This window comes from Shewanella oncorhynchi (assembly GCF_012584455.1).
Classification (GTDB): Bacteria; Pseudomonadota; Gammaproteobacteria; order Enterobacterales; family Shewanellaceae; genus Shewanella; species Shewanella oncorhynchi.
Genome location: NZ_JABAEB010000015.1, coordinates 1 through 57671, shown reverse-complemented (window position 1 = coordinate 57671; position 57671 = coordinate 1). Strand labels below are relative to the sequence as shown.

Below are 57671 nucleotides of genomic sequence, written 5' to 3'. Positions count from 1 at the left end.
CTGACCAGCTAGGCGTAAATTGGTACACACTGCTCAAATACCAACCTTGGTGGTAATCTTGGCTCGGAGCATCCTCAGGATGTAAATCGATAGGTGTAAAATCGCTCACGCGGTAGTACTCACCGCTCACAGTGAGATTTTGATATTTGTAGTTACCGTTAGGCGCCCACTTATAAACAAAATCAGCACCATAGGTATTTTTACCTGTGTAAGATGCGGCATGGCTATGACCTTCATGCTCATCACCATGGGCATGCTCATCTTCATGTTCCCCTTCTTCATGGGCAGTCACTTGGCCATTTTCGTTGCGCAAGTAACTCAACCCCGCTTGCCATGAGCTGTTATCACCTATGTCGCCACCAATTTTTGAGTACAAGGTATAAACGCCGACCTTCTTAAACTCACGCTCACCATGCTCATCGGCAGCACGTAAACTATCGCCCTTAAAGGCTTCAACGCCCATGGTCCAATACAAGTCCGTCGGCGCTACGTAGTTAAAACGTATACCGTCATCAAAATAATGTCCCCCTAAGAATGCACGGTAAACAACAGGACGGTCGGTGAAAGAATCAGTATGTAAATGTTGGTTATTGAGGTAACCAATGTCCGATAAGAAACGACCACCACGGATAGAAAACCCCGCTGGCATCGCCATGGTTTGAATAAAGGCTTCTTCCAGATTCAGTTCAGTCTCACCGTCATGCATTTCAACTACTGCGGTGATTTTACCGTAAAACATATCATCGATATTGGCACTCATCGCCAGTTCAGTTTCACCTAAACCAAAGCCATCTGGACTCTCGGCTAATGGGCGTTCTCCCGTCTGATAATATCCATTTAGCACACCACTGATATTAGGGTTGGTCAAACTCGAGTCTTCTGCAAATAAGCTAGGCGAAACGAGCGCACACGCCAAAGCCACCAAAGAAATTCGGGTATTTAAAACAGTCATGATATCTCCAAAATACAACTAGCACTCAACGACCGATATAAAGTCATCAAGAAATACAATAAGTTAAAATTTTAAGTTGATTTAGAGAGCGAAGGGAGGCGCACGACTGCGATAAACACTGACGTGTTCAAAAATAGAGGAAGGTAAAATAAATTCGACCACATCGAAATGCTGTATAGCTAAATTCAGCGTCAGCGGATGGGTCAATAAAATCTTGTTGAGTTGGTGCTGATGGAAGCACAGGGTACAGTGAGTCTTAGCGCCATCATCAAGATGGGTCACACTATGGGCTGAGGCAGCAAGAGACAGCAATATCAGTACGGCAGCAAGCCATATCGAAATTGTGCGTCTAATGTGACTTTTAAGTCTCACTCAGTCGTCCCCATAGTTAAAAAGTTGCATAAGTCTATGTCAGTGCCATAGCAAGTTGCAATAAGGTAATCGCTTTGCAAAAGGTTACAAGATATTTGAGGTACCCAGTCTTACCAATAACTTCTTGTTTCAATAGCGGTAGGATCTTGTGAGAACTCAGGTAAAAAAACGCATTTAAGATTAGCTTAAGTGAGTGTAACTATAGTGTATTTAGTTTTTATGTCTGCGAGCACAATGACGAAATCAAGCTCGATATGGCTCCGTTTTATCCACCTAAAGGCAACTATTATGCTAGCATTTTTTCGTGAAAACTTAGGGCTTATCTTAGGGATAGTCATCTTCAGCGCGGTGATATTTGGTGGTATTTATTACGTTGAGCACTCCTTAACGAGTCAAGAACAAGTCGTGCAGTAAACAAAGACTCATTAAGCGCGGCTGAAGTTCACCCCTTAAACCCTCTTAGTTGCATTTTGAGCGCCGACTAAAGGCGCTCAAATGATGTTCGTCTCTGGAAAATTATACCGCCGATTTTCCTATCCATAACGAATCCACTTATTAGCTTAACGATACTTCTGTCTTTGATCGCTATCATCGACTTGCTCGGGCGCTTCAATGGTGATGACTTGATCCATAAAATGGCTCACAAACAACAACATCAACGAAAAAATCATTATAGGGATCGCAAAATACCGCACAGAGGCATCAAAGTAACTGTATCCCGCCGTAAACACACTCAAATAAAATCCTAATAACTTGAGTTTAGCCAATGTTGGGCTGCGGCCTAACCAAGCCGAACAATGGGGGCAACGCACTTGAGCGTCGAAACCTTTGCCTCTTTGCTGGCTAATGTCACTGACCTTGATGTACTGATTACAATGGGAACACAACATGAAAACACGATTCCTAAATAACGATGCGCAAGTTTACCAGATACCGACTAGAGTTCGGCCTGTAAATACCCAAAATGTCGGAAAAAGCAGATAAAGCACCGCACTCAAGGTTAAGCTCAAATCAACCCTTCCCAAAAAGTTTAATTCCAAGGGCTATTTTACTCGCAGATATTTTACAGTAGATCCGGCAACATCTATCATACTCAGACATATTTCTACTTAAGATCACTCCTATGCACCGCTACCTCGCTCTCGTGTTTGCCCTGCTAATACCACTACTCAGCCTTTCATCCCAAGCGCAAACTGAACCTGTCGCTGCAACCGAAAGCCCATCCAGCACTCCTGTAACGCTCAAGACAGAACTGGCAATGCTGCAACAGGCTATTGATACGGATATACGTAAACTAAAAAATGCCAAAGGCGAATTGAAGACAATTGTTGAATATCGAATTCAAAACAAAACCTTACAGTTACGTAATAAGATTAAAGATCTGCTCGAAGCAACGCCAATCGACAAAGCTTTTCTGCAGCCATTAATCCAAGGACAACTTAACTACATCCAACAAATTGATGCTTATATCGATGACAACATTAGTAAATTAGAACAGCAATTAGGTTCGAGCACAGATGATGCGACTCTGCTGGAAATATCAAAGCGCGAATTAGAAAAAGACACCTATTACAAGCAACAACTCGAGACGCTCACTTGGCTCGAACAAGTTGGCCAAGATATTAGCGAAGCACAAAAATCACTGATGCAAATTTTAGTAGCACGTGCCGATACGCTAGAAAGTTTAGTGACTTATACCCAGCAGCAACTACAAGCAGCAATCGATATCGCAACCAATGCAGGTAAAGATGTCACTTCGGCGCAAACCAGCCACGTAATGATGCTAAAGGAACGCTTAGCACAGAATAGTCAGAGCTTAAATATCGACATCAGCCTACTCGACGCCTTAGGCCATGATACCGCCGCGCTGAAAAAGACACTCTTTAGTGTTTCAGGTGATATAACTCAAGATGTGTTGAACTTTGATGTGGCATCAAGTCTCGTTGAGCAGTGGCTAAATACGGCACAAGAACAAGCGATTAATCACGGCCCAACCGTCGTGTTTAAGTTATTTGTTTTCTGTTTGATCTTGTTTATTGCGGGTCTCGCCGGCAAGTTAGCCAAACAGATAGTGAAAAATACCGTTAGCAATTCTAAGTTGAATTTAAGTAAGTTATTACAAGACTTCTTCACCTCGCTATCAGGTAAAGCCGTCTTTACTATCGGGCTGTTAATCGCCCTTTCACAGCTTGGGATCGAACTTGGTCCCCTGCTCGCAGGCTTTGGTATCGCGGGTGTAATTATTGGTTTTGCCCTGCAAGATACCCTGTCGAATTTCGCCTCAGGCATGATGATCTTAATTTACCGTCCCTATGATGTGGGCGATTTGATCAACGCCGCTGGCGTCACCGGACGCGTCAGTCACATGAGCCTTGTCTCCACCACGATTAAAACCATGGATAACCAACGTCTTATTATTCCTAATAATAAGATTTGGGGTGACACAATTAACAACATCACAGCTGAGCATCAACGTCGAGTCGATATGACCTTTGGGATCAGTTATAGCGACAGCATCGAACAAGCTGAAGCGATTCTCAAGTCCATCGTCGAAGCGCATCCTAAGGTACAACCATTGCCAGAACCGACGATTAAGCTACATCTATTGAGCGAATCTTCGGTCGACTTTATCGTTCGCCCTTGGGCAAAACCGGAAGATTACTGGGAAGTGTATTGGGACATTACCCGCGAAGTGAAAATGCGCTTTGACGCCGAAGGGATCAGTATTCCCTTCCCACAGCGTGATGTGCATATCTATCAAACTACGAAATCACCGCTTTAAACCAGCGTTAAACGAGAGAAGAAGGGCGTTGCAATGAGCTCGCCCTTATTTTTATCTCTGGCCTATCAATCTCTGCATCAAGTGTTAGCCTAAGCCAACTATCTCACCTTGCACATCAATATCAATTTTTAAGTAACCCGGTTTCAGCCCTAGTCCTGGCATAGTCATCACATTACCCACCAAGGCGGTAATAAACCCCGCACCAGCATGCAAGACTAAACCCCGCACTGGGATCTCAAAGTCCTGAGGAACGCCCTTTAAGCTAGGATCGTGACTAATTGATAACGGCGTTTTGGCCATACACAGGGGCAAATGCCCATAACCTAATACGGTCAGCTGCTGCGCCTGTTGTTTGGCCTCGATAGAAAGGCTAACGCCCGCTGCACCATACCCCACCTCGGCTAAGGTGGATAACTTAGCCTCCAATGAGGCTTCATCTGAATATAACAGCTTGAACTGACTCTCGGTTTCAGCGGCGCGAACCACAGTCTGCGCTAAGGCGACAGCGCCCGCCTCCCCTTGACTAAAAGCATCGCTGACCTCACAGCCAAAGGCGCTGCTCGCGTTAACAGCCGCAGTTAGCCATTGCAACTCGGCATCAGTATCAGTGGCGAAACGGTTAATGGCAACCACCACAGGAATACCATATCGAGCCACATTGTTGATATGCCAGTTTAAATTTGCAAAGCCTGCTTCGAGTCGAGCCTGATCTGGTAGATTGATATCTGACTCAGACACTAAACCACTATTGGCCTTCAGCGCTTTTAAAGTAGTGACCAGCACAGCGGCAGCGGGCACCTGACCCGATTGACGCACCTTGATATTACAGAACTTTTCAAAGCCCATATCTGAGCCAAAACCAGCTTCAGTCACCACAAAATCCGCCAGTCTGAGGGCAATATCATCAGCAATAATGGATGAATTACCGTGGGCAATATTGGCAAAGGGTCCCGCATGGATCAGGCAAGGTGAACCATTTAAAGTCTGCATTAACGTCGGCTTTATCGCATCCGCCATGATGGCCGTCATCGCACCAGCGACACCTAAGTCTTCGGCGGTAATCACTTGCCCTTGGGTATTTAACGCCAGCACTAGACGACCGATCCGCGCCCGCATATCTGCCAAATTATGACTTAAGGCTAAAATCGCCATTAACTCAGAGGCGGCGGTGATATCAAAACTGGATGCGTACTCTGGGCCATTATTATCGCCTAAGCCCACCTGGATTTGCCTAAGACAGCGATCGTTGTGATCGACCACTCGGTGCCAACGGATCTCATTGGGATCGATATCTAAAAACGCTTGCCCAGATTGCGCCTCAAATTCCGCCTTACCTAAGCGCGCTTCATGAAATAGCCGCGCCGCAATCGCCGCAGCCCCTAAATTGTGGGCACTGCTCACGGCATGAATATCACCCGTGAGATGCAAATTCATCTCCTGCATGGGCACCACTTGCGCATAACCGCCACCCGCAGCGCCACCTTTCACCCCAAATACAGGCCCCATGCTGGGCTGGCGAATACAGGCACAGGCCTTTTTGCCTATGGCATTTAACGATTGCGTTAAGCCAATGCTCGTCACTGTTTTACCTTCGCCGTGTGGCGTAGGCGTAACTGCGGTGACGATAATCAATTTGCCTTTGCGCTGCCCAGCTAAACGCTGCAACACACTGAGCTCGACCTTGGCTTTAGTGTGACCAAATTGCATCATCTCTTCGGGTAATAGACCTAAGTCGGCGCCCAGTTCATTAATGTCTTTTAGGCTAGCGCAATTCGAAATATCCATATCTGTCAGCATGCGTCGGTTTCTCCCTTTCAAATACGCTTTGGTTTAGTATGAGGGGTTGCTAAATACAACACTCATTGAATAGGGCGGATATTAGGTGATTGGCTTTAAGATATATAGCCGTCGAAAGGGTTAATGAGCGATTCCTTAATCTGCATCAAATAATCTACCCTGCGTTCGAGCGGCTCAAGAGCGCCGTCGCCGCCAATGAGATCCAGCTCGATCGCCAGCAATAGTTCAGTATCTGGCAGGCATCTATGGGTCACAGCGTACCTTGATTTTTGTTTCTCAAAAGCAACAACCATAAACAACCACGGCGCCAGAAGGCGCCGTGGTTGTATGTATTATTGAGTGCGGCTTAAAACTGCACATCGCCACTTAAATGTGGGCGACGGCCTTTGCTGTCACGTAATTCAAATACCATATTATTAGCATTCTGCTCATAGCCAAATCCAACATCGGCAGGCATCAAAAGTGGCAGCTTAAAGGTCACGTCCACAGTGAATGGACGATCGCCAATACTTGGCATCAACTCTGCTAAACAACGGGCCTTAGACCACATGCCATGGGCGAGCACTCGATCAAAGCCAAAACGCTTTGAAAGCACAGGATGCAGATGGATCAAGTTATAGTCGCCAGATGCCTTAGCATAACGACGACCTAAATCTTCACTCAAACTCCAGCTTTGTGGTGTTTCCCATGCCATATCAATGGCTTTAGGTGGGCGAACGCGGCGCCCAGCAACATCGATACGATATAAATAGGTGGATAGCGATTCCCAGACGAGTTCTTCACCGACAAACGCCTTAGACACAAATTCAAACTCTAAGCCAGAATCCGTCTCGCGGCTCGTGGTCAAGGCGCACTCGAGGGAGAAAGTCTCGTCCACCGTCACAGGCCGATACACTTGAATCCGATTCTTTAGGTGGATCATCCCAAGCAGTGGGAAAGTGATCCCATCGTGGGTAAAGATCACCGCATGCAGGCGAAATGCCATCACGTAGAGATAGGTTGGCGGTAGAACTTTACCGTCAAATTGAAAACCACACACCTGCGCATATTGGCTTACTTTAGCTTCAGACACAGTCACATGCGGCGCGGTCACCTTGATTTGGGGCAACGGCTGTTGATCCCAACCAGGCTTACGGCCAAAGAAGATCTTGCGATAAAGAGAAAACAGCGACGGCATCGCGTTCAATTCAACACAATATGCATTATTCAAGTCTGAGTACCTTTTAATTAACTATCCCTTGGCACAAAAATACATTGTCATAAATTACCCCGCACAGACGAGTAACGTCTGATCAATCAAGCTGATAACGAGTGTAAAACAGGCAGTACTGCGTCTTAATAAGGGCTGATGCTGACTCTCCGAATGGACAACTATACCCAAACAACCTGAAAATGCAGGATTCAGCGGGAATTTAACGCACTTTAGGCAAGGCCCTTTATTGCTCCTGCATAAATGGCATTCACGCCATCCATGGCGATTGCGGTTATTTGCGGACCTAGTGGACTAAGTTCAAAATAACCAACACAGCATAAAGTGCGTTAAAACCCGCCGGGACGGAGCGCCTAGGGCACTTCACTTCCGTGTTGCATCAATTCAAAAGGTGGCCGACATTCTGTCATTGATGCGCCTTGAATTGAAGCACCCTAGGCGCTCTGAAACTCGTATCTTCAGGTCGCTTGGGTATATAGAGTCAGGTTTGGCGAAAACGGCGTGATTATAACCCAGAGCACTGAGTTCTGTGTATCCCTAAGTTTAGTAGGAATAATTACTACTAATAAAATCAATACATTAAAAATTAACGATGCAAATTTATCCATCTCAACTCGGCAATAACATCTCCAGAGTGCGAAAAATTTACGACTGTGCCACACTATCGTTCCACTCTCTTTAACCTAGTTATCACGTGCAAGATAAGAATTTTGATAAGCTCGCGCAAAAATTTGCGAAAAACATCTATGGTACGCCCAAGGGCGAAATTCGTGCCGCAGTGCTATGGCGCGACCTCGTCCCCGCGCTGGCAAAACTGGGGGATAAAAAACTCAGAGTATTAGATGCGGGCGGTGGTTTTGGTTACTTTAGCCAAAGATTAGCGCGCCTCGGCCACGAAGTTGTACTCTGCGATATCTCTGCTGAGATGCTGGCTCAAGCCAAAGAACAAATTGATGCCTCCCCTGAACCATTAGCTATCCAGCTTATCCATGCGCCTATCCAAGCATTATCGGTCGATAACCATGGCTATTTCGATATCATATTGTGTCATGCGGTCGTCGAATGGTTAACGGATGCTAAGCCCACTGTAGCGGGTTTACTTAACATGCTAAAACCCGGCGGATTATTCTCTTTGATGTTTTACAACAAAGAAGCCATGCGCTTTCATGCTTTAGTGTCGGGCAATTTCGATTACGTCGCCGCTGATTTAAAAGTGAAGAAGAAAGTGCGACTAACTCCCACTCATCCGCTTTATATTCAAGAAGTTAAAGATTGGTTTAGCGAATGGCAAATGTCACTCATCAGCCAGTCTGGCGTGCGTGTAATCCACGACTATTTGAAAAAGAGTCAGCCTGCGGATTTCGACTATCACAAGCTGCTACAAATGGAGCTGGAGTACTCGCAACGCGAACCCTATATTTCCCTCGGCCGATATGTGCACTTTTTAGGGCAAAGCTTTGCAGTGTGAACGCGCGTCGTTACAAACGCGCTGCCTAAACGATTACTGACAAGTCTGTTTCCAGCAGGCGCTCACTTTGGCGCCTGCTTGTTCTAGCAATTGCACCACGCTTTTATCCCCCACCACATGGCCAGCACCAACCACCACAAACAAAGGTGAAGTCACATCAGTCGAGCCCATTAATTTTATAATGCCATCGGCCATCACATGGTTTCGCTGCCAGAGGATTTTCTCTAGCATTTTAGTGTCACCCTCGCCGCCCATTTGCTCCTGCATTATGGCATCAAGCTCAGTTTCATTACCTGAACGCCAAGCCGTTATTAACGATAAAAGCTCCGCATCCGATGCGCTAATCGCCTCACGCACCATAGACCACTGCTCTTGACTATTAAAAGACGCTAACAATTGAAATTGTGACTCGGCGGTTTCCAACGGATACACAGGCAAAGTCGCATATCGAGCCATCAACTGCATATCAACGCCATAATCCGTGCTGTAACCTAAGTCGTTATAACGCAATAAGTTAACTTGAGTAGCCTGCAGCCAAGGTGCAAAAGATTGTATCGACTGACAAACATTTGCCGTGGCCGCGCAATAGGGCGTCATGCTCTCGACCGTTTGCTTATCTCGGCTCTGCCAATCTAAACCCTTAGTTTTATCGGCGCGGCCGTATTGCTGCAGTAAGGCTGTGCTATCGACTTTATTGATATCGACTTCTACGACTAAGCCCTTAGCTTTACCCAACGCGGTTTCAATTTGGGTGGGTAAAGGATAAAAGTCGGCACGTCCAATATGAATCGAACCTAGCAAATACGCGCTCTTGCCTTGCCATTGCACTTGATAAAATGGTGGTTTATCGGTTTCTGCACCCACCACTTTTGTGCTCAAACCCGCTAACGCCAGAAAACTGATTGATGCAATTAGTCGCCATTGGCTTGTTGCCATATCCTTTGCCCCTTATAATTCCTGCAAATTTTGCAATGAGACGCTGTTATGCCACATACCAAGGTTATAGAGCAACTGAAAGAAAATCTTCAAATCGCCTATCGCCAAGCCATAGACGCCGACGCTAAGTTAGATGAGCTAAAGAAAGCTGGCCATGGAAACTTCACCAGCATATTCACGGCAGAACAAGGTTTTATCGCTTCGAGTAATCGCTTTCGGCCCTATGTGCAAGAGTTGGTCGATGACTTAACTCGCATGGAAGAACATCAAACGCTCGATCCTAAAGAACTCGAAACCTATGTGCGTCAGTTAGGCGCATTACTGCAAACATTGCAGGCCTTTAAGAAGCAAAGCTAAACCGAGATTAGGAGCTGGAACTCACCTTAGATTTCAGCTCTTTCCATGGCATATCTAATCAAGCCCACCAACACAGATAGATAGCACTAAGCTTCCCCAAAACTGTCATCATTTTGTCATTTCTAAGTCATAGACTCCGCTCACATAGACGAAGGGGCTGACGTAATGACAAGTTTAGATCTGGCTAAAGAGCTCGATAAAATAATCTCTAAAGCGGCAATCAGTCCCTTATTTCAGCCAATTTTCAATATATTAGAACATAAAATTCATGGTTTTGAGGCGTTAAGCCGTGGCCCTGAACACAGCCCGTTATACTCCCCAGTCCCGCTATTTCAGACCGCCGAACATCAAGGTAAATTAAGCGAGCTAGAAACCCTTTGTCGCCGTATTTCACTCGAGCAATTTAAGTTGCGCCAGTTTCAAGGCAAGCTGTTTATCAATATCTCGCCCAAGGCACTATTAGATCCCGCCCACCCCAAGGGCATGACCTTACAACTGCTGCAACAACTTGGCATAGCGCCATCACAGGTTGTGATTGAACTGTCAGAGCAATACCCCGCCGATGATATCGATTTACTCAAATCCTGCTTAAATCACTATCGTAGCCAAGGTTTTTTAACGGCGATCGATGACTTAGGTGCAGGTTATTCGGGTCTGAGACTCTGGTCAGAATTGTCACCCGACTATGTCAAAATCGACCGTCACTTTATCCATCAGATTGATTCGACTCCCGTCAAACAGGAATTTGTCCGCTCGATTGTGGAGTTATGCCAAAGCTTAACCTGCAAAGTGATAGCCGAAGGAATTGAAACGCAAGAGGAATTAGCCGTACTCAAACAACTGGGTATCGTCTATTGCCAAGGCTACTTACTCGGTCGTCCAGAAGTGCTCCCCTGCCGCGCGATGAAAGCGACCTTAGTGCCAAGCAATACTCAAATTCAACCTAGATACAGCGAATCGGCCGAGAGCCTGTGCACGAGTGCCATAACCGTAGTGCCCACGCTTAAACTCAAATTTTTAAGTGACACCTTTATCTCGCAACCTGCATTACAGGCGGTTGTAGTGGTCGATAACCAGTTGCCACTCGGTATTATCAGCCGCGCGACCTTACTTGAACTCTTCAGCACACCCTATGGTCGCGCCTTACATGAAAATCATGCAGTGAGTGAAGTGATGGATCCGCAAGTTATCCAGATTGAGGCCAACGAACCGTTATCCACCGTAAGTCAATTACTGACCTCAGAGAGTGCTAATACGGTAGCGCAACAGTTCATTATCCTTCGCCGTGGAAAACTACTCGGCATAGGCCATACCAAGGATTTGCTACAAAGGATCACAGAGCACAGAATTAAGATGGCGCGCCATGCGAATCCTCTTACAGACTTGCCGGGTAATGTGCCCATTCAAGAGGAATTAAAACGCCTTAAGATCCAAAAGAAACATTTTTATCTAGCCTATTTTGATCTGTGTAACTTTAAGCCCTATAACGATATTTATGGATTTTGCCGTGGCGATGAAGTGATTTGTGAAGTGGCGAATCTGTTACTGAAGTATAAAAGCGACAATTGCTTTGTTGGCCATGTCGGCGGCGATGACTTTGTCATTATCAGCACCTGTGAGCATATGATCAGCCGTTGCCAGCGAATTCTAGCGGATTTTGAAACCCATAAGCATTTGTTTTATAGCGCAGATCACTGGCTGGCCCAGGAAATGCTCGCCGACGATAGAAAAGGTGAAGCCTGTTACCATCAATTGATCAGTCTGTGTGTAGGCATTTTACCACCCGCACTCACCTTTAACGCCCATGAACATAGTCTATCGACCTTAAGCGCTAGGGCAAAAAAACAGGCAAAATCCGCAAATAACGGATTTTACCTGTTAGAAAATCATCTGATTATCGACACTCAGGCACTAACGGCATAGCTGAACAGCTTTAATACTCAGCATTAGCGACCGATATGAGTCATTAAAGTTGTGGTGCAATCGTCTTCTTTAACCACTCGGTTAACATTTTGGTTTCGTACATAAAAGGCTTATCATTTAAAGATTGGATCCCATCCATGAACCCCATATTCGACAGTTTTTCATCGCCCGCGATAATCACTTTATCGTTTTCCATGACTTGATAAGAAAAAGTCATACGCGGCGGATAAATGTCTTTGATAATGCGTAAATCATTGGCGGTCGCACCAAATGTTGGACGCATATCACCCGCAAGATCAACATCGGTAATGGTCATTTCAAGCTTTTGATTTGGCTTTAAAATCTTCGCGGCTTCTTTATTGATGTTTTCAGTTAAGGTTTCAAATAAGCGCTTCTCATAACGGGATTGGAGCTCCCCTGATGATTTTATATCGCGATAATCTTTAGGACTTTGCCAAACAATTTTAACCACACCATCTTCGGTGACGGGATCCACAGGCGCTTCATCGGCCGCCCAAGCCGCACTGCAACTTAATACACCTGCGAGTAAAAGGGACTGAATTTTCATGTTTGCCTCCAAGGCCTAAATAACTTTCTTGAGAACTACAGTACAAAATCTAACCTGAACTAGAGCTTAACGCAAAACTGATATAAGTACAGCAAATGTACCGTAAGCTTTTGTATAATTAAGTAAATATTATTTAACCACCACAACCAATACGTATCTTTTTGTATCGGAATTGCACCAAGTAAGTGCATGGTTATCAATTTGTGAACATTTCACGCGCATAACGACAAAAAAAGCGTTATCCTTCCGCTATTGTTTACATTGCCCACTTAATAAAAAATGAAATTCCCTGTTGTACCTGTGTTCATTCTTATCCTGTTTACCTGCGTCGTAAGTGCGATTTGGTTTATCTCCCCGAGTGACAAAAATACTGGCCCTAAAACTTGGTCAGCCTTTATCTACAACCATGGCTATGATTCAGGAAAGTATAAAAAAACCGATAACTTTGACAGCTATAATACTTGCCGCGATTTTGCTCGCGAACAATCTGCCTTCTACGACAATGTGCCTTGGGAATGTGGATCTATGTGCCAGTTCGATACTCGTAAGCAAGGATTTCAATGCGAAGAAATGAAGAATGAGCACTAACTAACCATTCAGCATAGGTTCAATATTTATACAATAAACTCAGCTCCTCACAGTACAACTCGTTTTCTTTACCGTCTAAGGATGCACGATTTAGAACTAACGTGTTAAACGTAATTTTTAACTTGGAGCTTACCTATGAACCTAAAAACGGCTTATCTATTCAACCCATATTCACGAAAACTCGCTTTATTGGCACTGCTGACAATTGGAACGAGTATCAGCCTTTCAAGCCATGCTGCACCATTGACCATCAGCCAGCAACAAGCTGTTACTGTTCATTTGAGTAAATTGGCTCAGGCGCAAAATGCGGCTGAGCATCAAATGACAGAGCAGCTTAAGCAAGATTTTAGTCAACAATTAACCGTGCAAGAACATGAGTTTATGAGCGACATCTGCCCTAAATACGGCATGACCTTCGATGTCACTACCAACGCTTGCTTGCGCTCGTAAGGTATTGCCAAGACTAAAATGGAAAACGGGCACTCAGCTCAGGGTATTGCAGCTTTAAATCCTTGGGCTTAGTGCTAAATTTTTTACCCGCGGGCGTCGCCTTGCCCGATGGCATAAAGGGCAGTTCCTCACCGGTTCTATCTTCGTATAATTGCCCTGCGATAAGGTCGTATTCATCTACAAAAGGGTAAGCATAGGCATCTCGCTCTGGCCAAGCGACTAAACGTGCTAGGGTGTCAGGCTGATTAACCACACCTTCGAAAATTTCTTTACCAAGTGAAATCAAAAAACACCTAAACTCGGCAAAAGCATATTCAGAATCACAACCCGTAATAATGTAAGCCGCCCCCCAAACAGACCACAGATAACTACGGCGCATCTGCTGACCAAACATTTTATCGAAAGCTTTTAACTCTTCATTACTCAATTCGGCAAGTTTCTGCTTCAGTGCTTGAGTCAAAGACTCCTGTGATTGCGCCGCTTCCGTTCGCGTGACTAACCCCCAAAACTCAACTTCTGTCATAAACGTCACCTATTAGAGCCTCTAGCAAAAAGGCATATTCTACACGATATCACGGTTATACTGGACTCGGATTAGGGCATTTCCTACACTTGCTCATCTTCTTTGCTACTGGTGTGCACTTCAATCTATGCCTAAACGTCTTATACTACTGATCACGTTATATTGCCTCTTCAGCATTGCTGCACTTTGGCGTACTGTGATGACTCAATCCCTTGATGTATTCACCCTAGGTGTCCTCCCCGTGCTCGTTGGCATACTCATACGGGCGCCGTGGTCTAGCTTAGTGTTGAAGATTTATATTGGCATGCAAACCTTAGGATTCTCGGCACTGGGAATTACAGCAATTATTGCCTATCGCATTACCCCTGAGGATGTAAAAGTAGTTGTTTCTGGCCACAACATTCCTATGTTGCCACTCACAGTGAGCATTATTGTTATTTTACTCGTGCAGTATTGGATCGCATTTTCTAAGGTCACGAGACACTATTTGACCCGCCAAACTCAGTAATGGACTTTGTTGCTAAGCTGTTATCAATAGCGTAGCTTAGCGACCCAGTAAAATACTTACGACTCTTAACTTGAAGTAGACTATGAGCCATTTATCGCCCAGCGAACTTTCCATTCTTTTGGTAGAACCTTCAGATACACAGCGTCGAATTATTATTCAGCGCTTACAACAAGAAGGTATTCTCAGCATTCAAACCGCAGAAAACATAGAAGCGGCTAAAGATATTATTGCTCGCCATAAACCTGACCTTATTGCGAGCGCCATGCATTTCGATGATGGCACTGCCATCGATCTCTTGGGCTACTTAAGGGCCAACGCTGACTGCAAAGATATCCAATTTATGCTGGTCTCGAGTGAGTGCCGCCGTGAGCAACTTGAAATATTCCGCCAATCGGGTGTAGTAGCGATTCTACCTAAACCCTTCAGTGCCGACCATTTAGGTACAGCATTGAATGCCACGATTGATTTACTCAGCCACGATGAACTCGACCTCAGTAATTTCGATGTACAAGATGTGCGTGTATTAGTGGTCGATGATAGCCGTATGGCAAGAAACGTCATTAAACGTACGATTGGTAACTTAGGGATGAAGCTGATTACCGAGGCCGAGGATGGCGCGCAAGCCATAGCGTTAATGAAACACAATATGTTCGACTTAGTGATCACTGATTACAATATGCCGAGTGTAGATGGGCTAGCTTTGACACAATTTATCCGCAATGAAAGCCAACAATCGCACATTCCCATCTTGATGGTGTCTTCCGAAGCCAACGATACCCACCTCAGCAATGTGTCCCAAGCGGGTGTAAATGCCTTATGTGACAAACCCTTTGAACCCAAACTTGTTAAAAAATTACTCTATCAACTGTTAGAAGAATAAAACCAGAATAAAACTTAAGTCACGAACTGAGTAAATATTCTGCGCTTTACTGAACATCCTGCTGCACGCTAGACGCAAAAGGCTTTCCAAGTGCTAAACCTTATGGCATGTTAGGCACGCTTATTTCAAATAAATCTACGGAAAGAAGAGACAATAAAAATGAACAAAACTGAACTAATCGCCAAAATTGCAGAAAATGCCGATCTAACGAAAGTAGAAGCAGCACGCGCATTGAAGTCTTTTGAAGCAGCTATTACCGAATCAATGAAAAATGGTGACAAAATCTCCATCGTAGGTTTCGGTTCTTTTGAAACAGCGACTCGTGCCGCTCGCACTGGCCGTAATCCACAAACGGGTAAAGAAATTCAAATTGCTGAAGCGACAGTGCCTAAGTTTAAAGCGGGTAAAACCCTACGTGACAGCGTAAACTAAGTTATAAAATTCAATACAACGCCTCCATTGTGAGGCGTTTTTTTTGCCCAATTCCAGTGAAGCACTGAATATTTTTTGCACAACAAAAGTGCGCCTCTGCCCCACAAACTGGCAAATAAAAACATTTCATTAACATTGTGAGTTCTAATACCTTGTTTTACATGGCATTGTAATAGTGGCATGTGATTAGCAAATCCTTCCTTAGAAAAAAACCAAGATGCACTAATGACCACAGCTGACTTTGAGTGTGCCAATGGTGAATCGATAAATAAGTCAATCGAGGGGATGAGCATGAAGAAATCACTGTACAGCGTTTTGGCCTTATCGACGGGAATGTTACTGGCAGGCAACGCCTTTGCAGCCGTATCAGGCAACATTGGCGGTACCTCTAATTATCTATGGCGCGGTGCGACCCAAACTAAAGATGCGGTCGCAATCCAAGGTGGCCTTGACTACAGCCACGATTCTGGATTTTATGCGGGAACTTGGGCATCGAATGTGGATTTTGATGATGATACTAGCTACGAGCTTGATCTATATGCGGGTTATGGCGGCAGTATTACCGAAGACATCAGCTACGACTTTGGCTATCTCTACTACGCCTATCCAGACGCACCAGGCAGTATTGATTTTGGTGAGCTCCATGCTGCTGTCACGTGGAAATGGCTCGAACTGGCTTACTCCCAAGTCATCAATGCCGGTGACGATCTGGCCGCCGATCCTTTAGATAATAAAGATCTCAGTTATCTTGCCGCGACGGTATCCGTTCCTCTCACTGAAAAGCTGAGTTTATCAGTGCACTATGGTTACTCAAACGGTGATGTCGTCCAATCTTGGTTTGGCGAAGATAATTATGCCGACTATAACGTGACTCTCAGCGCAGATACCAGCATAGGCACAGTGTCATTTATGGTCTCAGATACCGATCTCACCGATGATGATGCCAAACTAGTACTCGGATATTCCTACAGTTTTGATCTATAAGCTCTAAACATAAAAAACGCCACCTTAAAAAGTGGCGTCATTTTATCACTATCACCAATTAGGCAATAATTGACCGGTTTGTTTTACGGGCCGCAACCATTTTCTCGATATATTCAACAATGGGCTCAGTCACTGAAATCCCTGTTGTTTGCTCAATCCCTTCAATGCCTGGCGCCGAATTAACCTCAAGGATCAGTGGGCCACGGTTAGAACGTAAAATATCTACTCCCGCGACAACCAATCCCATCGCCTTCACAGCGGCAATAGCCATTTTACGCTCAACAGAGGTGATTTTTACCACCTCACCACAACCACCTAAATGCAGATTAGAGCGGAAATCGCCCTCGGGACCTTGACGTTTCATCGAAGCAACAACCTTGTCACCGACAACAAAACAACGAATATCACTACCATTGGATTCTTTAATGTATTCCTGTACTAAGATATTCGCTTTGAGCCCCAAGAATGCTTCAATCACGCTCTCAGCAGCCGTTTTAGTTTCAGCGAGTACGACACCAATCCCTTGAGTGCCTTCGAGTAATTTAATGACTAACGGAGCGCCGCCCACCATATTGATGAGATCTGGGATATCATTTGGCTTATTGGCAAAACCCGTCACTGGCATGCCAATCCCTTTGCGGGAAAGTAGTTGCAGTGCCCGCAATTTGTCCCGCGAACGCGCAATGGAGATTGAATCATTCGCGGCATATACACCCATCATTTCAAACTGACGTACAACGGCACAACCATAAAAAGTCACGCTAGCATGAATACGCGGAATGATGGCATCAAACCCAACTAATTCAGTACCTTCATAATGAATGCTAGGTTTAATAGAATTAATATTCATGTAGCAATTCAGCGTATTGATCACGACAGCTTCATGTCCACGACTTTGGCAAGCCGCGACTAAACGTTGTGTTGAATACAACTGGGGGAATTGGGATAAAATACCTATTTTCATTGCTGAGTGACCAACTTAAGCATGAGTGAATAAACCGTTCTGCGGCACCAAAAGCACAGCGACAGAAAAAGGGGCTGATATTTGTCTATTGCTCAGTGTAAAGCAAGAAAATATTCCTCACCAGACGAAATCATTATGCTAATGAAATACTTCAAGACCTATCACACTCGGAACTCGGTTTAAGTTAACAGCGGCAGAATATACTTAGCCTCAAACTCCGTTGCATCTAAGGGACGAGAAAACAAATAACCTTGTAATACAGTACAATGGCGAGAAGTGCAAAACTCAGCCTGCTCAATCGTTTCAACGCCCTCAGCTACTGATATGACATTAAACCCATGGGCGAAGTTAAGTAATGCAGCGAGCAAACGAGTGTCTTTATCATCCTTATCATAGGAAGCGACAAAGCTTTTATCGATTTTCAGCACGCTAATGGGAAACAATTTGATATGTTCTAAGGACGAAAAACCCGTCCCAAAATCATCAAGGGCAAAACGCACCCCTAACTCTGCGATTCTATCGAGCATTTTGGCATGTTCATGGGGATCTTCAATAAGGCAATTCTCAGTAATTTCAAGCTCTAATGCTACAGCAGGAAGTCCTGTCTTAGTCAACGTATTCGCTATTTTATCAAACAGGTTCTCATTTCCAATTTGCGATGCAGACAGATTAACGGCAATGGTAAATTCTCTCCCTGTTGGCTGTAATTGGGTTAACCAAACCTGTGCCTGAATACAGGCTTGTTCAAGCACCCAATCATCAATGTCCTCCATTAATCCAATTTCTTCGGCTATGGGTAAAAATTGATCTGGGGTGATAATGCCGTCTACAGGATGCTGCCATCGGATAAGGGCTTCCATACCCACCAGCTGATGGGTTTTCGCATTCACTTGCGCTTGATAATGAACCTTAAATTCATTTCTTTTTAAGGCAGTACGCAAACTCGACTCGATATGATTACGGTAACGCACCTCTTTATCTAAAGCTTCTGAGTAGAACTGAATCTGGTTTCGGCCCATTTTTTTAGCGCGATACATAGCGATATCGGCACATTTCATCAGCTCAGAACTGTTCGAAGCCGCTTCATTATAAAAAGCCACGCCGATACTGGCACCAATAAGCACATCGTTATCACCGAGACAAAACACGTCCTCAAACACTTTTAACAATCGATTAGCCACAATCATAGGGAAATATTTATAATCATTATCAGTGACTAGCACGACAAATTCGTCCCCACCTAAACGGGCAATAATGTCGCCATCTCGTAGTACTTCACTTAATCGAGCGGCTACTTTAACTAAAAGAATATCCCCCGTCTGATGGCCTAGAGTGTCATTGATCGCTTTAAAATCATCTAAATCGAGTAAGATAACGGCTAAATAGTCGTGACAACGTTTGGCCCTTGCTATCGCTCGATTAAGACAAAGTTCAAAACCATAGCGATTAACCAGCTTAGTCAACGAATCGTGTTCAGCTAGCTCTTTTAGTTTTTGGTGACTATTACGTAACGCCAACGCCATTGAAGATCTTTGTTTCGCATAACGAATTGCACGAGTTAGTATCCGCGAGTTGACCTCATCCTTAAGCAAGAAGTCCTGTGCCCCTAGTTCAATACAGCGCTGAGCCAGTTTCTCATCTTCATAGCGACTCAGCATAACGACTACGGTCTGGTCTTGCGTCATGGCATTGAGCTTGATCAACACTTCTAAGCCATTAGCATCGGGTAATAAATAATCCAATAGAATACCGTCAAAATGACGTTCTAATGCGAGATTTAAACCATCAAATGCACAATTTGCTTCGACCACATTAAAAGTCAACTTTGACTGTCTGAGTGCTCGGATGATCGCAGTTCTATCAACTTCATCATCATCTATCAGTAGTAAATCCATATACTCACCTTATGCGGATGGGAGCTCCACTATTCGCCAGTAACCTTCAAGCATATTAAAAATATTGTTAAAACCGTCTTTCATATCAGTTTTAACCATGTAACCAGCCACATGATGGCTATAGGCTTTCATCCTATCTTCATCGGTACTCGACGTGGTGAGCATAAAAACGACAGACGAAGAAAGAGAAGGATCTGAACGTATTCGCTCAAGGAACTCAAACCCATTCATTCTTGGCATATTAAGATCGAGCAAAATAAGATACGGACCTTTGATCGTGTCTAAACTAGTTAGAATAGTTAATGCTTCGATCCCATCCCGAGCACGCACTAAGGGATTGAGTAACCTCAATTGTCTCATCGCCCGCTGCACGGCCATGTAATCCACGTCATCGTCATCAACCAATAAAATGGTGACCTGTTGATAGTGATTTGCTGCGCTCATAGAAGCTCCTTTTTCACTATTTGCTTAGGCCAACTAAAGCAAAAACAACAACCTCGGCCCTGCGATTTAAGCTGAATCTCTCCACCTAAACTTTCTAGCGTTTTCCTCACAAGTGATAAGCCTAAACCACTGCCTTCAACTTCATCCCTTGGTTTAAGTGTTTGAAACATCTCGAAGACTTTTTCATGATATGAGCTTGATATTCCCGGACCATCATCTATCACACTGAATCGATACTGCTGATCAACCGCCTCACATGAAACCGTAATAACACCTGTACCTAAGTCATGGTGTTTTATGGCGTTACTGATTAAATTTCGTATAACTAATTCCAACAATGGTCTTACGGTATAAAAATTCGGAAATTCACCTTTTAGGACTAATTCAAATCCCTGTGGCGGCGCGACGAGCGCAAACATGTCTTCAACCAGTTGCCGACTTTTCACTTCAGTGGTTTCGGTATCGACACGACCAATCCGAGAAAACATCAATAGTCCATCGAGTAATAACACCATTCGATGAATACGACTTTGGATAAGCCCTAGGTATTTCTGTACATTTTCATTGGTGTTATCGACTAAATCTTCAGACAACCAAGAGGTTAGCTGCTCGATACCACGTAAGGGGGATTTCAAATCATGGGAAGCAATATAGGCAAACCTGTCTAATTCTTGATTGATACGCTCAAGCTCAAGCATATGTTCTGCACGCTGAACTTCAATGCGTTTACGTTCAGAGACATTGTTAATTGTCGCGAGAATAGAAATGCCATTACTAAAATGAATAGGCGTCAACCCCACTTCAATTGCGAGTCGACTGCCATCTTTGCAACAGCCAAACAGGTCATCCCGCATCGACATATTTTTCGCAATAGGCTGCACTAAATAGTTACTCATGTGTTGCTGATGAGCATCCCTTAGGGTTTCGGGCAATAACATATTGATGGAACGACCGAGTAACTCGTCTCTGGTATAGCCGAACAAACGTTCAGCATGGGTATTCACTAAAGTAATAAATCCAGATTTATCCACCATAAATAGCGCACTTGGAGAGGCTTCAATTACTAATCTGAAGCGTTTTTCGTTAGCAATTAACTCTGAAGTCAGTAAAGACTCCTTATATCGATTACGCGCCATAATTAACACTGAGTAAAACAATGCCAAAATAAAACCACAACCGATAAATTGGAGCCACATACCTTGGGTCTGTTCCGCTCTCGAGATAAAACGCGATTGTGATGAAATGTCTAAGCGCCACAACTGCCCTCCAACCAAGTCAGTCTGTGAGTGATAAAACACATCCTGCTCATTCGGGGCCACTTTGCTGCTGGTAAACATTAGACTGTCAGCGCTTGCCTGCGGACTTTCATAAATGGCAAGTTTCAAGCCTGAGAATCGCTCCCCCATAATCCCTTGCATGAGGTCATCCATCCTAAACGCTGCATACACAAGTCCAAACACGTGCTGTTTACGCTCAGCCTCTGTTGTTGTTGTGCCTTGATAAAGCGGTAAATACATTAAAAAGCCCGCTTTAGCATCATCAGAAGTATCTTGAACTAATACGACTTTGCCAGAAACTGTCGGCAGTCCAGTGGTAATAGCGCGAGTGATGGCTTTATATCGATTAGACTCGGAGCACATGTCATAACCCAAGGCTCTTTGATTACGCCAATCAAAGGGTTCTAAGTACACAATCACGCAATACTGATCACGCGTTCCTTCTGGGTAAACTTTATAGTCTTTAAAACCTTCAGCTTGAACTTGTTGGATGTGCGCACTTAATGCTTCAGGTTGAAGTAACTGAGCATAGCCAAAACCTTGAAAACCTGGGTAATACTCAGATAAATGAGCATTGATGACATAAGTTTGCCATTCCTGACGTGTCACATTACTCGACGATAACAATAAGCCAACGCCACCACGTAAGACTTGCTCATAGGCAAGCATTCTGCGATTCACAGCTTCTGTTAATTCTTGAACGCTATTTTCGAAACGCTCTTCACCTCTATCCCTAAGATATTGCTCAAGCACATACCAAGAGATCCCCATGAAAAGTAAGGCAGCCACTATCATCAGCCAGCTAGAGCTCAGCACGCTAAAGTAGATATTATTAGATGGGGGGAGTGATTTAGAAAACTGATCCTTGTCCATGTAAGCCAATTCCCTAGCAAACGATTAACAACAAACACAGGTACAAGTGTTGTTGTAATTATGACTAAATTCAAGTTTATCCTACTATTTAACTCGGAATTAACGCGAATATATCTATGACTATACCGTGCTCTTAATCACAAAATAAGCAAAAACTAAATTAATCAAATATTCAATTGCAGTCTAGTGCCTACGCCAAACAGCAGTAAGCTGAATCATCCGACTCACGGGAAGAATTTTTCACCCTAACTCACAAAATTATTTGCTTTTCTACCATACTCTTTTTAGTTAGAAAGTCGTTAGGAACAACAAGAGGAATTCGTTATGGCTCATATTACTGAAGTCGTGCCCAACGATACTGAACTTGAGGCAATGACCACACCAAGAAACAGCAAAGCCGCCGAGGCAATGCAGCATAGACGCGAAGTCAAAAAGCGTTTAGAAGACTACCTCGAGCGGGCGGAGTTAAAACGTGCATTAGGAGATGACGATTTTTTCTAGCCAATTCTATCTCGCTATCTAGTGGTCAAAATGATGGGATGATGATCTCAGTCGGTGATCATTTGTTTCGAACTCACTGAGTTTTGGCCCACTAAAATCGAATATCTCACCCAGTCAATAATGCTGGGTGTTACTCTGCTTTAGCTCACTAACCTCCAGATTTAATATCGCGTCATCACGGTCATTTTTACCACTCTTGTCAGCTTGAGTTTTGATTAACAAGCATTCAGCCTTAGCACACTCAAATAACTCATCGCTGTCATGTTTTGCTCCAATCAATCTATTTCTATATCAAGAACAAAGCAGCTTGAATGCCATATCAATAAAATATTATTAAACAGATGGTTACTTATTTATGTCCCATAGACATAGCGCTAGAATTGTAACAAGTACACCAAAATGATTCACAAAATCGATAACAGCTAATTTATTTAATCGGTATATTTCCTCCGCTAGCCTGCGAATCAATATGAATAAATGAGGTTTAAGGCTATGATTAGCCACATCTCTCTCGCTGAAATTACCTGCAGGATATACGGGAATGTCTGAGTCGTTAGCCCAATATCAACAAGATCTACGCCGTTTTTCCGATGAATTAATTCGCATTCAAACGCCAATAAAAATCTTAGATGCCATTAAATGGCCGCGGGAAATGGAGGAACGTTTTCTCTCCAATAAGGGCACGGTACTTCCGGCTATCAAGCAAGAGTTCTATCAAAACATTGCTTTACCTTTTGATCCTGTTAAAACCCAAGCTGAGCTAGCCTCCCTAAAGCAGGACATCCATAGACGTTTGGGTAAACGAGACAAACTCGGCAAAATATTAGTGGCAAACGTCGATCAGTATCGCCTTGTCATCGATATGTTGGGGAACAGAGGCACGCCAACCTTTGGTAAGCTCAGCCAAGAATTGTACGGCAGTGCTAGCCATAAACTGCATGGCGATCGCCATACCTTGCGCCAGTTAGGTGATAAACTCAGCTACATTTTCTCGTTGCCCGCGGCGAGGCACATGAATAAACATCACCCTAAAATTATTAGCGCGCCAGAAGCGGTTAACGTGCTCAGCCAACGTTTAGAAAAATACTTCCATAGCGATGATATGCGTGTACGCCTTAGTGACGGTATCGTCTCTGACGCTGCAGTCGGTGGCGATACCGTTAAGCTCAATAGCAAAGCAATGTTCAGCGAATCGGATCTTAATGTATATGAAGTTCACGAAGGTTGGGTGCATGTCGGCACAACGCTAAACGGCCGAGCTCAACCCCACGCCACTTGGCTCAGTGTCGGTTCTCCGCGCGTAGCAGCAACCCAAGAAGGTCTAGCCGTTTTACTGGAAATGCTGACGCTAAGCTCAAATCCAGGACGGGCTCGGCGAATTAGTGACCGTGTTGCCGCGGTCGATATGGCTGAAAATGGTGCTGACTTTATAGAGGTATTCAATTATTTCAGAGGATTGAATCTAAGTGCGACAGACAGTTACCGTGTCACCCAAAGGGTTTTCCGTGGGGGTATGGTGGAAGGCGGCAGTTTCTTCACTAAGGATATTTCCTATGTGCGTGGCTATGTGGAAAACATTAACTTTATCCGCAGCGCCATAACCTCAGGCCTTCCTGAACTCATCCCTATGCTATTCCTCGGTAAATTGGCGATCGAAGATATCCCCGTGTTATACCAAGCTTGCCAAGAGGGCATTCTGACTACGCCTAAATATCTACCGCCCATGTTTGATAACTTTAGTGGCCTTTATGCTTGGTTTGGTTTTGCATCAGGTTTAGCAGGAATCGATTTGAAAGGTGTACAGCGCCATTTCACACGCTTATTTAAAGACGTACCGAATGTCGTCCCCGCCTTTGAGTTACTCGATGATACTGAATTTGACAACAACTCGGACTAATACAGTAACCTGATTGATTTAAAATAAAAAAGCTCACAACTATGTGAGCTTTTTTATAAAACTAAACGCTAATCTTCGATAGAAAAACCTTCACCATTACATTCAAAATACAACTCACAGGCAGGATAACTCGCTTTGCCACACGTGTAGAAGATAATGGCATTTCCACCCAACTTTTTAACTTGTACTTTCAAATCTTTTTTAAGATCGTCCAAATTGACGTGTTCAGCAGGATAAATTTGAGTACTGCAAAATGTGGTGGAGACTTCACCTAAGCTCATAAACTTGTGCCTGGACATTTCTGCCTGAGAATACACTTCAACAGTACCGGCGACTGCATTATTTAAAGCAACAGCACCCGCATTGGTGCGAAATGTCACGCCATTACACGCTGTCAGTAATAAGCAAAAAACGATTACACACAGACTTTTATTTAGCATCATTTAAATTCCATTTTATTAGTCACTTAACTTTTAATAAATAATCTATAAGCTTGATTTTGCGGCTTCCTCTGCATGCTGACGAATAAAGTATAACCACGTTAAAGCAAGAACTACAGGGCTTAATAGTGGCTAAAAAGGAGGCCATCAACACATTAAACGGATTCACATTCTTATCTTTATCAGGAATACGGCTAGACCAGAGTAACTTAAAGCTTATGCCTAACTTTAGAGAGGAAATTAATCTCAGTCAGAGGGAAAGAAACAAACCAACGCCTAAGATCATCACCAAGTATAGATGCGCCCTAGACAAAGCCATTAATCAGGCCAACAAACTCCGTAATCGCTTCCATTCAAACCTGGTGATTGCTTGTTATTGTCATAGCTTGATTGACTAGGTCGGATCAGGGCTTGGCCTAACGAACACGACATATCAATGTCGCCAATTTAACATGCAAACCTCAAATTGCAACCAATTGCAACTAATTGAAACTAATTGCAAACAATTAAAGTTCTAAATCATGCCTGAATTTATCTGAAATTGATTGGCAAGCAGAGTTATTACCGAGCAGTGAGATATTGATTTACAAAACAAATAAAACTCCCTGCATTGATGATGCAAGGAGTCTATCGAGCGGAGTTTCGCGAGTAATGATAATAAACTTAAGCTGGCTTCCACACTAACTGCGGCAGTGCATTTAAATCCAATCGGTCACCCTGGGTCACGATTGCTATAGCCTTTGGTTTAGTCTGAGGATCTTGGTTAATCACATCGACTAATCCATGCTGCGCCTCGGGTTCTCCATGGACTAAAATTAACGGCGGCTGGCCTTCAAAATGGTGATACCAACGTAATAACTCTGCTTGATCCGCATGGGCTGAAAGTCCACCCACTGTGTGTAACTTAGCCGCGACTTTAATGCTGTTACCATGAATAGACAGTTCCTCAGCGCCATCGACGAGGGCACGCCCCGGTGTTCCAAGCGCTTGATAACCACAAATAATCACATCACATTCTGGGCGCCATAAATTATGCTCTAAGTGGCTACGAATACGTCCACCGTTACACATGCCGCTCCCTGCGATAATGATCAATCCCTTATGCACATCGTTCAGCGCTATCGACTCTTCGGTCGTTTGGATAAATTCGACATTCGACAACAGCGGATGCTGCCCAGGATGTTGGCGGGTAAAGCGTTTAAAGTCCTCATCCATCAGCGGATAATTATTAACGTAGACGCGTGTCGCCTCAATTGCCATCGGGCTGTCTAGGCAGATTTTCCAACGGCCGAGATCCCATTCTTTAGCATATAAATGAAATAGATATAATAACTCCTGTGCTCGTCCAACCGAAAAAGCGGGGAGCAATATATTGCCTTGGCTCTCGTTGACTGTCTTAGCAAAAATGGCTTTCAACTCGGCTAAGGTATCCGTCCAACTGCGGTGAAAACGATTGCCATAGGTGCTTTCCATTAAGACTAAATCTGCCGAATCCACTAAGGTAGGATTACGTAAAATCGGCATACCTGCACGGCCAAGATCGCCACTGAAGACGATTTTCTTCTGGGATTTGCCCTCACCTAACCATAACTCGACTAAGGCGGAACCTAAAATATGCCCTGCATCTGAGAGGCAAATATCCACATGGGGAATAACCCTAGTCACTTGACCATATTCCAATGGTACAAATTGGGTTATCGCGAGTTCAGCATCTTCAACGGTGAATAGCGGTTCTAGGGGGGCAAGATCATGTTTAGCACGCTTTTTATTGACTCTTTCGGTATCGCGGGTCTGCAGCATAGCCGCATCTTTGAGCATGATGGCGCACAGCTCTGCCGTGGCTTTATGGGTGTAGATAGGCCCATCAAAACCCGCTTTGACTAAGAGTGGTAAACGCCCAGAATGATCAATATGGGCATGGCTAAGCACGACAGCAGAAATAGACTCAGGATCAAATGCGAAGGGATCATGATTACGCAACTCATCAGATTTACCGCCTTGGATCAAACCACAGTCGAGCAATAAGTGTTCATGATCAACCGAGAGTAAATGACACGAACCCGTCACTTCCTCTGTCGCCCCTAAAAACTGCAATGTCATTCGCATGGTGTCCCTCCAAGGTGTTTATCTCATATAAAGATAGACTATGCCCTTATCCCTAAAACAAAAAGGATTAATTAGTCACGTGCGAGCAATGTCAACTTTAGCTGTAATGCTTAGTCATCAATAACCTAACAATGGGTACAACTGACCTTGACGTACCGTTTTGCCAGCGTTAGCAATAGTGCCATCGCGCAGCCATTGTTCGAGCAAGATCTGCAAAGGCTGCTTGACCTCTGCGGCCGTCATTCCAGCGCTAATACTTGGGCTATAGAGTAATTTAAGCAAAATGAAATCGAGCCCGGTAAGTAAGTCCTGCGGGGTTTTGTCGTTAAAGATGGAGGGAAATACTTTCTCTGAATCATTGGGTAAACCAAGCACTTGGGCAATCTCTTCCACTACGCAAGCCACTAATTTACCGTGCATTTTGGCTTGATCTACAGGAATAATAATCCAAGCACGTTCAATCTCTTGCCGTGAATTGAGAGCAAACTTTGCCATACACACAGAGCCATGGACATTTTTCGCCGAGCTCGGTCCCATTAAGCGCATCACCTCACTTGCCCATAGGGATTGACGGGTAAAAACTAAGTGCAGATTCGCCTCAGAGAGCGTATCTACCCGTTGAATATCGAGGCCGGTAATCTGGCCTAAGTGTGTTAAGTGCATCAACACTAATTGAGTGTGCAGCGCCTTATCACCCACTTGATGCTCAATAAACACTCGTACCGGTATGCGCCACTTACGCACGCTATGTTTAGCAAGGTCATGCTCATTTTGTAGGGCGACTTCACTAAATGCTTGGGTGATATAAGCGGAGTTTTTCCAATCCGTAGCGGGCGTTAATACTTGGGTTAATCTGGGAGATGTTTGAGCAGCAAACAAAGGCAAAGCGAATAAACTTAGCGCTAGAAAAAGCCCTAAACGAAACAGACGTGCAGTAAAAAATAACCAACTGTAGAAACGTGTTAATACCCTAAGCCACTTTTGCATTGGCACTCATCCCGCAACTTGACGAGGTCACTGAATCAAAATCATAGCAGTGATACTGATAAAAGAAGTCGAAATCTGCAAACAATCTCCTACGACATAGACTTAATAAACTCGCCCAGATAATGCAATGCCGACTAAACCGTAGCCAATAAAACCCCATAATAAAATTACTACACAAAGAATCAATGCATTGTTTTTAAACACATTATATTTAACGATCATTAATCGTATACTGATGATATTACACCACCATTGCCAAGGATTCAGGATGACAATGGTGTGCATTTTTAGCTTAAGCGCTTTCTAACGAGCATAATCCGTGCAACTATTCAGCGAGCTCTAGTCCCTTAACCACCCCTCAACTTCATCGCGCGTCGGTACTGAGCCGCTATGTACGAGCTCACCATCGATCACTACCGCTGGAGTTTTCATCACTTTAAATTTCAATAGGCTTTGAGGATCTGTGTCCTTTTTTACAATAACATCCACACCCATTTCTTCTGATATGTCCGCAATCATCTCAGCGGTTTTGCTACATTTAGCGCAACCACTGCCTAATACTTTGACTTGTTTCATATTACTTCCTCAACGAACTGTGCTGCAAAATTAAAAATCTCAACCTACTGTCATACTCGCAGCCACATATAGCAAGGTAAATTTCCAGCCAAGCAAACTCATAGACAAGAGTATGGCAACATCTATAGCTCAATTCAGGCCACAATAAGATAACTGCATTATTAGTTGCATTGCATTGATTGCTATTAATTTCTATATATAAATATAAACAAACATTTATAAACCATCTGTTATAAACACTACAAAAAACTAAACTAGTACAGCCTAGTTTTTCATAAAATCACAATACTCTAGTTAAGTTCACGACTCACAAAAAATAATCTTGATAACACAACAAATATTAATATAGCCTAAATTAGACGCTTGGTGAATACAGCTAAAACAGGCAATATTTTACTTGATTATTATTTAGATATTTCCCCGTCATCATTTATCCACACATCTCGTGACCCATATCACTTATTACAACATTTAAGATTGATCCTACATCACTAAACACTAGTATCTGCTATGTTGCGGCTGCAACACGATTTATCAACATATTATAACAATACGGAAACCTCCCTATGACCTGGACCCAAACATACACGCCACTCGGTAGCTTGTGGCTAACCGCAATGGTTGCTTTACTGCCTATTGTGTTTTTCTTCCTAGCCTTAACTGTGTTAAAACTTAAAGGCTATATCGCTGGGGCATTAACCTTATTAATTGCCTTAGCAGTCGCGATACTCGCCTACAAAATGCCTATTAGTATCGCGCTTGCTTCTGCTATATATGGTTTTAGTTATGGGCTATGGCCAATTGCTTGGATTATTATTACCGCAGTATTTTTATATAAAATCACCGTTAAAACAGGTCAATTTGAGGTTATTCGCTCGTCAGTCATCTCAGTCACGGAAGATCAACGATTACAAATGCTATTGGTTGGCTTTTCATTTGGAGCCTTCCTCGAAGGTGCTGCTGGTTTTGGTGCACCTGTTGCTATTACAGCTGCGTTACTTGTCGGGCTTGGATTCAATCCATTGTATGCAGCAGGACTTTGTTTAATCGCAAACACGGCACCCGTCGCCTTTGGAGCTATGGGTATCCCAATTATCGTAGCAGGTCAGGTTTCATCACTAGACCCATTCCATATTGGACAACTCGCTGGCCGTCAGTTGCCAATTTTATCGATTATTGTCCCCTTCTGGCTCATCGCAATGATGGATGGCATCAGGGGAATACGTCAAACTTGGCCCGCAACATTAGTAGCAGGCGTTTCATTTGCGATTACCCAATTTTTAACCTCAAACTTTATCGGCCCCGAATTACCCGATATTACTTCAGCGTTAGTCAGTCTAATTTGTTTAACGTTATTTCTAAAGGTCTGGCAACCAAAAGAAATATTCACTTTCTCAGGAATGAAACAAAGAGTTACTACCCCTAAATCTACTTTTTCTAATAGCCAGATATTTAAAGCATGGTCTCCCTTTATTATTCTCACAGCGATTGTAACCCTGTGGAGTCTTAAAGATGTACAACTGGCATTAAGTTTTGCCACTATCAGTATTGAAGTACCTTACTTACATAATATCGTTATCAAAAGTGCACCTATTGTCGCTAAGGAAACCCCTTATGCAGCAATATATAAACTTAATTTATTAGGCGCTGTTGGAACAGCCATTTTAATCGCAGCAATGATCTCAATTGTAGTCCTTAAAATGTCAGTAAGTAATGCACTGACATCCTTTAAAGACACTTTAATTGAATTAAAATTCCCGATATTGTCGATTGGATTAGTATTAGCATTTGCCTTTGTCGCTAACTATTCAGGTCTATCTTCAACCTTAGCACTCGTGCTCGCTGGCACTGGCGTAGCATTCCCCTTCTTCTCACCATTCTTAGGTTGGTTAGGTGTGTTTTTAACAGGTTCAGACACCTCATCAAATGCCCTATTTGGCGCGCTGCAAGCCAATACAGCAAACCAAATAGGTGTAACACCGGAGTTATTAGTCGCCGCAAACACTACGGGAGGAGTAACGGGCAAAATGATTTCGCCACAATCTATTGCCGTTGCTTGCGCTGCAACGGGATTGGCGGGTAAAGAATCAGATCTTTTCCGCTTTACGCTAAAGCACAGTCTATTTTTCTGTACTTTCATTGGCGTGATCACAGTACTCCAAGCATACGTAGTCCCTTGGACATTAGTGTTTTTCACTAAATAAAGCGATATCTAAGATATATTAAAAGCCGAGTGATAAACCACTCGGCTTTTTAGATTGAAATGGATATAAAACTCACTCTGCGATGAAGTTCGAATGGGTTCAATTAAGCAAAGTAGCAAGGCAGCTTTATTAATCCCAGTGAAGTAATACAATCAAAGTCCAGATTGTCATTCTTGTCGTAGATAACTACTCGGTACATTGATGACAAATGCAACTTAAGCCAGCCACTTCACCTTGTCCTTACTAATACACCCTTTAGCACTAAAGAGTTAAAGTGCAATGGTTCCAGCTGCGGCCATTAGTCACTTGCAGTATCAATGACTTCTATTCGGATGGCGGTCTAAATACAGGCTCGATATAGCTAATCAACACTGCAAGCTCCTAATCATTTATCTCATGGTTAAACAATGATTTGGTGATAGGTTTCCACATGGTATGACTCGACTAATTCGGGCATAACTTGGTGGAAATAGTGTTGAATTGCATCTTTAGCGCAGTGCTCATCAAAGGCGGCAATATCGACAAACTTCTCTACAAACGTCACGCGGCGTGGTTCATCACGGCTCACATTGAGTTCGTAACGAATACAACCCGCTTCGCGGCGCGTATCGGGAATAAGGCTCGCGAGCGCAGCTATTAGTGCTTCGGTTTTGCCCTCTTTAGCCAGAAAACTCGCCACGCAGGCAATTTGCTGTTGATTGATTTTATAGTCCGTTGAAGTCGACATCTCAGTTCCTTATTGGCTTAATGTTGAATGTTTATGTGCCAAGCTTTTGTTGATCGCTTATGTTGATAATTGATGTAGATAACTCATATTGATAGCCGCTTATGCTGATTGGTAGCGCATATCTAAATGGGGAATACCATCTTCTAAATACATCTCAGAGCAGGCGACAAAGCCGAGTTTTTGATAGAAAGCTTTGAGGTAATCTTGAGCACCGATTTGGATCCCCGCATCGGGCCAAGTCGTCAGTGCCGATTCAATGGCGTGCTGCATTAAAGGCATGGCTAGCCCTTTGCCTCGTCCCGCTGGCGATACCACCACACGACCGATACTCGCCTCTGGATAACTCAATCCCGGCGGCAAAATACGCGCGTAGGCAAGCAGTTCCTCGTCTGACGATAAGCCGAATAAATGCTGGGTTTCTGGGTGCCTATCCTTATCGTCAAGCTCTGGATACGCACAGGCCTGCTCTACCACAAACACATCGACTCTTAACTTCAATATGTCATATAGGGTATTGGCATTTAATTGATTAAATGTAAGATTTTGCCACTGCAAACGATATCCCTCTGTAAATCATCGAAAAAGAGCTTTGAGTCTACCACAGCATAAAGACCATAAAAAAGCGCCTTAATCCGCGAGGACTAAGGCGCAAAGCTGTTGCGAAAACCAATAGATCTGGGGAAATCTATGGCGACAACAGGATAACGAAAAACGTTATTACTCGACCATGGCATCGTGGGCCACAGGCCCAGTCGGTTTACGGATCAGCAACACTGCGAATACGGCGATGAGTAGCAGAGCGCCCATGATGTAAAACACATCGTTATAGGCCTGAATATAAGCTTGCTGACTCATGGTTTTGCCCAGCAAAGCTTTCGCCTGCGCGGCGGCGGTATAGGGATCTGAACCTCCCGCCTGCAACATACTTGCGCTTTGGGTTAAATAATCCTGTGCTTGCGTGCTCACTGTGGGTAAAGATTCCTTAATATGAGCCAAATGCCCGCGCGACAAAGTGTCAGTCAGGGTCGCCACCAGCGCGATACCAAAAGCGCCACCTAAGTTACGCATCACGTTTAATACCGTCGATGCCGAGGCATTTTCATGGGGTTTTAAATGCATAGTAGCAAGCATTCCAATTGGCACCAGAATAAAAGGCTGACCTAATGCCCGCACTACTTGCGAAGCGATCATCTGCGGTCCGGCATAATCTGCGGTCATCTGGCTATTCATGTAATAGCTAATGGCGAACATTAAAAAGCCAAAGGCAGCGAGATAACGACTATCGAAGCGCTCCATCAATTTCGGCACTAAGGGCAAGACCAATAGCTGCGGAAATCCCATCCACATAATCACACCACCAATTTCTAACGGTGTGTAATCATGGACTTGTGATAGGTAAAGCGGGATCAAATAAATAGCACCGAATAATGCCATGCCCAGTAAAAAATACGCCACGGTGGAGAGCACAAAATCACGCTTACCGAGCAGGCGCAAATTCACTAACGGCTGTTTACGCCTTAACTGGATCCAAACAAATAACACCAGATTCACGACGGCAATAATGGCCAGATTACGAATGAGCTCCGAGCCAAACCAGTCCTTGCGGTTACCCTCTTCGAGCACCACTTCAAGGCAACCCATACCCAACGCCATAGTGACTATGCCCGCCAGATCGACATTCTTCAGCTTATCCCAAACGACCGACTGCTTCTCTAAACCGTAGGCCAACATGGCCATCACCAACAAGCCCGGTGGCACGTTGATATAAAACAGATAATGCCAGCTAAATTGCTCGGTCAACCAACCGCCTAAGGTCGGGCCGATTGAAGGCGCAAAGGTCGCCGTCACGCCAAATAACGCCATGCCGACGGCACGCTTGTTATCGGGTAAAAACTCAAGAATAAGCCTAAAGGCTAACGGAATCAGTGCACCACCAAAGAAGCCCTGTAGCGCCCGAAAGGCGATCATGGCCTCTAAGTTCCACGCGATTGAGCAAAGCACAGAAGCAAAGATAAAAGCAGCCGTGGTCCATAACAGATAACGCCTGACCGACAATCCCGTACTGAGCCAGCCAGAGAGCGGGATCGCGATCATTTCAGCCACCAGATACGCGGTTGAAATCCAGCTGCCTTCTTCGAGCGTTGCCCCAAGGCTGCCTTGAATCTCCTTCATCGATGCATTGGTGATTTGAATATCGAGGATCGCCATAAAGGCGCCGATCAAACCACCAAATACCGCAATCCATGAACGGCGACTGCCACGCTCATAATCGATAGGCTTTCTAGGTACACTGATGCCCTGCGCCTCCATATCGGCAGACGCAGTGATAGAGCCAGTTGCGCTCATACTAACGACCTGTATTTGCAGCGATTGCCGATATTGCAGTACCCGACGCCGTATCCACTTTCACGACCGCACTTAAGCCCGGTAGCATGCGTGTTTCTGCCTCAGACAAATCTAAGCGAATACGCACGGGAATACGCTGGACGATTTTAGTGAAATTACCTGTAGCGTTTTCCGCTGGCAATAGACTAAATTTGGCTCCGGACGCCGGTGACAGACTATCGATAACACCTATAAAGGTTTTGTCGGGAAACGCATCGAGACTGACCTGCACCGACTGTCCTGGTTGCATATGTTGGATCTGGGTCTCTTTAAAGTTCGCAGTAATCCACACTGCCCCATCCGGAACCAAACTGTAGAGTGCTTGGCCGGGTTGCACATACTGCCCCACCATAGCGCCACGTTTACCAATCACCCCTGAAAAAGGTGCGGTCACGCGGGTATCATTTAATTGAATTTTCGCCAGTTCTAAAGTCGCATCGGCCTGCTCTACTACTGAGCCCGCCTGATCTAATTGGGCATTAAAAACTGCTAACTCCCGTTGCTTTGCCACTAGCACGGCTTGAGCTTCATCGAGACGGGCGGCGGCAGAATCGAATCCCGCTTGTAGTTGGTCGACATCATCTTGGGAGCTGTAATTACTGACTTTAAGCTTTTTTGAACGGCTCAATTGTTGCTGCGCCCGTATTTTATCGGCCTTTGCCGCCACCACGCCTGCGCTGGCTTGAGTGATTAACGCCCGTTGCAACTCCACCTTTGCAGCTAAGGTTTGCAAGTCCGCCTTCGCACTCGCCTGTGAGGCTTCGGCTTGACTCACTTTGGCACTAAACTGGTTATCTTCTAGCTGAGCTAATAACTCACCCTTTTGCACATGCTGGTTATCGGTTACATCGCTTAACACAACGTAGCCAGGCACTTTCACGCTGATATGGGAAATATCGGCCTCAACATAAGCGTTATCCGTGGTTTCGATAAAACGTACCTGTGTCCACCAGTAATAACCGCCTCCTGCAACTGCAGCGAGTAACAGTGGAACGGCGATAATGAGTTTACTTTTGGACATGAATGACTCCTTGATTAGTGATATCTAGTGTACTACTGTCTCACTAAGTTTATTAGTCAGTAAAAAATCAACCCACTGTTTCACAGGTGTAACAATGATGGATCTCAATCGCGTGCAAATTTTCGCTCAAGTGGTCGAACAAGGTAGCTTTACTGGCGCAGCTAAAGCCCTTGGGCTCACTAAGGCAACCGTCAGTCGCAAGATAGCCGAGCTCGAAGCCGATACCGGCACACAACTGCTGTTTCGCACCACGAGAGCCCTAAAACTCACCGAAGCAGGATCGAGTTATTACAATAGGATCAATAAGATCCTCAGCGATCTGCAGAGCGCCGAAAATCAACTCAGCGCCCAACAGCAATTGATTAAAGGCAATCTAAAAATTGTCTGCCCAATTGAATTAGGCCAATTGTTTTTAGGGCCGATTTTCGCGCAGTTTTTAACGCTTTATCCCGAAATCACCATAGAGGCTGAACTCACCAATCGAAAGGTTGATGTGATAGAAGAAGGCATCGATCTGTTATTTCAAATTGCCGATTCTGGCGACACTCGTCTGCAAAGCTATGCCTTAGTCAACGCCCATAAATCGCTTATGGCAAGCCCAGCTTATTTAGCTGCCCATGGAACGCCCAAGGTGCCACAGGACTTAGCCAAACATAAAGCGATTCGCTTGCAGTCGGCGCATATCGAAGGTGCGTGGAAATTATTCGATGGTAAAACTTGGATTGTCGCCGAGCCCAAGACTCAACTGACGGTAAACAATGTCACCCTCGCTCGCGAGGCCGCCATTGCGGGGCTTGGGATCACAGCGGTGCCATCCATCATAGCCCAAGTCGCATTAGAAAAAGGCGATTTAATCCCGCTACTAGATGACTATCCAATGGTGCAAACTAAGGTAGTGCTTAGCTATCCACAGCGGGCGTATCTACCGCGAAAATACCGCGTCTTTATCGAATTCATCTATAGCTCCCTATTTAAACGTTGGGGATCGCAAGTCTTAGAAGTCCCTGATTTTATCGGCCATGCCGATCTAGATGAATAAATCGAATACCCCAAACAGTAACAATTGTTACTTTGTAAAGTGTAAATCATTGCCTTGAGGATAAATCCTCTATGTCAGAATTGCCTTAATCCATAAGCCCCTATAAGCTTGGCAAGGTAACAGGCTGCAAAAGACCTTAGGTTTTCCTGATACAGTTTGCACAATAAAATTTAACATTTAATCTCAATTTTGGAGGAAACCTAATGAGCTTAATTAAAGAGTTCAAGGCTTTTGCGTCCCGTGGCAATGTGATCGACATGGCCGTTGGTATCATCATAGGTGCCGCATTCGGCAAAATCGTCTCGTCCTTCGTGGCCGATGTCATCATGCCACCGATTGGTATCATCCTAGGTGGTGTGAATTTTAGTGATTTGAGCATAGTGCTACAGGCAGCTCAAGGTGATGCGCCTTCTGTGGTCATTGCCTATGGCAAATTCATTCAGACTATTATCGACTTTACGATTATCGCCTTCGCCATTTTTATGGGTTTAAAAGCCATTAACACCCTAAAACGCAAGGAAGAAGATGCGCCTAAAGCGCCACCAGCACCGACCAAAGAAGAAGAGTTGCTGTCTGAAATCCGCGATCTATTGAAAGCTCAACAAGAAAAATAATCTCAAACTTAAGTGTCACGCATAAAAAACCCATCTCTAGAGATGGGTTTTGTTTTTACATCAGCGAGATAAGTGATTACTCAGCTTCAACATGCACAGTTTCACTGTAATCTTGCACTACTTCTGCCACCCGAATGCGATAAGAGTTAAACAAACAGGGCACTATACCCGTTTGCTCAGCAATGCTGTGGGCCATCTGATTACGCCATTGGGTGATAGAAGCTTGGTCCTCCCAGAACGACAGGCTCAGTACTTTGCCATCGTCGGTTAAGCTCTGAAAACGTTCAATCGAAATCAATCCCTTGCGGCCTTCTAAATATTGGCGCATTTCAGCGGCCACGTGCAGATACTCTTCCTTCCCTTCCTTTGTCGGGATGACTTCAAAAATTACCGCAATCATAATGTTCTCCAGAAATGAATGTCCTTAATGTCGACTCTAAGACTAGCCCATCTATCACTCTTTAGCTCACTGATTTTTAGAGTTTTAGTCTATGTGATAACCCTGCCTACAACGAAAGGCAATAACCCGAAACATAATAAGTTATTGCCCACGATGACGGCTTACTTGTGATTAACCGAGCTCATCAATGCGCTTATCGCCGCGATATAGCCAGCGATACAAGGTCGGCAAGACGAGTAAGGTCAGCGCCGTCGAGCTAAACAAGCCACCGATAATCACCACTGCCAAGGGCTTTTGGATCTCACTGCCGACACCCGATGACAATAAAATCGGGATCAAACCTAAGGCCGAGGTCAGTGCCGTCATCAATACGGGTCGCAAACGCCCAACCGTGCCCTCATAAACACAATCATAGAGTGCTTCGCCGCTTTGCCTGCGCTGATTAATCGAATCCACCAGCACCACACCGTTGAGCACCGCAACCCCAAATAGAGTGATAAAGCCAATAGAGCTAGGCACAGATAAATAAGTGCCACTGACATACAGGGCCACTATGCCGCCAATCAAAGCTAAGGGCACGTTCGCCATGATGAGCAACACTTGCTTGAATGAACCAAAGGAGAAGTACAACAACAAGGCAATCAAAGCGATAGAAATCGGCACCACTAGCATCAACTTTTGCTGCGCTCGCTGCTGATTCTCATACTGGCCGCCAATGATCACTGTATATCCCGCAGGTAAATCCGCCTTTGGCACTAGGGCATAAATATCTTTCACGACCGAGCCCATATCGCGTCCCGCCACGTTGGCCTGCACCACAACACGGCGCTGCACATCGTCACGGCGAATATTCGGCGGCGCCATTTCCACTTCAACGCTGGCGACTTCCCCTAAGCGCACTGTGGCGCCATTTGTGCCACTGAGTAATAAGTCTTTAATCGCATCAGGGCTTTGGCGAAACTCGGCCGCGAGTCGCACATTGATGTCGTATCTGGCATTGCCATCGATCACTTGCCCTGCACTCGCGCCGCCAATGCCTTGGCTGACGAGGCTCATCACTTGATCGACACTGATGCCGTAACGCGCCAATAGCTCGCGTTTGGGCCGCACGACTAATTGCGCCTCGCCGCTCACTTGCTCAAGCGACACATCCACGGCACCGGGGATTTTCGCAACGAGATCAGTAAGTGCTTGGCCTTTCTGTGACAATACCGCTAAATCAGGGCCGAAGATTTTAATCGCTAGCTGGGCTTTTACCCCCGAAAGTAATTCATCTACCCGAGTCGCAATCGGCTGCGAAAAGGTCAACAAGAGTCCGGGGAACACGCTGAGTTTTTCCTCCATCAAGCGTTGCAGTTCCAAGCGCGAGCTTGCCGACTGCCACTCTGCTATCGGTTTCAAGCCAATATAGACTTCAATATTACTCACAGGCTCAGGATCGCCGCCCAGTTCAGGCGCACCAATGCGGCTCAGGGCATATTCCACCTCGGGAAATGCTAGCAAAATAGCCTCAAGCTTAGGTGCGACTTGGAGCGAAGTCCCTAAACTCGCCGTTGGTGCCAGCGTCACCCTCAAGTTAATCGTGCCTTCCTCCAGTTCAGGCACAAATTCGGTACCCAGCCTTGGTAGCAATAATAGACTCAAGCCGAACATCACCAAGGCGCTGAGCATCACCACCTTTGGCCTAGCAAGCGTTGCCGTGAGTAGCTTGCGATAAGCGGCATCCAGCGGTGCTAAAACCACACTTTGTTTGAGCACCACACCGCGCTTAAAAAGATACACTGCAAGGGCTGGCACGGCAATCAGCGCCACCAGCAAGGCCGACATCATTGCCAAAATAATACTGACCGCCATCGGCTGGAACAGCTTGCCTTCAACCCCTTCAAGGGCAAATAATGGCGCAAATACGACGATAATAATGGCGGTGGCGAAGAAGATTGGACTACATACCTCTTTCGCCGCGAGCATTATCCGAATAACCATATTCGATTCGCTGACATCACCACAGGCTTTAGCACCATCCTCCTCACTGTGATAGGGATCATCCTCACCATCGGCACGCGCCCTCGCCTCGGATAAATGGCGGCGATCAGGTTGAGTTAAGTGTTTGAAAATATTCTCTACCATCACCACAGAGCCATCGACTAACATACCAATCGCCACAGCTAAGCCGCCGAGCGACATCAGGTTTGCCGACAAACCATAATAGGACATCACCATAAGTGCGAGCCCGATAGACACTGGAATCGACAACAGCACCAGCAAGGTCGCGCGGATATTGACGAGGAACAACGCCAAAATCACCACGATAAACACAAAGGCCATTAGCAGCGCATCGCGCACTGTGGTCACAGCCTTATCGACCAGATCCGCTTGGTCGTAAAACACCTCAAAGGACACGCCATCGGGCAAGGCCTGCTCAATAAGGCTCACCCGCGCACCAATATCGTCAATCGTCGCCTTAGTGTTTGCCCCCATGCGTTTGAGCACGACACCAGCCACCACTTCACCGAGATTTTGCACTTGGCCAGATTCATCGCGGCGCGTCATAGTCACTGCCCCGACACGGATCTCGCTGCCGAAATCCACCTGAGCGATATCGCCAATACGCACTGGCGTACCGCTGGCTTCGGTCAGAGGGATCTGCGCGATCGCCGCCAATCCCGCGTCTCCTGCGGGCAACATGCCATAGCCGCGCACCACAAGTTGCTCTTGGCCTTGGTCCATAAACCAACCGCCAGCGTTGCGGTTATTGCTCTCTAGCGCTTCGGTCACCTGCGCCATAGACAAGCCATAGGCACGCAGTTTATTCGGGTCGACCTGAACTTGGTATTGGCGCACATCGCCACCAAAAGACAAGACTTCAGTCACGCCGCCCACTGGCATCAATATCAACTTCACCAGATAATCATTTAAGCTACGCAGCTCGGCGGCATTAATGCCAGAGTTAGGTTCTGCACGCAGAATATACTGATAAATCTGCCCTAATCCCGAGGTATTGGGGCCGATTTCAGGCACTCCGACACCGCTTGGGATCATCTCCCGCGCCGCCTGCAACTGTTCAAACACTTGCTGACGAGCGAAGTAAATATCTGTCCCCTCGGCAAATACCACAGTCACAATCGACAAACCAGTACGCGATAACGAGCGCACCTCAGTCACGGCTGGCAAGGCGTACATGGCCGATTCCACCGGATAACTGATAAGTTTTTCCACCTCTTCAGCGGCTAAGCCTTCGGCCGCAGTATTGATGGTCACTTGCACGTTAGTCACATCAGGAAAGGCATCGAGATTCAACTTTGGTAGCATGGCCACACAGCCCACAATCACGGCGAGCAGAGCCAATACCACTAACAGCCGATTTTTAATCGCGGCTTCGATTAACTTTTGCAACATAGAAAATCTCCAAAATGAGGGCGCTCATATTAGTGGGCGTGAATATCAAAGCCCGCTTTCGCCTGCTCGGATGCCAAGAAGAACGCGCCAGCCACCACAACCTTGAGCTGTGCCTGTTGGGCTTTTTCAAGCTCAGGTCCACGCACTAGACTCAGACCACGTTGACGCTGCACCACTTCTACCTCAATGGACTCGAAGCCATCCTCATCTTGAATAAAAATCTGCCAATCGCCATCGCCGCCACGGGTCAACGCCGCATCGGGCAGCACTATGCCACTGCCGTTTGGATCGGTAGTAGAGCCAGCAAAATAGAGTTCAGCAAATTGCCCCGCATGCAACACATGATCAGGATTGTGCATACTCACCAGCACTTGCTCGGTGCGCGTTACGCTGTCGAGTTCATGGGAGCGACCTATGATCTTGCCCGCCAACGTCTTATCCCCTACTTGGACTAAGGCTGAACTGCCAACCTGGATATGCGTAGTTTGAGTTGGGGTTAACTGCGCCTCCACCCATAAATAGGATTCATCGGTCAGTTGCATTAAGGGCGTGCCCGCGCTAAACACTTGACCTAGCATGGCGATATCCTGCTGCACTCGACCGTCAATTGGCGCTAAGAGTTGATAACTGCCTATGGCTTCGGGCGTCAATTCCAGTGCACGAATTTGCGCAGGCGTCATCTTAATTGCCTCTAAAATCGCCCGTTTAAGTTCGGCATCCACCTGCGCCTGCATCCGCCGACTGACGCTAACCGCACCTTCACTCATGCGTTTGACTCGACTCCATTCGGCAGCGGCATTAATGTAGTCCGCCTGTGCCTGCGCAACGGCTGCGCCACCCAAGGTAAGTAAAGGCTCACCTTTTTTCACTTCTTGTCCCGGCACTACATGGCGCGCCAACACACGCACATCGAGCTGCGGCGCAAGGGTCGCGGTTCGATCGCGATCCACCACTAAGGTCGCCGTCGCCCTAATATCAAGATTCAAATTGGCTAGGTTCAAGCTATCGCTCGACAAAGGTAACAAGCTAATCCCCGCCAAGGCTTGCTGCGCTTCGGTCAATTTCAACGCCTGTTCGCCGTGTTCATCCGTCGGCGCCGTTTGCGTTACCGAATCGCCGCTTTCCTTAACAACGGGGGCGTGATCACCGCCAGCCAATACAGGCTGAGCGAGAAAGGCCAGCGTGCTCAGCACGAATAATGCGAGCGCAATTTTTGATAGGTTAAACCGACGCTTTTCAGACGTCGTTACAGCATCCAGTTGAAGGATATTTTCGTGGTGAGTATTTGAATTCATTATTGTGACCTCATGGGTTTACTGTGCGTGCGGCGGCATTAGATGTTATCGAAGGAGCTGCATTTAGCTTTTCTATAATGAGCTTTTCGATAAAAGGCATAAGCTGGCCGCTTTCGCCCATCCAAGTTAACCAACTTTGATAGATAGCCGTTTCTAGGTTTAAGCCCACCAAATAACTGGCGGCTAACTGACGACGGCTCTGTAAGTACTCGCTAGTACTCACATCCCCCGCCTGCCATTGTTGGCTTAAGGATTTAGCGGCTTTAGCACCTGACACTTGCACTAACTCACGCCAGTCTTGGTAACGTTCGAGTAAACGCGGTAACGCATAGAGGAATTGTTTCTGCTTAGCGGTAAGCACTCGCTCACGGGCAAGATAGCCTTGCTCCGCGATAGCGATGCCCTTATCGGCTACGGCTTGTAACTCACTGTAGTTATTGCGAACTTGTAGAGGAATCGACACGCCGACACCGAGCTTATTGTCCGTGCCTTCCTTTTCAGCGCCTAGGCTAATAGTCGGGTCAGCCGAAGCTTCCGCTTTGACTTGCATGACATTAACTCTGGCGAGCAGCACTTGCTGATAAGCACTCGCCAGTGCTGGCAAGGCTGATGTAGAGGTGCCCAACTCGGCCGCTGGCGCTTGCTTAGCCTGAGTCACAAAGAAATGGATCTCTTTGATAAACTCACTAAAAGCGAAATTATTATCCCCAAGTAATTCAATTACTTTGCCATCGGCCACTAAGGCCACCTGCTCGGCTAAGGCGTAGTCGGCAGTATTAGAGGCGACTTCGAGTTGTATCAATTGCAGCTCGACGTTAGACAAATCCCCCGCCGCCAATCGCTGCTCAGCAATATTGAGCTGCGCCTTGGTGAACCTTAATTGCTGCTCGGCAAAGGTCAGCGCCTTACGGCTTTGCGCCTGTTCTGCCAAGGCCAGCAAGCGTTCGGCTAACATTTGGCTACGCTCTAACCCTATGTCCGCTAAAAGGATTTGCGCTTCAAGCTCGGCACGCTGTGTCGCCACGCCGCGCTTGTCGCCCCAATCGAGGGTTTGGCTCAGCCCTAAGCTGTAGGCATCTGTATCAGCATTTTGATAATTAAACCCAAGTTCTGGGTTATACACAGCGCGATCTGCCGCCTGAATGGCCAGTTTGGCCTGTTGCTGCCTTACTAGTTGCGCCTGAACTTCAGGTAACTGATTGAACTGTGTGAGTAACTCAGGCAACCATTGGCCAAAGTTGACATGTGGCGTGTCGGTTTCTTTGGCGGCTAAGCCCAGTGATTGCGCCTTAAATGACTCAACTTCAGAGGCATTGATTTCAGGGGCATTAGCTTCAGAGGCTTTGGTTTCAAGGACCTTGACTTCAAGGACGTCGACTTCAAGAGAGTCATTTTCTGCCGCGAGGGCAAAGGCTACCAATCCGGCGGCCAATACTAATCCACAGCTAAACAAGCCCGATCTAAACAGACAAACTAAAGTACGGGCGAGAATCGTTTTTTTCATCGCAAATCCTAACAATATCGAATGTGGATCGGCTGACTTTTGCGCCCAAAGCGAGACCGCTAGATGTGAGCTTCATTTAAATAGCTCAATGCAAAGCAATCATATCGTTCTGGGCATGGCAAATAAGCGCCGATCGAATCATCCCGCCAAGCAATACAGTAACGGCTCAAAAGCCAATGACGGCTCCAACAGTTAACGCTGCGAGCATCAGTTCAAGCGTATCTTTTGGGAGATGAACATAACGGGCTTATCACGCGGCAAAATAGAATGAGATCCAATCAGATGAATCAATCGTCCTAGGCCGAGAAATAAGCCGAATATTGGAGAATTAAGCGATAGGAGGTCGGTATTTAGGTAAATTTTCAGGCGGGAAATAGGATACATCGGTAGGCAGATAGACGCTTTCTAACGCCTGTACAGGCTGACTCACTGCCTGAGATAACAGTGCCACATGACCGCCATGGCATTGACAGTCGAGGCATAGGTCAAAATCTTGTATTTCAGTGGTTTTAACTAAGTGGGAATGAAATCCGCTGCTTTGGTTTTCACCCGCGTGATTACTGGTGACACCCGTGGAGTCCGCAAAGCCTAAGGCTTGCTCGCTTGGACAAACACAATCGACACATTGGGCCAAAGTGGTCACTTGGGCGCTAAATTGCAGATGGGGATGATTCTCAGCTTCTTCCGCGCCATTGCCCGCATGTAACTGATGCGCACCCAAATTCGCGCCGGCAAATTGCAGCACGATAATAGCTATCAGTAGGGTCACCATTCGAGTAAAAAATGGCTTAGCGGTAGAATTCAAATATCACCTATAGTAAATAACGGATAACGGAACATCTGACCCGTATGATAAACATAAGTTCACAGCTCGCAAGCAAAGTCTTTCAAGCTGTGATCTCTAAAGGCTAACGCTGACTTAAACACTCAGTGCTTATTTAAATGCACAGCACTTATTTAAATACACAATGCTTAGCATAATCAGCGGCTTCGTTAGCAGTCCAATCGCCAGACGGCTTATTTTTCATCTGTTTACACCAAGCATCACTGCCCACTTCTGGCGCGCAGGCACTCAGTCCAGCAGTAAATGCCAACACTAACGCAATCGCACTGACCTTAGAAACTGTTAGCGAAGAAAAAGAGCCCGATTTCAATAATGACATACTTAATTCCTTGTAAATATGGCCTAAATTAGACCATTAAATATTCGAACGCTTAGTGATCCAAGCAATCGCTTTAGCTTTCTGTTCGAGTGGAAACCAAGCCACTTCGCCCTGCATAAAAGGACCAAGTAAGCGGACCGCATTTCCTACCCAATCAGGGCCGCCCACAAACACTAAGGCTTCAAAATTCGGTAACTGGACTTCACCACTACCGGTCAGCGACTCAAATTCCCAGCCTTCGAGTAACACATCTGCCTCAATATACAGGCAAACTTGGCCCCAATCCTTACGATAACTCTTAATCGCAGGCTGTAAACGGGTCCGATAATCGGTGGAGGATAGTCGGCCACTGGCAAAAAGACTGATAACACCCTTAGCAATATCGGGGATTTGGCATAACATAGAGGCACTCCGAATCGAGAACACTTTTGCAGGCAATGGCTTTAGCCAATGCAGCGGCAAAGAATGCGCCCGATGATAACAAATCTATTGGAAAGCCATAAGTCATTATTGATGGCTTCTCAATCCATGCTGAAAAATGCCTAAGTTTGCCATGATAAAAATCTCAAACCGTGTGGAACTTCAGGAAAATGAAATCGAGTGGCAATTTATCCGTTCGAGTGGTGCAGGCGGCCAGCACTTAAATAAAGTGTCCACCGCTGCGCAGCTGATTTTTGATATTAAAAGCTCATCATTACCCGAGTTTTACCAAGAACGTTTGCTCAACAAGGCCGATCACCGCATCACTAAAAGCGGCAAAATCATTATCAAATGCCAAGCGAGCCGCAGCCAAGATGCCAACCGCCAAACGGCGTTGGAGCAATTTATCGCCTTGGTTGCCAGTGTCGGTGAAGTGCAGAAAAAACGCATCCCCACCCGCGCCACTAAAGGCAGCCAAACGCGGCGATTAGAGACCAAGAAACAAAAAGGTGCCACTAAGGCCATGCGTCAACAGAAGAGTGACTATTAACTTAGGTGACAGTTAACTTAGATGACAATTAACTCAACTGACAGTCAACTTAGGCAATTGCTAACTCGGTACCAGAGAAATAACCGCAATTGAACCCAGCCAACAATGGCACAGGATTTCAAAGGCATAATCGGCTCGCACATGATCAGCTCGCACACAATTGACTAACGGATAATGCAAAATCGATTTGAACAGGTTAAGTTAATGGCCTATGTAGAAAACTGAAATAAATTTATTCCAACTTTAATCCCAGCATAAATCCCAAGGCATGCCGTAAAGGAAAGCGCAATGAGTCACAAAATTTTGCTCGTCAATGGCCCCAATCTCAACCTCTTAGGCCGCCGCGAGCCCAGCGTTTACGGTCATCAAACCTTAGCCGACATAGTGGCGGAGTTAAACCAGCAGGCAAAGTTGGCGGGAGTTGAGCTCGATCATATTCAGTCCAACGCCGAATTTGAGCTAATCAATGCGATTCATGCAACCGATGCCCAGATGATTATTATCAATCCCGCCGCCTTTACCCATACTAGCGTCGCCCTGCGTGATGCCCTGCTTGGCGTCGCGATTCCGTTCTTTGAAGTGCATTTATCCAATGTGCACGCCCGTGAAGCCTTTCGCCACCATTCCTATTTTTCCGATAAGGCGATAGGTGTGATTTGCGGTTTTGGTTCACAGGGTTATGAGTTTGCACTGGCGGCGGCCATTAAGCGGCTCAACCAGCCACAGTAAATTCTATTCAATAGCGTGCTTTGCAAGGGCAGATAAATAGCAATGGATCTTCGTAAAATTAAAAAACTCATTGAGTTAGTACAAGAATCTGACATAGCAGAACTGGCGATCACTGAAGGTGAAGAATCAATTCGCATCACCCGTTACAGCCCTATGCCAGCCAATGTGCAATCACAGCAAACGCTACCCAGAGCACGCGTCACGCCTTTGAGTGAACAGGCAAAGCAAACAGGCATTTTGCCAAGTACAGAAGGTTTTGTACAAGTCTCACCTATGGTCGGCACTTTTTACGCGGCGGCAGAACTCGATGATGTGCCGCTGGTTAAAGTCGGTCAACGTGTGAGCCAAGGTGAAGTGATCTGCATTATCGAAGCGATGAGAATGATGAATCCCATCCAAGCCGAGCGCGATGGCGTGGTCAGCGCTATTTGGGCCAAAGACGGCGATGAAGTGGCATTCGATCAGCCACTATTTACCTTAATCTAACCGCTCGCCTTCCCATGAATTGAAGCGCACTTAGATTTAAGATGCGGTTTTCAAACCAAGACAGCATTAACCGAGGTCACTATGATATTAATTACCGGCGCCAGCAGTGGTTTAGGTGCGGCACTCGCATCGCTCTACGCCAAAGAGAATGAAGCACTGACACTCACAGGTCGCCATGCCGAACGTCTGCAAACCGTCGCCAATGCATTAACGCCCTTCTCCAACAAAACGATCGCCGCGATCACCGCCGATCTCGCCAGTGAATCGAGTCTCGAAGCCCTGTTCGATGGCCTAACGCAAGCCCCTAAAACCGTGATCCACTGTGCGGGCAGCGGCTACTTTGGTGCGATTGAAACCCAAGGGGTGAACTATATCCAAAGCCTGCTCAATAACAATGTCACCTCGACGATTTTGTTAGTGCGGGAATTAGTGAAACGCTATAAAGATCAAGCAGTAACTGTGGTTGTGGTCATGTCCACCGCAGCACTGGCCGCCAAGGCGGGCGAATCCACTTACTGCGCGGCAAAATGGGCGGTGCGGGGATTTATCGAGTCGGTGCGATTAGAGCTTAAACAAAGCCCAATGAAGTTGATTGCCGTGTATCCCGGCGGCATGGACACAGGCTTTTGGCCCAGTAGCGGTAAGGCTTTAGATACCTCAAGCTTTATGTCCGCCGATGAAGCGGCTGGCATGCTCAAACAAGCCTTAGTTGCCACGGAGCATGGTTATATCGCCGATATCACCATACAAAGGGGCTAAATGTGCGGATTCGAGACGCAGAATATGACCACTGCGTCTCTTCCTTAGCACTCGCTAGTCGGCGCAGTTTGCTGTGTTTAGGGTAACGACGCGACGGCTTTCTCTGTGGGTCAGCCACCACATCAGCAGTCCCCCTAATGACAACAAAGACGCCGCATAACCTGTCGCGGCAATGCCTTGTCCTGACAGTATCACTAAACTGCCCACCCAAGGGCCAATTGCATTGGCAAGATTAAAGGCGCATTGCACTAAAGCGCCTGTCATGGCTTGACCATCGGGCGCCACATCCATCAATCTGGCTTGCACAATAGTGGCAAGCCCTAACCCACAACCAACAAAAAATACCACGGGCATCAGCGCCCAGTAATGTCCGGTCAAACTCGGGTAAATAGCCAACACCACAGTGCTTAACACTAACGACCAAAACGCCGCCGCTAAGGCCGACTTATCCGCCGCCCAGCCGCAAACTAAGGTGCCCAATGTTGCGCCAATACCAAATACCGCCATCATGATCGGGATCTTAAACGGCTCGACTTGCGTCACTTGGATTAAGGTTTCAGCCAGATAGGTATACACACAGAAGATACCGCCAAAGCCAATGGCCGCGATGCCAAGCGTCAACCAGACTTCACGATTCTTCAGGGTTTGTAGCTCTTTTTTGGGACTCGCATCAGCGGGCACGGCTTGATTAGGTGCTAAAAAATACACCATTATCGCGGTAATGGTCGCCAGAATCGCCACTATGCCAATGCCCGAGCGCCAGCCCACAGTTTGCCCCATCCAAGTCGCAAACGGCACACCGATAATCGTCGCCAGCGTAAGGCCAATAATCACCCGCGATACGGCGCGGGCCTTCATTTCTGGCGGCACTAAAGAGGCGGCGAGCAACATAGCCACGCCGAAATAAGCGCCGTGGGGCAAGCCGCTGAGAAAACGAAAAAAGATTAACCAATTCAATGATGGCGCTAACGCACTTAAGCCATTGGCCACCGCCATTAACCCGGCTAAAGCAATCAAGAGTGTTCGCCGTCTGACCCTAACGGCTAGCACCATGATAATCGGCGAACCGACCACAACCCCCAGCGCATACGCACTAATGGCATAACTCACATGGGCAACCTCTACCCCTAAATCGCTCGCGATATAAGGCACTAAGGTCATGGAAGCAAATTCTGTGGTGCCTAAAGCGAATGTTCCGAGTGCTAAGGCAAGTAACACCCATAATGTACTGGCGCCCTTATGCTGGTTTTGGGCAGCCTGATTTCTAACAGTATCCAAACCTCTTCTCCGTTATGCTATAAAACGACAACTAGCTAATAAATAACTAATAAAAAGATAATAAAAGATGATAAATAAATTGGAGCCCACTAAGGGGCTCCAATTTCTCAGTCATTTACGTAATGTAAATCTATCTGACTAACTGTTCTTGATAGGTTTGACTGTTCCAGTCGTAGGCGTAAAGCGTGCCTTGCCACTCGTAAAGTGTACGACCATCCTGCAGCACAACCCTAGCATTGCTCGGCAAGCTAGACACACTGTGCGGTGCGCGTGGGCGCGGAGTCGCAACTGTTTTGCCTGTGCCGTTACTAGTTTGCGACACCAGTTGCCCAGTCGATTGTCCGGCCATATTTACAGGCATACTCGACACCATACGGCCTTCACTCGCAGAATACTGCATACTGGTTGTTACCCGTACAGGTGCAGAAATGGCCACAGGTTCATCGTCGTAGGCCATAGGAATCGACAAACCTATGCCCGAATAGGGCGAGTTCCAGTAATTTCGAGCGTAGGCGTCACGCGATGTATTCCAACCCCAATCATTGTTCCAATGGGTGTTCACACCATAACCGACATTCCAACCCGATCCCCACCCCGTAGCGAGCCCTAAACCCAGTCCTAAACCCCAAGGGTAATAAGGTCGATAATAGGGACGATAATGGCGATTATCTTTACGCACATGGCGGTTGTCGTAATAATTGTCATGACGATTGTTGTAATGACTATCGCCACGACTGTGGCTATCACGATGACCGTGACGTTCGTCTTGATCCGAATAGCCTCTATTTCCGGCCACCGCCACAGTCGGCACACTGAGCGCCCCCAAAAGTGAGATCCCCACGGCAAGCGATAAAACCAAGCACTTTAGCGACCGCTTATGCGCGCCATGTGATTGAGTTTGAACACACTTTTCTTGAGCAAACCATACAGGAATATTCATATAAACCTCGAAATAAAGGGCGTAAGCGAGATCTATCGCGACTTACTGGTAACCATTTTACGCTTCCTAAGCTTGAAGATCACTGAATTGGTTAACCCTAAAACAGAAAAATGCTATAGTGCGCGCCACATGGATTTTCACTGCAGAGGCTATTTCCACATGAGTTTTAAGGATTTACGCAGCTTTATTGATCACTTAGAAGCCAATGGCGAACTCAAACGCATTAGCTACCCAGTTGATCCTCATTTAGAAATGACAGAGATCGCCGATCGCGTATTACGCGCTCAAGGCCCTGCGCTATTATTTGAAAATCCCAAAAATCATCACATGCCCGTGTTGGTAAACCTGTTCGGTACGCCAAAACGTGTGGCCATGGCACTCGGCAAAGACGACCCATTAGCCCTGCGCGAAGTGGGTGAACTGTTAGCCTTTTTAAAAGAACCCGAACCACCTAGGGATTTTAAAGACGCGATCGCTAAGATCCCTATGTTCAAGCAAGCCTTGAATATGCCGCCAAAAACAGTGCGTAATCCGCCTTGCCAACAAATCATCAAAACCGGCGATGAGGTCGATTTAACTAAATTGCCTATTCAGCATTGCTGGCCTGGCGATGTCGCGCCACTGGTGACCTGGGGCTTAACCATCACCAAAGGCCCGCGCAAGAGTCGTCAGAATTTAGGCATTTATCGCCAACAATTACTGGGTAAAAACAAGCTGATCATGCGCTGGTTGTCCCACCGTGGCGGCGCGTTAGATTTTGCTGATTTTAAACAACAATTCCCCGGTGAGCGTTATCCTGTTGTGGTCGCACTCGGCGCCGATCCTGTGACCATTCTAGGTGCCGTCACCCCAGTCCCCGATTCCATGAGCGAATACGCTTTTGCCGGTTTACTGCGCGGTGAACGTACCGAAGTCTGTAAGGCATTAAGCTGTGACTTAGAAGTGCCCGCCACCAGTGAAATCATCCTCGAAGGCTATATCGATCCTGAGGAACTGGCGGAAGAAGGCCCCTACGGCGATCACACGGGTTACTACAACGAAACCGATAAGTTTCCAGTATTTACCGTTACTCACATCACTCAGCGTAAAGATGCCATCTACCACAGCACTTACACTGGCCGTCCACCGGATGAGCCCGCCATGCTGGGGGTCGCATTAAACGAAGTGTTTGTGCCGATTTTGCGTAAGCAATATCCTGAGATCGTTGATTTTTATCTGCCACCTGAGGGCTGTTCGTACCGCATGGCAGTGATCTCCATTCGCAAACAATATCCGGGACATGCCAAACGAGTGATGATGGGCGCGTGGTCTTTCCTGCGCCAATTTATGTACACTAAGTTTATTGTCATAGTGGATGAAGATGTGAACTGCCGTGACTGGCAGGATGTGATCTGGGCGATCACCACCCGCATGGACCCTAAACGCGATACTGTGATGATCGAAAACACCCCGATCGACTACCTCGATTTTGCTTCACCCGTTGCGGGCTTAGGCTCAAAAATGGGACTCGATGCCACCAATAAGTGGGAAGGAGAAACCAACCGCGAATGGGGCACGCCAATCGTGATGGACCCAAAAGTAAAACAAAAGATCGACTCAATCTGGGATGAGTTAGGCATAGACGACAGCCCAACCCTATAATTCAGCTTAAGCTATTACTCAAGTATCGGCTTAAGCCAAGAGAATAGGCCAATAACAGGCCTCTAAAGCGACACCTAGACACATACTGTTGAAGAAAGGTGCAAAGGAAGTTTGATGAAAACCATACGTTGTAAGATAGAGAAAGTTAACCCATTTAACGATGCCGTATATCAAGTATTGTTAAGGCCTGAAACCGCCTTCGATTTCCAAGCGGGGCAATACTTATGTGTTGTCATGGGTGAAAAAGATAAACGCCCCTTCTCTATCGCATCAGCGCCAAACGCCGAGCTGATCGAATTACACATTGGCGCCGCTGTGAGTGAAAGCTACCCAATGCAAGTGGTCGAGCGCCTGAAAGCCTGCGCCATTGATGGCAGCACTATCGATATCGAAGCCCCAGGCGGCGAAGCCCACCTGCGTCACGAAAGCCAACGCCCTCGCCTGTTAATCGCCGGCGGCACTGGTTTCTCTTACATTAAGAGTATCGTCGAGCACCAAATCGCCCTCGGCCAACAAGTTGAAACCACTTTGTATTGGGGTTGTCGCACCCAAGATGCCATGTATTTTGAAGCCATCGCCCGCGAGTGGCACGACGCTCACCCTTGGTTACACTTCGTCCCAGTCATCGAAGAAGCGCCCGCTAATTGGCAAGGCAAAACCGCCAATCTGTTAGCACAAATCAAACAAGATTTTGTCAGCTTAAATGGCTACGACATCTACATCGCCGGCCGTTTCGACATGGTGGGTGCTGCACGGGAAATCTTCCGCGAGATTGGTGTAGAAGAAGCACATCTCTACGGTGATGCGTTCGCGTTTATCAAATAACGCATGGATTTGTAGTCTCCAAAGCCAGCCACTCATCAGCGTCATTCCCGCAATGCTGTTAAGCGGGAATCCAGCTTTGAACTAACTGGCTGTTGCTTAATCATTTAACCAAATAGCTGATTAATTTGACCAACTGATTTAGCATCAAATTAAGCCATTAAGCACTGTCATTCCTGTGACACGCCGACTTTGATTTAAAAAGAGTGGTCCATGAGGGCTCTACGACGGCATCCATGCCGTCAACGGTCACTTACATGCCAGTGCTTAATCTCCCTAACCTCCTCAGAAACCTGAAAGTCTTCTTTTTACTGCCATGCTTCCTAAAAGTTTAACTATGGGCGGGTCATTAAATTGAATTGTTACGTAACGAGCGTAGTTCAAGCTGATGTTCGCTCTGCGACCATTGAACGAAGCAAAATTCGGCTGTGCTCAGTGATAACTCGTTTGATCAAATCAAGCCGCTTCGCATCAATGTCTTCCCAGTCCAATGAGGCCATTGCAGTACGGCGCATCATCTGAAACAAAGCAAGTTGGCCATTTAGCACGATCGAGCGGATTCGAGTCTCTTCATCATCCGCTGGCCGCCCAAGCAGACGACCGACAATTTCGACAGTTAAGTTCGAAATTGGTTTATTAACAATCTGATACATGATCTGAAAACCAGCAGCGGGTTCCAGCCCTCCCTGCTCCCGTGCAATAAACAATCGCCATTCTGGAGACTCGCGAGACTCGAACATAAACTCTGCTGTCCGCACCTGTATGGCACAAAAAGCATCAATCAACTCATCATCACCTGCGTTTTCAGTGAGCATACGTTCACCGTAGTCAACCACTGGAGCCATATGCTCCCACACGCGTGAAGCTATATACTCTGCGCATGCAAGATACACCCCTTCCTTATTGTTAAAGTAGTACTGCAACGCAGGAGCGTTGACCCCAGCCGCTGCAGCGATACCGCGTGTCGAAGCTCCATCAAAACCTAATTCGCCAAAGATTTTTAACGCCGCATTAATGATACGGGCACGCGTATCTTCACCACGAGCATATCCCGCGCCTGCTACGTACCTAAGCTTCGAATTGCGCATGATCGAACTCATTTGATCCTCACCGTAAAATTATAAATATAACTGTTGACACCAAATTTGTCCACGTGGAATAATTGTTCCAGTTGGAATAAATTCAATTCAATACTATCTTATCAATGACTACGGTCAGTCTGATAAATTAAAGCTACTGTGCCACCAATACCCATATTCAATAGGGGCGATCACATGATAAATACATCTATGCCAGATTCTGCTGACATTGTCGGCAAAACGGTTTCGAGATCTCAAATGGAAGTTTTGATCAAAAATTCAACAAAACCACTCGTCTTTGAACTCTGTAATTTTGAAGGAATTGATTTGTCTCGACTAAACATGGATGGTTTCGAGTTCAAATCTTGTACTTTCATGGGAACTTCTCTGTACGCCGCTAGTATGTCACAGACAATTTGGCTTAGATGTCGAGGGAGCTATGCTAACTTCGAAGCCGCAGATTTGGTCGATGCGCAATTTCAAAACTGCGATTTCAGCAATACAACTTGGCGTCGAACGCAGCTGTCATCTGCATTGTATAAGGGTTGTAAGCTAACCGGAGCCTCCTTTGAAGAAGTGGAACATCTAGGACTTTCATTTGAAGAAACATTGCTTGTAGCTGCTGACCTTCGCAGGATGTCATTTCGCAAGATGCTGCTTCAACAAATCGACTTCTCTGATGCGGACCTGTCGGGATGTGATTTCCGTGATGCGATCTTTATGGGTGGAAGCCTGCGCAATGCTCATACTAAGTTAGCCCGTTTTGGCGGTGCAGATCTGCGAGAGGTGGATGTGGGTGGGCTGAAGCTTCTGGATACGACACTATTTCGGGGAGCTACCATTTCACATAAGCAGGCCGCCGTACTCCTAGGAGAGCTCGGATTGTGCATTGCATAATTCATGCTGTGATCCATTCAAATCTATATTTTTAATAATCAATGTAATCAAGTACCCACATGGTCCCTCTCTTCGTAAATTCAGAGGCGAACATGAAGTATCTCATTAGTAAAAATTGTGAGCTAAAACATGATCAAATGACTGGCGTTACGGTTGGTCAACATTTATAAATGGAGTGTATATGAGCAGCCCAGATCCGTTGTGCAAACATCCGATGGTAGATATTCCTCAGGTGTGTTTCATTAAAAATTGTGTATCCAATCCAAATATCATCATCGGAGACTATACCTACTACGATGATCCTGAAGATTCAGAAAATTTTGAACGAAATGTTCTGTATCACTACTCGTTTAGCAAGGACAAACTCATCATTGGAAAATTTTGTGCCCTAGCTTGTGGAGTGAAATTCATTATGAATGGTGCAAACCACAAGATGTCGGGGTTTTCCACTTATCCGTTTCAGATATTTGGTGAAGCTTGGGGCAAAACCATAAAAGATATTCCATACAAGGGAGACACAATTATTGGTAATGACGTCTGGATTGGCTATGACTCGCTCATCAAGCCAGGTGTCAAAATTGGCAATGGGGCGATTATTGCCTCCCGCTCTGTGGTTGTCAGTGATGTTCCCGCTTACACTATCGTTGGAGGAAATCCCGCAAGATTAATCAGAGAACGTTTTTCCCCGCAAATTGTATCCGCACTTGAGTCAATCGCTTGGTGGGACTGGCCAATTGAAAAAATCTTTCAGCACTTGGGCATCATAGTGAATGCAGACATTGATGCTCTGAAAGCGTGTGCCGATCTTTAATCTCTTGGCTGAAATAAATCAGGCCCATTGTGAAACAAGAACCTACAGAGTTAGTCTTGTCTTGTTGGCGTCTAAGCTTTCTACACTTGTGGTCTATGTAGATCAAAACGCAGATCTTCGGAGATCCCATAATAGGCCGATGGGCCGCCGGCACGTAATACGGGTTCGGCGAGTGCGGTTTGATAAATCCCCTCGTCATTGAGTAAACAAAAGCGGGAAAAAGCGGGGAAAGCCACATTTTTATGTGCAAGGTAAAATCGCCAATCTGTTAGCGCAAATCAAGCAAGATTTTGTCAGCTTAAATGGCTACGACATCTATATCGCCGGCCGTTTCGACATGGTGGGTGCAGCACGGGAAATCTTCCGCGAGATTGGTGTAGAGGAAACGCATCTCTACGGTGATGCGTTCGCGTTTATCAAATAACGCGATAATTGGTTAGCTTGGCTGGCTAATCTTTGCCAGCATAGGCTTAAATAATAAACCCCAGTTTTTACTGGGGTTTTGTTTTTACATTACGCCGTATTTCACTTATTGGTGTGTTCTAAAGATCTAGAAATTTTCAAGTCAGCGAATAATGTAGTTATTAAGCACTGTCATTCCAGTGACTCGCCGTAAATATATCCCTATAGGCTCGACGGCGGCATCCATGCCGCCAACGGTCACTTACATGCCAATGCTTAATCCAACCAACTATCCAGTAATCTGTATGCCTTTTTACAAGCACACACTCTGCAAATTTAACAATGGATGGCTCGTTAAATTATCCATGACTGAACTCATGCAATTTGCCTACTCGCCCAGCGGCAACTCCGAGGGGAGGTGTATTCTGTCACTTCGGCTTTAGCTGTTAATACCAATAGCCATCAGCATTGCAAAAGTTAGCAATGGATGTATCAATAAATGCTATCGAATAAACTGGAAAAAATGACGATAGCAACGCAGTTACTAGTAGTAAAATATTTCTGTTCCTAGATAACCTCCTTTTTAGTAATTTAGCTTTCTCTTAGATTCACATGAACGAAACCGTTTTAATATATGCGGGAGATTTAACAGCAATGAGTATCAAACTGCTGCCAATAACATCTTTTGCAGCCTGTTATAAATAGTCGTACACTCTGAAATTATTAAATAATAACGCTCGGATAATTAAATGGTTAAGCAAGTTGTCTTGAATTGGTCTCAAGGAAAAAATATTAATGATGAATTTTTTCCAGAAGATAAGCTAGGAAGAGAAAAGTACGCTACTTTTCTAACTAAACTTCTAGCCTCTCAAGGTTATGATGACCAGAGAACTGATGGTGACAAAAAACGGAATTATGTGCTTAATCTCAATGCTGAGTGGGGAGCAGGCAAAACCTACTTTCTTAAGCGCTGGTCCGAAGACCTAAAAGAGCATTACCCTGTCGTATATGTAGATGCATGGAAAAAGGACTACTCAGATGACCCTTTGATGACTGTCATTTCATCCATCATTGACCAATTAAGAAAGCAAGCAGGAAAAGATAAAGATTCTCCAGTATTCAAAGCTCCTCGTACACTGATCGGCCTATTAAAGGCAGCGGCCCCAGGTATTGGTCGAGGATTATTTAAGCGATATGTCGGCATAGATCCTGTCGAAATTATGAATGCAGATGACGACAATGAAAATATCGGTCACATCAAGGGGGAAGATGGCCAAGATCTACTAGATACAGATGGAAAGCCAATTGATATGAGCTTTGCCGCTTCAGAAGCGGTTAAGTATCTTATTGATGAACATGATGCAAAATCCAAAGCGATTGATAGCCTAAAAAAAAGTGTGTCTGAATGGGTTGGAGCTGTTGTTGGTCATAAACAAAATAGCTATCCCGCTTTCATTTTTATTGATGAACTAGACCGTTGCAGGCCTAGCTATGCTGTTGAAATGCTAGAAACCATTAAACATATTTTTGATATTGATGGGGTTGTATTTGTGGTTGCAACAGACACAGAGCAGCTGCAGCATGCCGTTAAAGCGGTATATGGCGAGGGATTTGACGCCAAAATTTACCTCGGCCGCTTTTTCAATAGTCGTTATAGCCTCAAGTCACCTAATTTAGAAAACTTTTTAGACGTACACAGCGATGCCAGCAAGCTTTCAGAGGATTATTTAAAGAGAGTCAACATTGAAGTATTCCCTCCGAATAGTGATGCTAAAATAACACTTAAAAATATATCAATTGTTCTTGAGGCCTTTAATGCCTCTCCGCGCACCGCAATTCAAATAGCCGATAGAATCGTGGCGACCATTTCAAACATGCCCAGAGGTTCCAAGCTCGATATATTGATGTTGACGGCTTTGCTTTGTATTAAAGAAAAGGATAATCATCTTTTTGAAGAAATAGTAAATGGTAAGTTTGAACGAGTTATCCAGAAAGGTGATAGTACTAAAACTATCTATTTAGCGGAGTGGATAGAAAGCTACATACCAACAAATTACCATAACCGCCTTATTGAAATGAAACTCGACCCACAACAATATGCGGATAATCAGTTTACATATGGTCAATATCATCAGATTAAAATGCCTTATCACTCAGGCTCATATAGTTTTAACTTACTTGAATATCTGAAAGAGATTTTCTCTTCTCACTTTGGTCATTCTTCAGTTTATTTTATATATGGCATGTCCCGACATTCGGAAAGAGAAGACACTCCTTTACAGGAAACTTGCAAGGCTCTTATCGAGAAACAGCGTAATTCTAACCACGGTGAAAACCTATTCCTGTAGTGGTCAAGTAAAATTGGCCACGGTTTTAGAGTCATTCCAATATAAACGTTCTGACTCATTTGGCGTTAACC

General features: G+C 45.6%; 56 protein-coding genes and 3 pseudogenes (1 of these 59 running past the window's edge). 26 read left to right on the top strand and 33 right to left on the bottom strand.

Going from position 1 to position 57671, the window contains the following annotated elements:
• On the bottom strand, window positions 1-952 hold the 5' portion of the coding sequence (locus HGO26_RS19615) for a hypothetical protein (RefSeq protein WP_105250297.1). It extends 233 nt beyond the left edge of the window; 952 of the gene's 1185 nt are visible here — the first part of the coding sequence; its start codon is at window positions 950-952; its stop codon lies beyond the left edge, outside the window.
• An 81-nt stretch (window positions 953-1033) separates the two neighbouring features.
• Entirely contained in the window at window positions 1034-1324 is a 291-nt protein-coding gene (locus tag HGO26_RS19610) for an ABC-type zinc uptake system zinc chaperone (RefSeq protein ID WP_168827349.1), read from the bottom strand.
• A gap of 288 nt (window positions 1325-1612) precedes the next feature.
• Between HGO26_RS19610 and HGO26_RS22480 the strand changes: the two genes are divergently transcribed.
• Window positions 1613-1738, top strand: coding sequence for a hypothetical protein (locus HGO26_RS22480; RefSeq protein WP_105250299.1), 126 nt, complete (start codon window positions 1613-1615; stop codon window positions 1736-1738).
• Window positions 1739-1884: 146 nt separating this feature from the next.
• Here the strand turns inward: HGO26_RS22480 and HGO26_RS19605 are convergent, their stop codons facing one another.
• Window positions 1885-2214 (bottom strand): hypothetical protein, encoded by a 330-nt coding sequence (locus HGO26_RS19605; protein WP_168827347.1) that lies wholly within the window; start codon window positions 2212-2214, stop codon window positions 1885-1887.
• A gap of 233 nt (window positions 2215-2447) precedes the next feature.
• On the opposite strand from HGO26_RS19605, the gene HGO26_RS19600 reads away from it, so the two are divergent.
• Entirely contained in the window at window positions 2448-4106 is a 1659-nt protein-coding gene (locus HGO26_RS19600; protein ID WP_168827345.1) for a mechanosensitive ion channel family protein, read from the top strand.
• Between the two features lie 84 nt (window positions 4107-4190).
• On the opposite strand, the gene HGO26_RS19595 is transcribed toward HGO26_RS19600, so the two are convergent.
• From HGO26_RS19595 to HGO26_RS19585, 3 genes are all read right to left on the bottom strand, one after another.
• The gene (locus tag HGO26_RS19595) at window positions 4191-5903 is read right to left on the bottom strand and encodes a formate--tetrahydrofolate ligase (protein WP_168827342.1); all 1713 of its coding nucleotides are present in this window, start codon (window positions 5901-5903) and stop codon (window positions 4191-4193) included.
• A 95-nt stretch (window positions 5904-5998) separates the two neighbouring features.
• Window positions 5999-6157, bottom strand: coding sequence for a hypothetical protein (locus HGO26_RS19590; protein ID WP_168827340.1), 159 nt, complete (start codon window positions 6155-6157; stop codon window positions 5999-6001).
• Between the two features lie 92 nt (window positions 6158-6249).
• Complete coding sequence (locus tag HGO26_RS19585) at window positions 6250-7080, bottom strand: MaoC/PaaZ C-terminal domain-containing protein (protein ID WP_081729006.1); 831 nt, start codon at window positions 7078-7080, stop codon at window positions 6250-6252.
• Between the two features lie 727 nt (window positions 7081-7807).
• Between HGO26_RS19585 and HGO26_RS19575 the strand changes: the two genes are divergently transcribed.
• The gene (locus tag HGO26_RS19575) at window positions 7808-8581 is read left to right on the top strand and encodes a methyltransferase domain-containing protein (RefSeq protein ID WP_168827338.1); all 774 of its coding nucleotides are present in this window, start codon (window positions 7808-7810) and stop codon (window positions 8579-8581) included.
• A 33-nt stretch (window positions 8582-8614) separates the two neighbouring features.
• Here the strand turns inward: HGO26_RS19575 and HGO26_RS19570 are convergent, their stop codons facing one another.
• Window positions 8615-9517 (bottom strand): TraB/GumN family protein, encoded by a 903-nt coding sequence (locus HGO26_RS19570; RefSeq protein ID WP_168827336.1) that lies wholly within the window; start codon window positions 9515-9517, stop codon window positions 8615-8617.
• Window positions 9518-9565: 48 nt separating this feature from the next.
• Here HGO26_RS19570 and HGO26_RS19565 point away from each other — a divergent pair, with 48 nt between their 5' ends.
• The gene (locus HGO26_RS19565; protein ID WP_168827334.1) at window positions 9566-9874 is read left to right on the top strand and encodes a prephenate dehydrogenase; all 309 of its coding nucleotides are present in this window, start codon (window positions 9566-9568) and stop codon (window positions 9872-9874) included.
• Between the two features lie 165 nt (window positions 9875-10039).
• Complete coding sequence (locus HGO26_RS19560; protein ID WP_168827332.1) at window positions 10040-11797, top strand: GGDEF domain-containing protein; 1758 nt, start codon at window positions 10040-10042, stop codon at window positions 11795-11797.
• A gap of 43 nt (window positions 11798-11840) precedes the next feature.
• Here HGO26_RS19560 and HGO26_RS19555 read toward each other — a convergent pair whose 3' ends face one another.
• The gene (locus tag HGO26_RS19555) at window positions 11841-12365 is read right to left on the bottom strand and encodes a DUF3016 domain-containing protein (protein ID WP_131523944.1); all 525 of its coding nucleotides are present in this window, start codon (window positions 12363-12365) and stop codon (window positions 11841-11843) included.
• 279 nt (window positions 12366-12644) lie between these two features.
• Between HGO26_RS19555 and HGO26_RS19550 the strand changes: the two genes are divergently transcribed.
• Window positions 12645-12953 (top strand): hypothetical protein, encoded by a 309-nt coding sequence (locus HGO26_RS19550; RefSeq protein WP_105250308.1) that lies wholly within the window; start codon window positions 12645-12647, stop codon window positions 12951-12953.
• Window positions 12954-13088: 135 nt separating this feature from the next.
• Window positions 13089-13403, top strand: coding sequence for an SGNH/GDSL hydrolase family protein (locus HGO26_RS19545; protein ID WP_168827330.1), 315 nt, complete (start codon window positions 13089-13091; stop codon window positions 13401-13403).
• Window positions 13404-13416: 13 nt separating this feature from the next.
• Here the strand turns inward: HGO26_RS19545 and HGO26_RS19540 are convergent, their stop codons facing one another.
• A complete protein-coding gene (locus HGO26_RS19540; RefSeq protein ID WP_168827328.1) occupies window positions 13417-13926 on the bottom strand; it encodes a DUF4240 domain-containing protein in 510 nt (169 codons plus the stop codon).
• 127 nt (window positions 13927-14053) lie between these two features.
• On the opposite strand from HGO26_RS19540, the gene HGO26_RS19535 reads away from it, so the two are divergent.
• The 4 genes from HGO26_RS19535 to HGO26_RS19520 all read left to right on the top strand — a co-directional run bounded on the left by HGO26_RS19535 (window position 14054) and on the right by HGO26_RS19520 (window position 16730).
• Complete coding sequence (locus tag HGO26_RS19535; protein ID WP_105250311.1) at window positions 14054-14434, top strand: hypothetical protein; 381 nt, start codon at window positions 14054-14056, stop codon at window positions 14432-14434.
• A gap of 82 nt (window positions 14435-14516) precedes the next feature.
• Window positions 14517-15314 (top strand): response regulator, encoded by a 798-nt coding sequence (locus HGO26_RS19530; RefSeq protein ID WP_168827326.1) that lies wholly within the window; start codon window positions 14517-14519, stop codon window positions 15312-15314.
• Window positions 15315-15473: 159 nt separating this feature from the next.
• Window positions 15474-15746, top strand: a complete 273-nt coding sequence (locus tag HGO26_RS19525; RefSeq protein ID WP_006079990.1) for an HU family DNA-binding protein — start codon at window positions 15474-15476, stop codon at window positions 15744-15746.
• Between the two features lie 291 nt (window positions 15747-16037).
• Window positions 16038-16730 (top strand): TorF family putative porin, encoded by a 693-nt coding sequence (locus HGO26_RS19520; protein ID WP_168827324.1) that lies wholly within the window; start codon window positions 16038-16040, stop codon window positions 16728-16730.
• A gap of 58 nt (window positions 16731-16788) precedes the next feature.
• On the opposite strand, the gene rimK is transcribed toward HGO26_RS19520, so the two are convergent.
• From rimK to HGO26_RS19500, 4 genes are all read right to left on the bottom strand, one after another.
• The gene (rimK, locus tag HGO26_RS19515; protein ID WP_113939182.1) at window positions 16789-17694 is read right to left on the bottom strand and encodes a 30S ribosomal protein S6--L-glutamate ligase; all 906 of its coding nucleotides are present in this window, start codon (window positions 17692-17694) and stop codon (window positions 16789-16791) included.
• 179 nt (window positions 17695-17873) lie between these two features.
• Window positions 17874-19589 (bottom strand): putative bifunctional diguanylate cyclase/phosphodiesterase, encoded by a 1716-nt coding sequence (locus HGO26_RS19510; RefSeq protein ID WP_131523939.1) that lies wholly within the window; start codon window positions 19587-19589, stop codon window positions 17874-17876.
• A gap of 9 nt (window positions 19590-19598) precedes the next feature.
• On the bottom strand, window positions 19599-20033 hold the full coding sequence (locus tag HGO26_RS19505) for a response regulator (protein WP_105250317.1): 435 nt from the start codon (window positions 20031-20033) through the stop codon (window positions 19599-19601).
• On the bottom strand, window positions 20030-22183 hold the full coding sequence (locus tag HGO26_RS19500) for a CHASE domain-containing sensor histidine kinase (RefSeq protein ID WP_168827322.1): 2154 nt from the start codon (window positions 22181-22183) through the stop codon (window positions 20030-20032). The genes HGO26_RS19505 and HGO26_RS19500 overlap by 4 nt, the downstream gene beginning before the upstream one ends.
• Before the next feature lie 324 nt (window positions 22184-22507).
• On the opposite strand from HGO26_RS19500, the gene HGO26_RS19495 reads away from it, so the two are divergent.
• A complete protein-coding gene (locus HGO26_RS19495; protein WP_006079984.1) occupies window positions 22508-22684 on the top strand; it encodes a PA3496 family putative envelope integrity protein in 177 nt (58 codons plus the stop codon).
• 541 nt (window positions 22685-23225) lie between these two features.
• Entirely contained in the window at window positions 23226-24581 is a 1356-nt protein-coding gene (locus HGO26_RS19490; RefSeq protein ID WP_131523937.1) for a flavohemoglobin expression-modulating QEGLA motif protein, read from the top strand.
• A gap of 68 nt (window positions 24582-24649) precedes the next feature.
• Here HGO26_RS19490 and HGO26_RS19485 read toward each other — a convergent pair whose 3' ends face one another.
• The 5 genes and pseudogenes from HGO26_RS19485 to HGO26_RS19465 all read right to left on the bottom strand — a co-directional run bounded on the left by HGO26_RS19485 (window position 24650) and on the right by HGO26_RS19465 (window position 28690).
• Window positions 24650-25024, bottom strand: a complete 375-nt coding sequence (locus HGO26_RS19485) for a hypothetical protein (protein WP_247651595.1) — start codon at window positions 25022-25024, stop codon at window positions 24650-24652.
• 121 nt (window positions 25025-25145) lie between these two features.
• Window positions 25146-25374, bottom strand: a pseudogene (locus HGO26_RS22405) (sodium:alanine symporter family protein); the annotation flags it as partial.
• Between the two features lie 310 nt (window positions 25375-25684).
• Complete coding sequence (locus HGO26_RS19475) at window positions 25685-27127, bottom strand: MBL fold metallo-hydrolase RNA specificity domain-containing protein (protein ID WP_168827320.1); 1443 nt, start codon at window positions 27125-27127, stop codon at window positions 25685-25687.
• A 117-nt stretch (window positions 27128-27244) separates the two neighbouring features.
• Window positions 27245-28114, bottom strand: a complete 870-nt coding sequence (locus HGO26_RS19470) for a DUF2927 domain-containing protein (protein ID WP_168827318.1) — start codon at window positions 28112-28114, stop codon at window positions 27245-27247.
• A gap of 339 nt (window positions 28115-28453) precedes the next feature.
• On the bottom strand, window positions 28454-28690 hold the full coding sequence (locus tag HGO26_RS19465) for a thioredoxin family protein (protein ID WP_113939188.1): 237 nt from the start codon (window positions 28688-28690) through the stop codon (window positions 28454-28456).
• A 566-nt stretch (window positions 28691-29256) separates the two neighbouring features.
• Here HGO26_RS19465 and HGO26_RS19460 point away from each other — a divergent pair.
• On the top strand, window positions 29257-30894 hold the full coding sequence (locus HGO26_RS19460) for a lactate permease LctP family transporter (protein WP_168827316.1): 1638 nt from the start codon (window positions 29257-29259) through the stop codon (window positions 30892-30894).
• Window positions 30895-31294: 400 nt separating this feature from the next.
• On the opposite strand, the gene HGO26_RS19455 is transcribed toward HGO26_RS19460, so the two are convergent.
• The 4 genes from HGO26_RS19455 to HGO26_RS19440 form a co-directional block, all read right to left on the bottom strand.
• A complete protein-coding gene (locus HGO26_RS19455; protein WP_028761825.1) occupies window positions 31295-31621 on the bottom strand; it encodes a putative quinol monooxygenase in 327 nt (108 codons plus the stop codon).
• 99 nt (window positions 31622-31720) lie between these two features.
• Complete coding sequence (locus tag HGO26_RS19450; RefSeq protein WP_168827314.1) at window positions 31721-32176, bottom strand: GNAT family N-acetyltransferase; 456 nt, start codon at window positions 32174-32176, stop codon at window positions 31721-31723.
• A gap of 162 nt (window positions 32177-32338) precedes the next feature.
• The gene (locus HGO26_RS19445; RefSeq protein WP_168827312.1) at window positions 32339-33967 is read right to left on the bottom strand and encodes a DHA2 family efflux MFS transporter permease subunit; all 1629 of its coding nucleotides are present in this window, start codon (window positions 33965-33967) and stop codon (window positions 32339-32341) included.
• A 1-nt stretch (window position 33968) separates the two neighbouring features.
• Complete coding sequence (locus HGO26_RS19440) at window positions 33969-35027, bottom strand: HlyD family secretion protein (RefSeq protein WP_168827310.1); 1059 nt, start codon at window positions 35025-35027, stop codon at window positions 33969-33971.
• A gap of 94 nt (window positions 35028-35121) precedes the next feature.
• Between HGO26_RS19440 and HGO26_RS19435 the strand changes: the two genes are divergently transcribed.
• Window positions 35122-36066, top strand: a complete 945-nt coding sequence (locus HGO26_RS19435) for a LysR family transcriptional regulator (protein ID WP_168827308.1) — start codon at window positions 35122-35124, stop codon at window positions 36064-36066.
• Between the two features lie 203 nt (window positions 36067-36269).
• A complete protein-coding gene (mscL, locus tag HGO26_RS19430; RefSeq protein ID WP_105250328.1) occupies window positions 36270-36680 on the top strand; it encodes a large-conductance mechanosensitive channel protein MscL in 411 nt (136 codons plus the stop codon).
• A gap of 76 nt (window positions 36681-36756) precedes the next feature.
• On the opposite strand, the gene HGO26_RS19425 is transcribed toward mscL, so the two are convergent.
• The 7 genes from HGO26_RS19425 to HGO26_RS19395 all read right to left on the bottom strand — a co-directional run bounded on the left by HGO26_RS19425 (window position 36757) and on the right by HGO26_RS19395 (window position 44840).
• Entirely contained in the window at window positions 36757-37080 is a 324-nt protein-coding gene (locus HGO26_RS19425; RefSeq protein WP_025008611.1) for an antibiotic biosynthesis monooxygenase family protein, read from the bottom strand.
• Window positions 37081-37251: 171 nt separating this feature from the next.
• Window positions 37252-40476 carry an efflux RND transporter permease subunit gene (locus tag HGO26_RS19420; RefSeq protein WP_168827306.1) on the bottom strand — a complete coding sequence of 1075 codons (3225 nt, stop codon included), beginning with the start codon at window positions 40474-40476 and terminating at the stop codon, window positions 37252-37254.
• 29 nt (window positions 40477-40505) lie between these two features.
• The gene (locus tag HGO26_RS19415) at window positions 40506-41771 is read right to left on the bottom strand and encodes an efflux RND transporter periplasmic adaptor subunit (RefSeq protein WP_168827304.1); all 1266 of its coding nucleotides are present in this window, start codon (window positions 41769-41771) and stop codon (window positions 40506-40508) included.
• Window positions 41772-41781: 10 nt separating this feature from the next.
• Window positions 41782-43275, bottom strand: a complete 1494-nt coding sequence (locus HGO26_RS19410) for a TolC family protein (protein ID WP_168827302.1) — start codon at window positions 43273-43275, stop codon at window positions 41782-41784.
• 328 nt (window positions 43276-43603) lie between these two features.
• The gene (locus HGO26_RS19405) at window positions 43604-44047 is read right to left on the bottom strand and encodes a hypothetical protein (RefSeq protein WP_168827374.1); all 444 of its coding nucleotides are present in this window, start codon (window positions 44045-44047) and stop codon (window positions 43604-43606) included.
• 181 nt (window positions 44048-44228) lie between these two features.
• A complete protein-coding gene (locus tag HGO26_RS19400) occupies window positions 44229-44438 on the bottom strand; it encodes a DUF3012 domain-containing protein (RefSeq protein WP_028759383.1) in 210 nt (69 codons plus the stop codon).
• Window positions 44439-44474: 36 nt separating this feature from the next.
• A complete protein-coding gene (locus HGO26_RS19395) occupies window positions 44475-44840 on the bottom strand; it encodes a SpoIIAA family protein (protein WP_105250333.1) in 366 nt (121 codons plus the stop codon).
• A 136-nt stretch (window positions 44841-44976) separates the two neighbouring features.
• Between HGO26_RS19395 and arfB the strand changes: the two genes are divergently transcribed.
• From arfB to HGO26_RS19375, 4 genes are all read left to right on the top strand, one after another.
• Entirely contained in the window at window positions 44977-45408 is a 432-nt protein-coding gene (gene arfB, locus HGO26_RS19390; RefSeq protein WP_011787977.1) for an alternative ribosome rescue aminoacyl-tRNA hydrolase ArfB, read from the top strand.
• 288 nt (window positions 45409-45696) lie between these two features.
• Window positions 45697-46137: a type II 3-dehydroquinate dehydratase gene (aroQ, locus tag HGO26_RS19385; RefSeq protein ID WP_168827300.1), complete on the top strand. Its 441-nt coding sequence runs from the start codon at window positions 45697-45699 to the stop codon at window positions 46135-46137.
• A gap of 36 nt (window positions 46138-46173) precedes the next feature.
• A complete protein-coding gene (gene accB, locus HGO26_RS19380) occupies window positions 46174-46623 on the top strand; it encodes an acetyl-CoA carboxylase biotin carboxyl carrier protein (protein ID WP_168827373.1) in 450 nt (149 codons plus the stop codon).
• Between the two features lie 81 nt (window positions 46624-46704).
• Window positions 46705-47382 carry an SDR family NAD(P)-dependent oxidoreductase gene (locus tag HGO26_RS19375; RefSeq protein WP_168827298.1) on the top strand — a complete coding sequence of 226 codons (678 nt, stop codon included), beginning with the start codon at window positions 46705-46707 and terminating at the stop codon, window positions 47380-47382.
• 54 nt (window positions 47383-47436) lie between these two features.
• Here HGO26_RS19375 and HGO26_RS19370 read toward each other — a convergent pair whose 3' ends face one another.
• Window positions 47437-48660 carry an MFS transporter gene (locus HGO26_RS19370; protein WP_168827296.1) on the bottom strand — a complete coding sequence of 408 codons (1224 nt, stop codon included), beginning with the start codon at window positions 48658-48660 and terminating at the stop codon, window positions 47437-47439.
• A gap of 130 nt (window positions 48661-48790) precedes the next feature.
• The gene (locus HGO26_RS19365) at window positions 48791-49600 is read right to left on the bottom strand and encodes a hypothetical protein (RefSeq protein ID WP_168827294.1); all 810 of its coding nucleotides are present in this window, start codon (window positions 49598-49600) and stop codon (window positions 48791-48793) included.
• Window positions 49601-49759: 159 nt separating this feature from the next.
• Here HGO26_RS19365 and ubiD point away from each other — a divergent pair, with 159 nt between their 5' ends.
• Window positions 49760-51241 carry a 4-hydroxy-3-polyprenylbenzoate decarboxylase gene (gene ubiD, locus HGO26_RS19360; protein WP_168827292.1) on the top strand — a complete coding sequence of 494 codons (1482 nt, stop codon included), beginning with the start codon at window positions 49760-49762 and terminating at the stop codon, window positions 51239-51241.
• A 114-nt stretch (window positions 51242-51355) separates the two neighbouring features.
• Window positions 51356-52066 carry an NAD(P)H-flavin reductase gene (gene fre / locus HGO26_RS19355; RefSeq protein ID WP_168827291.1) on the top strand — a complete coding sequence of 237 codons (711 nt, stop codon included), beginning with the start codon at window positions 51356-51358 and terminating at the stop codon, window positions 52064-52066.
• A gap of 377 nt (window positions 52067-52443) precedes the next feature.
• On the opposite strand, the gene HGO26_RS19350 is transcribed toward fre (HGO26_RS19355), so the two are convergent.
• Window positions 52444-53163, bottom strand: coding sequence for a CerR family C-terminal domain-containing protein (locus tag HGO26_RS19350; protein ID WP_211085971.1), 720 nt, complete (start codon window positions 53161-53163; stop codon window positions 52444-52446).
• Window positions 53164-53337: 174 nt separating this feature from the next.
• Between HGO26_RS19350 and HGO26_RS19345 the strand changes: the two genes are divergently transcribed.
• Window positions 53338-54039 (top strand): pentapeptide repeat-containing protein, encoded by a 702-nt coding sequence (locus HGO26_RS19345; protein ID WP_211085970.1) that lies wholly within the window; start codon window positions 53338-53340, stop codon window positions 54037-54039.
• A 181-nt stretch (window positions 54040-54220) separates the two neighbouring features.
• Complete coding sequence (locus HGO26_RS19340; RefSeq protein WP_168827289.1) at window positions 54221-54850, top strand: Vat family streptogramin A O-acetyltransferase; 630 nt, start codon at window positions 54221-54223, stop codon at window positions 54848-54850.
• Window positions 54851-54930: 80 nt separating this feature from the next.
• Here the strand turns inward: HGO26_RS19340 and HGO26_RS19335 are convergent.
• A pseudogene (locus HGO26_RS19335) lies at window positions 54931-55056 on the bottom strand (flavin reductase family protein); the annotation flags it as partial.
• A 41-nt stretch (window positions 55057-55097) separates the two neighbouring features.
• Here HGO26_RS19335 and fre (HGO26_RS19330) point away from each other — a divergent pair.
• Window positions 55098-55274: pseudogene (gene fre / locus HGO26_RS19330) on the top strand (NAD(P)H-flavin reductase); the annotation flags it as partial.
• Window positions 55275-56001: 727 nt separating this feature from the next.
• Window positions 56002-57600, top strand: a complete 1599-nt coding sequence (locus HGO26_RS19325) for a KAP family P-loop NTPase fold protein (protein ID WP_247651594.1) — start codon at window positions 56002-56004, stop codon at window positions 57598-57600.
• The last annotated feature ends 71 nt before the right edge of the window (window positions 57601-57671 follow it).

What these genes read in the sequence shown, in the direction of transcription:
- HGO26_RS19425 (WP_025008611.1), bottom strand. Translation starts at nt 37,080, where the DNA reads ATGATTGCGGTAATTTTTGAAGTCATCCCGACAAAGGAAGGGAAGGAA.
- HGO26_RS19595 (WP_168827342.1), bottom strand. Translation starts at nt 5,903, where the DNA reads ATGCTGACAGATATGGATATTTCGAATTGCGCTAGCCTAAAAGACATT.
- arfB (WP_011787977.1), top strand. Translation starts at nt 44,977, where the DNA reads ATGCCTAAGTTTGCCATGATAAAAATCTCAAACCGTGTGGAACTTCAG.
- HGO26_RS19415 (WP_168827304.1), bottom strand. Translation starts at nt 41,771, where the DNA reads ATGAATTCAAATACTCACCACGAAAATATCCTTCAACTGGATGCTGTA.
- HGO26_RS19395 (WP_105250333.1), bottom strand. Translation starts at nt 44,840, where the DNA reads ATGTTATGCCAAATCCCCGATATTGCTAAGGGTGTTATCAGTCTTTTT.
- HGO26_RS19475 (WP_168827320.1), bottom strand. Translation starts at nt 27,127, where the DNA reads ATGCGAATGACATTGCAGTTTTTAGGGGCGACAGAGGAAGTGACGGGT.
- HGO26_RS19455 (WP_028761825.1), bottom strand. Translation starts at nt 31,621, where the DNA reads ATGTCGACTTCAACGGACTATAAAATCAATCAACAGCAAATTGCCTGC.
- HGO26_RS19560 (WP_168827332.1), top strand. Translation starts at nt 10,040, where the DNA reads ATGACAAGTTTAGATCTGGCTAAAGAGCTCGATAAAATAATCTCTAAA.
- aroQ (WP_168827300.1), top strand. Translation starts at nt 45,697, where the DNA reads ATGAGTCACAAAATTTTGCTCGTCAATGGCCCCAATCTCAACCTCTTA.
- HGO26_RS19545 (WP_168827330.1), top strand. Translation starts at nt 13,089, where the DNA reads ATGAACCTAAAAACGGCTTATCTATTCAACCCATATTCACGAAAACTC.
- HGO26_RS19340 (WP_168827289.1), top strand. Translation starts at nt 54,221, where the DNA reads ATGAGCAGCCCAGATCCGTTGTGCAAACATCCGATGGTAGATATTCCT.
- HGO26_RS19495 (WP_006079984.1), top strand. Translation starts at nt 22,508, where the DNA reads ATGGCTCATATTACTGAAGTCGTGCCCAACGATACTGAACTTGAGGCA.
- HGO26_RS19435 (WP_168827308.1), top strand. Translation starts at nt 35,122, where the DNA reads ATGATGGATCTCAATCGCGTGCAAATTTTCGCTCAAGTGGTCGAACAA.
- HGO26_RS19605 (WP_168827347.1), bottom strand. Translation starts at nt 2,214, where the DNA reads ATGTTGTGTTCCCATTGTAATCAGTACATCAAGGTCAGTGACATTAGC.
- HGO26_RS19410 (WP_168827302.1), bottom strand. Translation starts at nt 43,275, where the DNA reads ATGAAAAAAACGATTCTCGCCCGTACTTTAGTTTGTCTGTTTAGATCG.
- HGO26_RS19460 (WP_168827316.1), top strand. Translation starts at nt 29,257, where the DNA reads ATGACCTGGACCCAAACATACACGCCACTCGGTAGCTTGTGGCTAACC.
- HGO26_RS19350 (WP_211085971.1), bottom strand. Translation starts at nt 53,163, where the DNA reads ATGAGTTCGATCATGCGCAATTCGAAGCTTAGGTACGTAGCAGGCGCG.
- HGO26_RS19505 (WP_105250317.1), bottom strand. Translation starts at nt 20,033, where the DNA reads ATGAGCGCAGCAAATCACTATCAACAGGTCACCATTTTATTGGTTGAT.
- HGO26_RS19510 (WP_131523939.1), bottom strand. Translation starts at nt 19,589, where the DNA reads ATGGATTTACTACTGATAGATGATGATGAAGTTGATAGAACTGCGATC.
- HGO26_RS19445 (WP_168827312.1), bottom strand. Translation starts at nt 33,967, where the DNA reads ATGAGCGCAACTGGCTCTATCACTGCGTCTGCCGATATGGAGGCGCAG.
- HGO26_RS19420 (WP_168827306.1), bottom strand. Translation starts at nt 40,476, where the DNA reads ATGTTGCAAAAGTTAATCGAAGCCGCGATTAAAAATCGGCTGTTAGTG.
- HGO26_RS19570 (WP_168827336.1), bottom strand. Translation starts at nt 9,517, where the DNA reads ATGGCAACAAGCCAATGGCGACTAATTGCATCAATCAGTTTTCTGGCG.
- HGO26_RS19530 (WP_168827326.1), top strand. Translation starts at nt 14,517, where the DNA reads ATGAGCCATTTATCGCCCAGCGAACTTTCCATTCTTTTGGTAGAACCT.
- HGO26_RS19325 (WP_247651594.1), top strand. Translation starts at nt 56,002, where the DNA reads ATGGTTAAGCAAGTTGTCTTGAATTGGTCTCAAGGAAAAAATATTAAT.
- HGO26_RS19485 (WP_247651595.1), bottom strand. Translation starts at nt 25,024, where the DNA reads ATGATGCTAAATAAAAGTCTGTGTGTAATCGTTTTTTGCTTATTACTG.
- HGO26_RS19540 (WP_168827328.1), bottom strand. Translation starts at nt 13,926, where the DNA reads ATGACAGAAGTTGAGTTTTGGGGGTTAGTCACGCGAACGGAAGCGGCG.
- rimK (WP_113939182.1), bottom strand. Translation starts at nt 17,694, where the DNA reads ATGAAAATAGGTATTTTATCCCAATTCCCCCAGTTGTATTCAACACAA.
- HGO26_RS19525 (WP_006079990.1), top strand. Translation starts at nt 15,474, where the DNA reads ATGAACAAAACTGAACTAATCGCCAAAATTGCAGAAAATGCCGATCTA.
- HGO26_RS19600 (WP_168827345.1), top strand. Translation starts at nt 2,448, where the DNA reads ATGCACCGCTACCTCGCTCTCGTGTTTGCCCTGCTAATACCACTACTC.
- HGO26_RS19585 (WP_081729006.1), bottom strand. Translation starts at nt 7,080, where the DNA reads ATGCCGTCGCTGTTTTCTCTTTATCGCAAGATCTTCTTTGGCCGTAAG.
- HGO26_RS19535 (WP_105250311.1), top strand. Translation starts at nt 14,054, where the DNA reads ATGCCTAAACGTCTTATACTACTGATCACGTTATATTGCCTCTTCAGC.
- HGO26_RS19555 (WP_131523944.1), bottom strand. Translation starts at nt 12,365, where the DNA reads ATGAAAATTCAGTCCCTTTTACTCGCAGGTGTATTAAGTTGCAGTGCG.
- HGO26_RS19470 (WP_168827318.1), bottom strand. Translation starts at nt 28,114, where the DNA reads ATGCAAAAGTGGCTTAGGGTATTAACACGTTTCTACAGTTGGTTATTT.
- HGO26_RS19400 (WP_028759383.1), bottom strand. Translation starts at nt 44,438, where the DNA reads ATGTCATTATTGAAATCGGGCTCTTTTTCTTCGCTAACAGTTTCTAAG.
- fre (WP_168827291.1), top strand. Translation starts at nt 51,356, where the DNA reads ATGAAAACCATACGTTGTAAGATAGAGAAAGTTAACCCATTTAACGAT.
- HGO26_RS19440 (WP_168827310.1), bottom strand. Translation starts at nt 35,027, where the DNA reads ATGTCCAAAAGTAAACTCATTATCGCCGTTCCACTGTTACTCGCTGCA.
- ubiD (WP_168827292.1), top strand. Translation starts at nt 49,760, where the DNA reads ATGAGTTTTAAGGATTTACGCAGCTTTATTGATCACTTAGAAGCCAAT.
- HGO26_RS19565 (WP_168827334.1), top strand. Translation starts at nt 9,566, where the DNA reads ATGCCACATACCAAGGTTATAGAGCAACTGAAAGAAAATCTTCAAATC.
- HGO26_RS19365 (WP_168827294.1), bottom strand. Translation starts at nt 49,600, where the DNA reads ATGAATATTCCTGTATGGTTTGCTCAAGAAAAGTGTGTTCAAACTCAA.
- HGO26_RS19405 (WP_168827374.1), bottom strand. Translation starts at nt 44,047, where the DNA reads ATGGTGACCCTACTGATAGCTATTATCGTGCTGCAATTTGCCGGCGCG.
- mscL (WP_105250328.1), top strand. Translation starts at nt 36,270, where the DNA reads ATGAGCTTAATTAAAGAGTTCAAGGCTTTTGCGTCCCGTGGCAATGTG.
- HGO26_RS19465 (WP_113939188.1), bottom strand. Translation starts at nt 28,690, where the DNA reads ATGAAACAAGTCAAAGTATTAGGCAGTGGTTGCGCTAAATGTAGCAAA.
- HGO26_RS19375 (WP_168827298.1), top strand. Translation starts at nt 46,705, where the DNA reads ATGATATTAATTACCGGCGCCAGCAGTGGTTTAGGTGCGGCACTCGCA.
- HGO26_RS19500 (WP_168827322.1), bottom strand. Translation starts at nt 22,183, where the DNA reads ATGGACAAGGATCAGTTTTCTAAATCACTCCCCCCATCTAATAATATC.
- HGO26_RS22480 (WP_105250299.1), top strand. Translation starts at nt 1,613, where the DNA reads ATGCTAGCATTTTTTCGTGAAAACTTAGGGCTTATCTTAGGGATAGTC.
- HGO26_RS19520 (WP_168827324.1), top strand. Translation starts at nt 16,038, where the DNA reads ATGAAGAAATCACTGTACAGCGTTTTGGCCTTATCGACGGGAATGTTA.
- HGO26_RS19550 (WP_105250308.1), top strand. Translation starts at nt 12,645, where the DNA reads ATGAAATTCCCTGTTGTACCTGTGTTCATTCTTATCCTGTTTACCTGC.
- HGO26_RS19490 (WP_131523937.1), top strand. Translation starts at nt 23,226, where the DNA reads ATGTCTGAGTCGTTAGCCCAATATCAACAAGATCTACGCCGTTTTTCC.
- HGO26_RS19345 (WP_211085970.1), top strand. Translation starts at nt 53,338, where the DNA reads ATGATAAATACATCTATGCCAGATTCTGCTGACATTGTCGGCAAAACG.